This window comes from Parabacteroides provencensis, from assembly GCF_900232875.1.
Classification (GTDB): Bacteria; Bacteroidota; Bacteroidia; order Bacteroidales; family Tannerellaceae; genus Parabacteroides; species Parabacteroides chinchillae.
Window position 1 is genome coordinate 173,015 of the sequence record NZ_LT960491.1, and the last position, 57,671, is coordinate 230,685.

A 57,671-nucleotide genomic window follows, 5' to 3' on the forward strand; every position below is an offset into this window, starting at 1 on the left:
TAAAACATTGCTTGGAATTGGCAACATTGGCGCCCAACAGTTCGAATATGCAGTTGTGGGAGTTTTACCACATCACTCAACCAGAACTGTTGGCTAAAGTTTCGCATGCCTGCCTCGACCAGAAAGCAACTTCTACCGCCTCACAAATAGTTGTGTTTATTGTCCGGCGCGATTTATTCCGCAAACGGGCAAAATTCGTTCTCGACTTTGAGCGGGAAAACATTCAGCGCAATAGCCCAGGTGAACGTCAGGCCAAACGCGTCAAAGACCGGGAATTATACTATGGAATATTGATGCCATTTATATATGCCCGGTTCTTTGGCCTTTTGGGGCTGTTCAGAAAACTACTGGCAAACCTCATCAGCATTTTCCGTCCGATGATGCTTGAAGTTTCCGAGAATGACATACGCGTGGTTGCCCATAAATCCTGTGCACTCGCAGCCCAGACATTTATGATTGCAATGGCAAACGAAGGATATGACACCTGCCCCTTAGAAGGCCTGGACAGCCGCCGGCTCAAAAGAGTACTGAAATTACCTCACGGCGCAGAAATAAACATGGTTATCTCCTGCGGAATACGTGACGGAAATAAAGGAATATGGGGAGACCGATGCAGAGTACCGTTTGGTGAAGTTTATCATAAGATTTAAATCAACCAAACAATCATCGAACATCTTCATGGCGAGATTGGCGTGGAATCCGAGTTGGGTAAAGGAAGTACGTTTTGGTTTAGAATTCCTTTCGTCGAATCAGTATCGATGGCTTATTCGCCTAAAATAGGCTAAAAATAAAAAGGACTGTCTACATTAGCAGACAGCCCCCCTATTCTTTATTATGTCTAGTCCTAAAATAGCGTTACACCAAATTAAGTAACGAAATGAAAAAGTCAGAAACCAAGTACATTAGACGTACACAAAAGGATTACAGCATGTCCTTTAAATTATCAGTAGTTCAAGAGTATGAAACAAGCCGGCTAAGTATGGAGACTATTCAGCGTAAATATGGCATACAAGGAAGCCATACATTAAAACGTTGGATTGAAAAATATGGTAACTTTGACGTGTCAAACAAATCTCATTGTCCCGTGGAAAAGAGTAAGGAACAGCAACTGCTTGAATTGGAGCAGAAAATAAAGTTGTTGGAGCACAAGAACGCCCGCCTGGAGAAGGAACTCGAATTAAAGGATATAAAAGCCGAATTCTTTGATATGATGATAGATATCGCAGAACAGGAATATCACATCGATATCCGAAAAAACTCCTTTCCCGAACAGTCCTCCAATACAAAGAAGAAAAATCCGTAAGTATCAGCGGGATCTGCCGACTGCTCGGGATAAGCAGGCAAAAATATTACCGTCAGCATTGGAGTATAGACAGGAGTCGCCAAAAAGCTACCGAAGTTGTAGAGATAGTACAGGGTCTCCGTTTGGAGATGCCCCATATAGGTACCCGTAAACTCTATCATATGCTTCAGCCGGTATTGAAAGAGAAGAAAGTTGGCCGTGACAGGCTGTTTGACATACTACGTGCCAACCACATGCTCATAAAGCCTGTCCGTTCCTATCATGTGACGACCAACTCCCACCATCGGTTCCACAGGCACAAGAACCTTGTGGCAAATATGGAATCTATACGTCCGGAAGAAATCTGGGTTTCGGATATAACCTATATAAGAAATAGAAACAGTCACTTGTATCTCTCATTGATTACAGACGCTTATTCAAAGAAGGTTATGGGATATGACCTTTCCTGTTCTTTGTACTTTTAGGGTACCCTTAGTGCCTTAAAGATGTCCAACGTCAACCGATTGTACAGGGAGGAACCCTTAATACATCACTCAGATCGTGGTATACAATACTGCTCCGATGCATATCAGAGATTATTGAAACGGTATCATATCATACCGAGCATGACTGAGTCCTATGATCCTTATGCAAATGCCATAGCAGAAAGGATAAACGGGATACTCAAACATGAGTTTCTGCTTGAAGACCTTAATCTTCCATTGGCACAGATGAAGCGTCTGGTAAAGGATGCTGTTTATAAATATAATAATCTCAGACCACATTACTCGTGCGGATACAAAACACCGGAGTATATGCACCATCAGAGGCAGATTAAAATTAAAAGTTATAAAAACAAACAGTTCAGCAAGGCTAGCCTTGCTGAACTGTGATAAATGTTTTAGTTTTGTCCAATAACTGTAACGGTTATTTAGGACTAGTCATTATTATTTCTTATATTTCCTACTTACACATATCATTGATAATCTGAATCAATTCTCCGCCTAATTCTTCGGCTTCTTTCATTGTATGAGCTTCGGAATAGATACGAATAATAGGTTCGGTATTACTCTTACGAAGATGCACCCATTTATCAGGGAAATCAATCTTTACACCATCAATATCGGTAATGTCATACTGGGCAAATTTTTCTTTTACCTTTAAAAGGATTGCATCCACATCAATCTCCGGGGTAAGTTGAACCTTTTGCTTTGAAATAAAGTACGGAGGATAAGTTGCACGCAGTTCGCTGGTCTTCATCTTCTTTTTTGCCAAATGAGACAAGAACAAAGCTATGCCAACCAAAGCATCGCGGCCATAATGACTTGCCGGATAAATAACACCGCCATTTCCTTCGCCGCCTATTATAGCATCGGTTGCCTTCATCTTTGTTACAACATTCACCTCTCCTACTGCAGCCGCATTATATTCACAACCATGATTACGGGTTACATCACGTAAGGCACGGCTAGAACTAAGATTGCTAACCGTATTACCCGGCGTATGACTCAGAACATAATCGGCAATGGCTACCAGCGTATATTCTTCGTTAAACATTTCACCATTTTCACAAACAATAGCTAAACGGTCTACATCCGGATCAACAACAAAGCCTACATCAGCCTTTGCATGTTTCATTAAATCCGAAATTTCTGTCAGATTTTCAGGTAATGGTTCCGGATTATGAGAGAAATTACCATGGGGAGCACAATGCAACTTAAAGATTTCTTTTACCCCTAACGCATAAAGCAAATCAGGAAGAACAACACCACCCACCGAATTTACGCAATCGATAGCAACACGGAAGTTGGCAGCCTTAATGGCCTCTACATCCACCAAATCCAACTTCAGAACACTTTCGATATGTTTTTGTTTGTAGGTATTATCTGCAGTTACCTTACCCAGATGGTCAACATCGGCAAACTCAAAATTTTCTGCTGCTGCAATTTCCAATACTTCATTACCTTCTGCAGCATTCAGAAATTCGCCTCGTTCATTTAATAACTTCAAAGCATTCCACTGTTTCGGATTATGGCTCGCCGTTAAAATAATTCCACCACAGGCCTGTTCCACAGTAACGGCGATTTCGGTAGTAGGCGTAGTTGCAAGATCAATATCCACAACATCAAATCCCATACCTGTAAGTGTGCCTAATACCACCTGTTTTACCATCGGACCGGAAATACGGGCATCACGTCCTACAACAATTTTGTTTGTCTTTACTTTTGTGTTTTTCTTTATAAATGTAGCATAAGCTGCCACAAACTTCACGATAGCCAACGGATTTAGCCCGTCATCCGGACTGCCACCAATTGTACCGCGAATACCGGAAATAGATTTAATTAGAGTCATAAGTCAGATTATTTTTCAAATATATATCTTACCTTTTTAAAATAGACAGGAATACCATTCGTGTTAAAATAGGTCTGCTGAGTAAATCTTTTAAACGGAACTATCAATTTCACATACGAACTGTCACCAACATAGGCCAAGCCACTGGCTAATCCTTCCCCTACAAAATCTGCATAATAAGAAGTTTTTGGCTGATTAATCCCATAAGTAAACTCTACAGGAAAAGTGTTGCTTTCCGACAAAGTATTAAAAGATGAGGTATCGCCCAGCAATGGTTTTGCAATAAAACGACACAACACCTGTGTCTGTCCAAGTACCGCCCGTTGGCCATTACCTGAATCAATCACATTCAGATAAACATCATTATCCAGCTTCACAAATTGATTGGGTTTAAAAACACCGTCTTCAGGATAATCATCCAATACTTCAATTCCCTCTTCATCAATCAGGCGGTTTATAGCTTTCTTTTCTGCTTTCAGCATATCCGTATACGTTTTCGTTTTACTACATGATATAGCCACCAGCGCAGCACACACAATCAACAAGAAATTAAAACCTTTTTTCATCTGTAACTCTTTAAATATAATGACTGGCAAATGTAAATAATCTCCATCACATCTTATGCATTTTTACTCAAATCTTCCATTTTATTAGGATTAAATTCCTCTAATCCTTTTTCGAAAACGGCAACGGCATCCGATAATGTTCCATAATATTCGCCGCCGGAAGCATTTTTATGTCCTCCTCCACTGAAATATTTAGAGGCAAACTGATTACAAGGAAAATCGCCAACAGAGCGTAAAGATATTTTCATATAATCCGAATCTTCACGAATGAATACACTAAAACATATACCTTCTATACTAAGTGGAAGATTTACAAAACCTTCCGTATCCCCGGTTGCATAATGGAAACGCTTCAATTCTTCGTCAGACAATGTAATCAGTGCTGTATGGCATCCAGGATATATTTTCATCTTTTCATACAAGACATACCCCATCAAACGTAAGCGGGATTCCGAATAGACTTGATTCACCTGACGGTATATCAGATCCTTATCTATGCCTTTCTTTATTAGTTCGCTGATAATCGTATAAATTTCAGGTTTATTTGAATTGTATGTAAAAGAGCCGGTATCTGTCATCATTCCCGTATAAATACATTCGGCAGCATTTTTATCCAGCATGTCAAACATGCCCATACGACAAATAAAACGGAATATCATTTCGCTGGTAGAAGACATTTCGGGATAAGACATTATTACACGACAAAAATCGGCCGGGTTCAAATGATGGTCTATCATTACCTTACGTCCTTCGGCAGCTATAACAACCGGAGCCAACTTTTCTATACGCTTCGGTTCATTAAAATCCAAACAGAAGATTACATCCGCTTCACGTATCAATTGTTCGGCAAAATCAGGATATTTCTCATGAATCACTATATCTTTACGTCCCGGCATCCAATTATAAAATGAAGGAAATCCATTTGGCACAACCACCGAAACATTATCTTTACCGTAAGCAGTCAGAAAATGATATAAACCTAAAGATGAACCTAGCGCGTCACCATCCGGTGATACATGTGTTACTATAACAAAACTTTCGCCTTTTTCTACGTACTTTTTGGCTTTCTGAATCTTTTCTTCGTGAATGATTTTTGTAATCATATAATCTTTCTAAATTTTCAAAGCCAAAGGTACGACTTTTTTATGTTTCAGGATATATAATACCTTTTAATAACTGCAGCAAACATTATAATTAACAATAAAGACAATGATAAAAGTAGCCATACCGGACGATGCAAACGTAAATATAACAACGATGACAAAAGAATAGCATAGCAAATTATCAAACTTACAAAATCAAGTTGAATAATAAACATAGCTCCTGGAATGTGACTGAAAGCATCCACAATTTTCACCATCCATTGCGTTAAAATCTCCACGCCCCGCTGCAACCAGTCAAGACCGGGGAACCATTGAGGCAACATAAGCCATAAAAATGCCATCGGAATAAGCATTGTTGCAATAAAGGTTAAAGGCAAGTTCGTGAATAAAAACACGGATGATGACCGTCCGAAATAAAATAAACAAAGTAACGCCGTGCCAACCTGCGCCGCAATTGTTATTGTAATCCAATTCCAGGGAATCGACAACAAAGGATTTCTTACATAAATAAAATTCCTTAATGACGGTTGTAAATACAGGATAAAGAATACTGCTATATAACTCAACTGGAAACCTATATCAAACAAATAAAACGGATCGTACACCAACATACAAAAAGCCGCGGCAGCCAAAGTATTATAGCTATCTGTTGTACGCCGCAAAACTTTTCCTGTCAGGTAAAAAGACAACATACAACCAGCCCTGACTGTTGAAGCGGCCATACCTGTGACACAAACAAAACTCCATAAAAGAACCACTACTAAAATATACTTAGTCCATCGTCCGGTTCTGTTCTTTGGAAGAAATCCCAAAGCAATGGAAAGAAAACCACAAACGATAGCTACATGAAAACCGCTTACGGCCAAAATATGTGCCACACCGGCTGTCGAAAAATTTCTTTTCACCTCCGGGTTCATAGCTTGCCGGTATCCTAATGTTATTGTAGCTAAAACCGATTTTTCTTTATCTGTCAAGTGTAAACAATCAAAAGAGTCGGCCAACTTTGATTGTTCTTTCATAGCAAATTGCTGTATTACAGCAGGGCTAACATGATTATCTTGCCGCTCAACTCCTGCGGTAACAAACATGGATGACGTTATTAGCAGACAAGAAAAAACAAATCCCCATGTCCAGCGGTAATTATAACAACATCTATTGCCGTTCGCTTCGAAACAGAATGCCAATAACAAGAATGTACCGGAGGAAAACAAAAACAAAACAGAAAGATTGCTGTCAGGAAATATTAACTGTAACAAGATTCCGGCTATCCATAAGAAAAGCGGCCTCACAAAAGGCCGCTTTTGAATTTCTTCAATCATTTATGTCAAGGTTTGGTATTTTATGTATTTTATTATAATTCTTTCAAATCCCGTATCGTCTGTAACGGATCAGGAGATTTAAAAACAAAACTACCTGTCACTAATACATCTGCACCTGCATCCAACAGTCGTTTTCCGGTTTCCATATTAACGCCTCCATCTATTTCGATCAAAGTATTCAAACCTTTACGGGTTATCATTTCTTTCAAACGGACCGTTTTTTCCACTGTATGTTCAATGAAACGCTGTCCTCCGAAACCCGGATTAACAGACATAAGCAATACCATATCCACATCCTGGATAATGTCTTCCAATAGACAAACCGGAGTATGCGGGTTTAGAGTAACTGCCGCTTTCATTCCCGTTTCCTTAATTGCTGCCACCGTACGGTGCAAATGCATACTTGCTTCATAATGTACATTCATCATATACGCACCTATAGCTGCAATTTCCCTGACGAACTTCTGAGGCTCAACTATCATCAGGTGAACATCCATTGGCTTCTTACAAATAGGCTTCAATGCCTCAAGCACAGGAAAGCCAAAAGAGATATTCGGAACAAATACGCCATCCATAATATCCAAGTGTAACCAGTCTGCATCACTATTATTTATCATTTCTACCTCTTCCTGCAAATGCATAAAGTCCGCAGACAATAAAGAGGGTGCTATTAAATGTTTCATAAATACTCTTTTGTTTTTTGCAAAGGTACATAAAAAGAAAGAGAACACTTACATAATAAATGTTCTCTTTCTCTAATTCTTTAATTCATTACTAAACCGCAGAGGTCTGCTCTCAACAGAGGTTCTGCATGATAAACCCTTGCAAACTGACTAAGGAAATCCAGCGTTTGCTTGCGAGGCATGCTGTTCTTGTCATCAGGGTTCTTTTTGGCTTTATTGTCCGCTTCATTCATACATTGAGTAGAAAGTCTTTTCATAGGCAACTGTTTTTTCTTTTGATATTAAAACGTTACCTTGTTCCACTTATTGCACGAAATGATATTATTTTATCAAATTATACCAAAGATAATTCTATGCTGTTTTCATCCGCCATACGGCGCATATTCAGGATAGCATACCTCATACGTCCTAAAGCCGTATTGATACTTACACCGGTTATATCAGCAATTTCTTTAAAGCTGAGATCCTGATAGTACCTCATCTCCAACACTTCACGCTGGCTATCAGGCAAATGCCTAACCAGTTTCTTCACATCCGAAAGAACCTGACGACGTACAATATTATCTTCGATTGTTCCGTCGCAAAGTTTTATATTATTAAAAAGATCTACTTCAACCTCATCATTGGAGACTGTATTTTCGCTACGTTCCTGACGGAAATAGTCAATAATCAGATTATGGGCAATACGCGTTATCCATGCTTTAAACTTCCCGTTCTCTGTATACCGGCCTTGCTTAATAGTCATAATAACTTTTACAAAGGTCTCCTGGAAAATATCTTCCGTAAGATCTCTATTGCGTACTATAAAGTAAATATAGGAATGGATGCTGCTTTTATAACGACTTAACAAAACATCGAATGCAGCATTATCACCTTGCGCATAAAGGACAACCAGATCTTCGTCGGTCATCATTTTTAATGTACTCATTACTTTTCTTATTTTAAGTTTCCTTGAGTAACGTTTATGCTATAGGCTGTGAAGTTTTAATGTTATACAATGTTTATTATGGAAGCAAAAGAACAAAAACTATTTTAATTAGGCAAGTTTTTCATTTCTTTTTATAAAAAGAATGTCCCCTACCTGTACTTTTCACGTACAAATAGGGGACATTTCTGAACTAACTATGGCTTTTTAGAACTTATAGCCCAATGTCAAAGCCACACGCGTCGTATTTGTTTTCAAAGTTGCTCCCTGATTAAGGATTTCAATATCACCATCTTCCATTGGATATAAATTAGAGAAATTATAAGCATCTTCTTTATGTACTTTATACACATACGCCAAATCGGCATAGAAGTTAGGTGTAAAACGATAACCAAGACCTATTGTATAATTGTTCACACCCCGGTCTATCGTATAGTTAGGAATAGTACCTACAGTAACTGTCTCAGTTTTCTGGTCTCTCAAATCAGCTTTTACCGGACTACCGCTCCAAGCATAACCCGCGCGTACCGAAAACTGAGGTGTTATTCTGGCTTCCGCGCCTACACGTAAGGTATTTCCAATACCAAAATCTTCTTTTATATACGTATTTGTTTCCAGGTTTTCATTACCGTTTTCAAAATACATTTTCATGTTCTTGTAATTGGTTAGCTCATAATCAACACTGATTAACCCATACTTTCCGATAATTGCAGCAGCACTGAACAACCATTTATCAGGAGAACGATACTGGTAATTCGAATATGCACCATCAGGGGTAGTAGCCCATTGATCGCCCCCCATCACACGCGAAGAACCTTTTGCGTAAAAATAATCTGTCATCTTATACCAGACAGGAGAATTATATGCAACGCCTAACCGGAAATAGTCTGACGGACGAACAATGGCTCCTATATTAAAAGAATAACCTGTACCATCCGTGCTAAGGGAATTTTCCAGTTTCAGATTACTGTCATCCGTAAATACTTCATTATACCAGGAAGAATAATCATAATTCAAATCCGTAATAGCCAACGTACCTCCCAACAAAAAAACATCAGAAAAATTTAATCCGAAAGCTATATTATACTGATCAATTGCACCTCTCTCCGTCACGTTCAAATCGGCTCCCGTCTGCTTCAGCCATTCTCCTGTTCCCGAATTTATATAAGAGCTGGAAAACTCTCTACTCCTATCACCTCCGATAGGATTCATAAAACCGGCATTATAGCCAAGAACAGACATCCACGGCAGATCGTTAGCATACGGGTCAAGCCCTTTTCCGTCTTTCAGGTCGTTTGCAATAAAACCAGGAGAGCGATGAGCTAAACGCGTTGACAACTCGGCAATATAATCGGACAGGGATGTGTTCAGTCCGCCGCCGGTACTCATAGTATAATTACGGCTATAGTTTTTTGCCCTATTGTAAGAGAAACCAACATTCCAGCTCACCAGACCTGCATCATTGGAGGTCGGGAAATAACCCACATAAGCTATATTGTCAAAATTTACTCTCGTACGGCTATTATCAACTTTATTACCCAGCCAATCAGATTTGGCAGAAACACTGGACAAACTTAACGTTGTAACAATTTCGGAACTACGATAAATTGCCAATCCAGCCGGGTTGCTATGCATTGCCGAAATATCTCCGCCCAAAGCACCAAACGCACCACCCATACTCAAATAACGCGCTGTTCCGTTCAGATCATTCTGAACAAATCTAAAAGCATCTAACTCGCCTTGTGAGAAAGCGGCACCGCTATACAAAGCGAGTGCCGACATTACGATCAATATCTTTTTCATCTTATTCTCTATTTAATCAACCTGATATCCTTTCTATCTACGGCCACCACCGGAACGGCTTCCGCCACCTCCTGATCTAACGCTACCGCCACTTGACCGGCTACCACCAAAACTACCACTTGAAGAACCTATAGAAGAACCACTGCTACGGGAAGGAGCTGTGTAACTTCTGGTTTCGGATGATGAACGGCTACTATTATTATATGAACGATTATTATTATAAGTACGGCTCGGTGCTGTATATTGACGGCTGGACGAAGAACGACCAGCGCTGCTACTTCTTTCAATCACGCGTGAACGGCTGGAGTTCACTGATGACGATCGGTTACCGGATGATGATGCAGAACTACGTCCTATAGAGGATCTGCTGCCGGCTCCGGAAGCCCCGCTTCTTGAATATGTGCCAGATCTGTCAGATGAAGATACACGTCCCGAACTACTTCGTCCCGTTGTAGAACTTCCTCTTAATGAAGAAGAAGTAGAACGGTCGCCTGCATAACTTCTTCCATTGGAAGTACGTCCGTTATATGTGCTTGTACCGGCATAGCTTCTGCCGCCAGAAGTACGTCCGTTATTATATTTCGTATATGGAGTTGCATAATACGGATAATGATGATGGTGCCCCCAATGGCCGCCCCAGTAGCCGCCGCCCCATCCCCATGATGGGCCATACCATGGATCATACCAACCACCATACCACGGGCTTGACCAACCGGCGTAAAATCCGCCCCAACCAAAGCCCCAGCGAGGTCCATACCATGAAGAGTAAGTCCACCAAGGACTGTAACCAATCCAAGGATCATACCAGCCTCCGCCATACCATGGGTTACCCCAGCTATTACCTATATTGATATTGAAGTTTACATTTGCATTTCCATCTGAATAATCGGTATCATAGCCATAACCATAATATCCGTCACTCAAATACAAATCAACCTGATCGGCACCAGCTATTGTAATTTTGCTAGGTGAATGATAGCGAATAATACGTTCTGTATATTCCGTATCGGAACGACGTTCGGGAGCAGCTTTTGTTTGTACAACATCACTCTCCGTAAATTCATCGTCATCATTATAAGGTTCGTCTACATCTACAGAAGTGTAACGACGGTTATATTCGTCCACATCCCTACTTGCACCATAAGCTGAGGTGGCTGAAGATGCGACTTCTCTCTTTGTTTGTATTACGTTTTTCTCTTCTACTTTTTCTTTCTTCTTATTCTTGCTTGAAGAGAAATACACATCATCAAAGAATTCTTCCTGGGCAGCAACACTGAAAGCCACCAGAAGCATAACTATCACAGATGTTAATTTCATGGGTTTCATATTTTTTCTCCTCTTCGTTTATATATTCCTAATCGATATTTATATTTTAGACATTGAACCATCCCGATGGTTTAACTAGTATTTCTTTTTTAAAGAATAAACACCTTGCACTATAGGTACAAATATAGCCTGTTATTAATGGAATCAAAGCATTTATATATACTTTAACTATCTATCACAGGCAATACACGCTGTCTACAATTTAAGATGCAAAAGAAGAACGTTTCGCTGCAAAACATCCCGATAATTTTTGAAAAACATCCTGATCATTTTCAAAAATCATCGGGATGAGTTAAAAATATGAATGGTAGCTTTATTACGACCGACCTCAGCGCCGATATTGATAAACGACTTGAAAAAATACAGAAGATGGAATAAATAAATTATCCGAAATGCGGTGGTTTCATACTGAGCTTCTTTTCAACAAAACTCTTCATAAAGGCCACTGTTTCGTCAATACCTAATACAGAAGCATCTATGGAAAAGTTATACGAAGAAGCAACGCCCCAAGCTTTATTTGTATAGTAATTGTAATAAGCGGCACGGGATTTATCCGTTTTAACTATCAATTCTTTCGCTTGCTCTACAGTAATTTGCTGACTTTCCAGAATCCTCTGAATACGATTTTCCATTGTATTATGGATAAAGAAACTGATACATGCAGTATCATCACGGAGGATATAATCGGCACAACGTCCGACCAGAATACACGATTCGGTCTCGGCCAACTTCCGGATGGCATCACTTTGCAACTTAAATAGTGCATCGTTAGACAAAATATCATTGAAAGGAGTAAACATACTCATATACGAATAGCCCATTGTAAAAGCATAGGCCAAGCCACTTGAAGCACGTTCGTCGGCCTGCTCAAATACATCTTCACACAATCCGCTTTCTTTTGCCGCTACAGACAACAATTCTTTATCGTAATAGGCAATGCCCAAAGATTTTGCCAGTTTTTGTCCTATTTCTCGTCCACCGCTTCCAAACTGCCGGCCGATGGTCAGTACTATTCTATTATCCATAGAGTAAATTGTTAAAAGTATTACAGCGTTAAAGATACAATTTTTTTTATTCTTTCGGCATACGTTTAAATTTTCTAAACTGGTTCACCAAAACAATAGCCGTTACGATAGTTGCAGTTGCATCGGCTACCGGTATACTGATCCACACTCCGAGTGTTCCGAAAAACCGCGGAAGGATAATCAAGCAAGGTACAAGGAACAGCAACTGACGGGTAAGTGATAAGAAAATAGCTTTCTTGGACATACCTATGGAAAGGAAAAAGTTTGTTGCCACCATTTGAAATCCTACAATCGGAAATACAGCAAACACAATGTGCAAACCATACACGGAAGCATTAATTAATTCATCATCCACAGTAAACAACTGTACGATCAGTGAAGGAAACAACTGGCATAGTAAAAATCCAAAAGTAGCTACTCCAACAGCCCATTTAGTAGTCAGTTTAGTTACTTCCGTAACACGATGGAACTGGCGGGCTCCGAAATTATATCCGGCAATAGGCTGCATACCTTGATTGAAACCCATTATGATCATAATAAAGAGAAAAACAATACGGTTTACAATGCCATACGCACCAATCGCCATATCGCCTCCATATTCTTTCAACCCTCTATTTATCAAAATTATAATCAGACACGAACACATATTCATCAGAAAAGGGGACATACCTATATATAGGATTCCTTTTACAATTTCTGATCTCAAATGAAATATGCCACGATGAAAATGAATCAACTGTTTCGGTTTTGAGAAATGAATAAACTGTCCCATCAGTGAAATCACCTGAGAAATAACCGTAGCCCAGGCCGAACCCTCAATGCCCCATCCGAAACCAAATATAAAAAGAGGATTCAAAACACAGTTTATTACAACCGAAGCCAATGTTGCATACATTGCCAACTTAGGGAAACCCGAAGAACGAAGTACAGCATTCAATCCCAGATACATATGAGTAACAACGTTGCCATATAAAATAACCCGCATATAATCGCGCGCATAAGAAATCGTATTTTCGCTGGCTCCAAAAAAATATAAAACCGGATCTAACAGAAAAAGAAAAACAAAAGTAAAAGTAACCCCTAACAGGATATTCAACATCAGTACATTTCCCAAAACCTTATTGGCTCCTTCATAATCTTTTTGTCCCAACTTAACAGATACCAAAGTAGAAGCTCCGACGCCAACAAGCGAACCAAAAGCTGCTGCTAAATTCATTAATGGAAAAGTTAAAGCCAAACCAGAAATAGCCAACGGACCAACACCATGTCCTATAAAAATGCTGTCTGCCATATTATAAAGAGAAGAAGCTGTCATCGCTATAATGGCCGGAATTGCATACTGGGTCAGTAACTTACCGATAGGTTCGGTACCTAATACCAAAGGAGAGTTTTGTTTTGCCATATATTATATTTTCTGCAAAGATACACACTTTTAGACTTAATTTTTACCTTTGCTTTTGTATAATGGATTATAAAATATGGCAGAAGAATTAATCATCAGGCAAGGTAATAAAGAAGATCAGTACAAAACTTTATTCCCACAAATTAAATCACTGGTAGACGGAGAGACTGATTTCGTCGCCAACATGGCCAACATTACAGCTGCATTAAAACAGACTTTCGATTTCTTTTGGGTTGGGTTTTACACTGTAAAAAACGGACAACTGGTATTATCTCCTTTTCAAGGACCTGTTGCCTGTACACGAATCCAATACGGAAAAGGTGTATGCGGCACAGCATGGAAAGAAGCACATACAATTATTGTTCCCGACGTAGATATGTTTCCGGGACATATAGCCTGCAATTCAGCCTCAAAGTCGGAAATTGTCGTGCCCCTCATTAAAGAAGGGCAAGTTATAGCCGTATTGGATATAGACAGTGACAAACTGAACAGTTTCGACGAAACAGATTCAGCCTGTCTGGAAAAAATATGCAATCTTATTGTACACTGACCTGTCGACCGGCTGTATTAGCCCGAATCAAATTATTATACATAGCCTCACAATATACAGGCGGTAAATAGAAACGTCCCGGATAAACAGCACATAGACTAATTTTCACTGTCACTTGTCGGCCTGAAGGCAGATTATCAATGTAACTATATACACGATCGTCGCGAATATCCTGATAACTAACTCCTACCGTTTGTACACTTGTTGCACCTTCATTCAAGAAACGCGTATTAAGTATTTCCCATCCGGCAGGAAATATTTCGGTAAGTACCAAATTATTAAAACCACGTGCCGTAGGGTTCTTTATAGTCACAACAGCAACAAAATTCGTTCCTTGTTCCAGACTGTCCACATTTACCGGACGGCCATTCATACCAACATAGCTAATGGCCATTGTTATACCATTTGAATATGCTTCTTCCTTACCCTGTTCAGGTATTCCTTCCATGATAACACGGGCAAACAAAGTAGACTTACCCATATTCTTAATTTCCAAAGAAGCAGAAGAAGAGGCTTTTTTCAATAATACTTCAGACCATATATTCTTGGGACTAGTTACCTTTTCCGATTTTCCGGCACAGGAATAAGAAAAATCCATTGTTTCACCAACCTGGTAACGTTTTACATATTCGGACAAACTAACTAATGCAAATGCAGTGCTTTGTGTACTCAACCATTCATCTGAAGATAAAGACTTTGAAATTTCATTTGCCATATCGGCAGCTTCTTTACCTTTATCAAGCAAGCAGAGCGTCATAAGACGAATTGCATCGTCACGCAGATCACTACCAAACGTCAAATCATATTCGGAATAGTCCATTTTCAAATTTGTAGTTTTAGATATTAAAGTATTGGCAACATCCGGACGGCCAATCAAAGCATATGCCGAAGCAAGCATCCAGCGGCTCACAGCAGACAATGAAGTATTTTCTTTCAGTCTGTTCATAGCTCCCACTTCAGGAAGTTGAGCCAGAGCCAACACATACAAACGATAAGACTGCGTCATCTCTTCCGAACGTTGATAATAGGATTGAACCGGTTTCCAATCCCGGGCCACTCTTCGCAGGTTATTCAAAACATTACGTTTAACAGATTCAGGCACCAAATAACCTTGTGCTTCGGCAGAAAGTATAAAATGGGTAGCATAAACAGTGCCCCATCCATTCGTACTGGTTCCGCCCGGCCAATAAGAGAAAGCTCCATCTACAGTTTGATATGAACGCAAACGGCGCAGCACCTCTTTTACAGCGCTCTCGGTAGAAATTTCCTGTTCTTTCGAAAGAAACACAAATTCCTCCAGGTATAATTGTGGAAATGCCTTTGATATAATCTGCTCAATACAACCATGCGGATAGCCAAGAAGATAACCGAGACGCGCAGACAAATTAACAGGCTGTATATCCGACATTTCCAGAGTCAATGTATTTGTACCGTCAGTTCCCGGTAATTTAACTGCTTCTTTCCATGATTTTCCGGCATCCAGCGTAACAGGAATTACTTTGGTTTGAGAACGCCGTACGGAACGGATTTCAATATCGGCTTCATATACAGATTTATCACCTTTGCCAACCGCCGTAATCGTAATATGTCCAACCCCCGGAGTATCTTTCACACGAATACGGAACTGAGCTTGCTTATCTCCTTTCTTACCAAAATTCAACATCTTTGCATCCTCTCCCACAACCAGCATATTATCCGAACAAGAAATAGAAACATCCACATTTCCCACGCCATCTTCGGTGGCAAAAACAGTGGCGGGAACTATCATCTCTTCGCCTACGCCAATTACCCGTGGCAAAGTTCCAAGCAACATCACCGGTTTACGCACCATCACAGTTTTATCAGCATGGCCGTATGCTTCGCCATTACCGGCTACTACCATTACTTTTACCCGTCCGTTATAATTTGGCATCTTATAGGAATGACGTTGTTTCTGCCCTTTCTTTAACAGGAACGGTCCTTCAAACTGTACTACTGGTTTAAAGCGATTTACAATCGCTTTCGGGCCTTTATTCAAAGCATCGTCACCACCAATACTAAACAACTGTTCAATACGTCCGCCATAAGCTCCCAGCACATAGTTATATAAATCCCAGGTATTGACACCCAGAGCCTCACGCGCATTAAAAGCTTTCCATGGTTCGGGTGTACGGAAACGGGTAAGATCCAAAAGCCCTTCATCCACAATAGCCAACGTATAAGCCATTTCGCGACCGCTTTGCTCTGAAACAACAACCGTATAATTACTTTCCGGCTTTATTTCATCCGGTGTTTGAATTACCGGAGTAAGATGACTCTCAGGAGAAGTAACTGTAAACGGAACTACTCCATATAACCGGATTGGCAAGTCATTTTGCGTAATTCCGTGCGGTTGCAATAATGTAACATACACGTATGCATTAGGTTGCATCTCAGGCGTAACATCCAGCTTAATGACAGTTTGTCCGTCGCCACATTCATATTCCATAGTAGAAAGTACACGGCTTCCATTCTCAATATTCACAATAGCACGGCTCCCTTTGGAAGAAGGTATAGTAACAATCAATTTCTCACCCGGAGTATAATTATCCTTATCAGTCTTAAAACTCAACATGGTTGCAGCCTGGCTACCGTCGGCATTACGACGACCTTCATTGTAAGGCCAGTCATAATAGCTCATCACACCGGTAGAATGCTTGCTATCTTTATCTTTAACCGAAATAAAATAAGTTCCCCATTGTTCGTCATTAAATGAGAGTTTGAACTGCCCTTTACCGTTTGTCCCGGTACGAACCGTGAAATTCTTAACCGGTTTGTTATATGACTCAGAAACATAATTTGCCAAATCGCTATTGTCCGAACTCCACCACCAATACCAGTATACTTTATATATAGAAACTTCCAGCTCCGTATTAGATTGCGGATTACCTAAATAGTCAACCGAAGCAACCTCGTATGTATATTCTGTTCCGGTATTCAACTGTTCCTTCTCTTGTTGCGGAGACTTGATTCCGGCATATCGCCGATATGGAGAATAAAGCATCCGGTTAGCATCAATACTAAAGTCGCCCGATTCTTCATATACCCGTGTTACAAAGTTTGCCATAAGCATTCCGGGAGCAGAAGTTCCCGCCTCGAAACGGGCTTGAATAACCGCATTCCCATTTCCATCCGTAGTACCGGAAATCAATTTACTTTCTTCACTATTGAATACCCGAGAGGGATCGTCAAAGTAGAAATCCTTATATCCCGTAAAACTTGTAGGTGCCGGGATAAACGTTCCTTGTATATCATATTTTAAATTGCGGGCTGTTGCTCCCTGCAACCATTCCACATGTAAATGGGCATCTATAGGTTCGCTACGCAACAAAGTCTTCTCTGGCATCGTTAGGTTTATTTTTAAACGGTTCGGTTTTATGGATTCAATACGTAGCCGTTTTGTAAAAGTAGCACCTCCCACATTGACATTTACATTCCAGGCACCTGTCGGAGCATCCGGTTCGGTAGGCATGTCAAACACATAAGTTCCCAACACGCCTTGTGTCTGTGTTTTTCGGGTATAAAGTTGTCCCAACGGATTATATAATTCCATAACAACAGGATGATTAACCGGCAATTGTTTCAAACCGTCATTCAGCATAAAACCTAAATGCAACGTATCACCCGGACGCCACACGCCCCGTTCTCCATAAATAAAACCTTTAATCCCCTTCTGTATCACTTCTCCCGATACATCAAACGAACTCAACGATAAAGCCGATCCATTATCCACACGAAGATACGAACGCTGTTTGCCTAAAGAGGCTATCAGGTAGAAAGGCTTGCCGGAAGCAAGTTTCAATTTCACACAACCTTTATCATCCGTCACGCCTTTGGCTAAAACCTGATGTTGAAAGTTATAAACTGTTACGTCTACCTTTTTTTCGGGATGCGTACTTACTATATTGTGCACCAAGACAGTCATTTCATTGTCTTCGCCGGCCATAGCCATAAGGCCAAGATTGGTTGCCAGTATATTTTTTCCTGTTACCTTATTATAATAATAACTGTTGGAACAAGGATTATTCCGTTCGTTATAGTTATAATCCGACCAGTTAAAATCTCCATTGTAATAATAATAACCGCCATCATCAAAACGGCTGCATTCTTCTTTGAACTTTATCTCATCCTCTGCTAATATTTGTTCTTTTGAAATTTTCGTTCCTCCGTCACAAGGATAAGCGGACAATTCTTTATTAAAAGACAATTCGACCCGATAAATAGCTCCGGGCTCAGGTTGTATCAGTTGTTTTAGGTCAATAGCAAAAGTATTCCACTTGGAAATATCCAGAGAAGCGTCATCGTCTAAAAAAATAGTCTTTCGCGCAACCAAGCGGCCAACCCGCATAAGATCCGAAGTTTCATTCAGATTATTCACCTGAAGAAACTGACCGATATTTTGTTCCAATATCTTAATTACACGCACTACCACACCACGAAGATATACTGCCTGGAAAGGAACAGTCAGTTGCGTTGATTGGGGAATAATAACTCCATTTCCAATAAAACGAACGGCGGGCAATGAAGTATTTATATCAACTTGCCGGACAACATCCTGTCCCAGCTTCAAACCGCTTTTACTCTTTATTTCCCTGTTTAAATGAACATTAAGCACACCTTCACGCTGGGCATCCGGATATAAACGAAGTTTATTGCCATCCATATTCACAGTCTCCAACGTATTACCGGCAATAAAGGCAAGTCCCCGCATATCTTGCGTTATATCCAATAACTTGGTAAAAGCAATCTCTACATATTTCTCCGGTTCGGAAACATAATTAACACTATACACAGAGAAATCGTTCACTGAGGGAATATCAACAGACAAAAGATCATCTTCCTGAACATCAGATTTATTGGGAACTACAGAAACAACCAGTTTACGCGCACCATCAGTACCGGCTGCTACATTCATTAAGGAAACCTGATGCTTCTTACCATCCGGACTATGCTGCCAGACAGTCTCTACTTTTTCCGAAAACCGAATCAGAGCCTCAACAGTTTCGGGTGTTTCTTTATCAGGTGTATACAAAGTGCACACAACATCATATCCATTCTCATTCTTAGCATTCACATTCATTGACTCCACATTAGCCCGAAGAGTGAGCGGATTTGTAGAGAATTTAAAAGTAAAATACCTGTCTTTCCCTTTGGCATCAAACCACTCGGAAAGATCTGCTGTGATTTTATATGCCGTATTGCGTTCAAAGTTTTTAGCAGGTTTAAACACTATAGTCTGCCCATTCTCGAAAGAAAAAGTACCCTTTACTTCCGGTTTTATACGAATCAATTTATTTAACTGTTCCGCATTCATTTTATCAGCCGGGACTTCTTGATTAAGAATCAAATACACGGGAGCATATCTCGATATTTTACCAGAAGTAAAAGCTTCTACATAGGGACAGAATGTCAATTCTCCGTCATCACTATTCTTCGTATTACAACCGAAAAACAATGTAAGAAGATATAAAGAACAAATCAGGTACAGATACTTTGCCATAACGATTGATATTTACGTAAATACTGTCTATGACAAAGATAATCTTTTCTCTTAATCAGTCTATCTAAAAATAGAAAAATCCATATATTAGCATCCTAATCAGAATGAAAAGATGTTCTACAAAAACATAAAACGCAGACCTGTCAAACTACTTGTGAGCCTCGTTGCACTTTCGGGTATTCTATGGGGGATCATGTATATTATTGTTCCGCGCACTCTGTTTCCTGATATCTATTCTACACTACTTTACTCGGCCGAAGGGAACTTGTTAGGAGCACGTATTGCACCCGACGGACAATGGAGGTTTCCTGCAACAGACTCACTACCCGAGAAATTCGCCAAATGCCTGATAACTTACGAAGACAAAAGATTCTATTATCATCCGGGAGTAGACATAGTAGCGATAACACGTGCCCTCAAACTGAACAGCCAGGCCAAACGTATTATAAGCGGAGGGAGCACCCTTACCATGCAACTAGCACGTATTGCCAGAGGAAACAAACAACGGTCTTTTTATGAAAAAGGAGTAGAAATGTGTTGGGCTGTTTTTCTGGAAACAATCTACAGCAAAAATGAAATATTAAATCTATATGCTGCTCATGCCCCTTTCGGCGGGAACGTAATCGGAGCAGAAACCGCAGCCTGGCGATATTTCGGACGGAGTCTCGATAATTTATCATGGGCAGAATATGCAACATTGGCTGTATTGCCAAACTCACCGGCAATGATTCATCCCGGACGTAACCGTAAACAACTCAAAGATAAAAGAGACAAGCTTCTTGGTTTGTTAGTAAACCAAAATATCATTGACAGTACCGAATATGAACTGTCCTGCATGGAACCTCTACCGGATGCTCCTCTACCGTTACCCAATGATGCACCTCATTTATTAGAAAGACTGGCAGCGGATATGCCGGGTGAGCGCATCACCTCGTCGGTAAAACAAACATTACAACAGCAAGTGCAAGAAATGGTAAACCGTTATGCCTTAGAGTATAGTTCAAACCATATTAACAACTTAGCAGCCATTATTACCAATGTAGAAACAGGAGAAGTAATAGCATACGCCGGGAACGTTACTCTCAAAGGCGATGATAAGAAAGGAAATCAGGTAGATATCATTACTTCACCACGTAGCACCGGTAGCGTATTAAAACCTTTTCTTTACGCCGGCATGCTACACGACGGATTAATTTTACCTTCAACTCTGATTTCGGACGTTCCTTTAAATATAAACGGATTCATGCCCCAGAATTTTAATAAGACCTTCTATGGAGCCGTTCCTGCACATGTTGCAATAGAACGTTCTCTAAATGTGCCGTTAGTACGAATGCTATCCCAATACAACACCGGACGCTTTATGCAACTACTGAAAACATGGGGAATGACGACCTTACGTTTTCCCGAAGAACATTACGGAGCCTCCCTGATCCTGGGAGGAGCCGAAGGTACTTTATGGGACCTTACAGGCATATATGCCTCCATATCGCGAGTGTTGTCACATTACCGGAAATATAACGGAAGATATAATGCTGCCGACATACATCCTTTAAGTCCTTTTCCCGTAATAGAAAGAAATCCCGTACAATACGTTACTGATAAAAGGCTGACAGACATCCCTTCCCTTTCTGCTGCCTCTTTATGGTTTACGGCAGAAGCCATGTCCGCCCTAAACCGTCCGGAAGAAGAAGCCGACTGGCAACAATTTGAATCGATGAAAAAAATTGCATGGAAAACCGGAACAAGCTATGGAGGGCGGGATGCATGGGCTATAGGCTTCACACCTCATTACGCGGTAGGTGTCTGGGTAGGAAATGCGTCAGGGGAAGGACGTCCGGGATTGACAGGAGTAGGAAATGCAGCCCCTGTATTATTTGACTTGTTCTCCCTACTCCCGGGCAACGACTGGTTCGACATGCCTTACGACGAAATGGAACAAGTTGCTATTTGCAGGCATAGCGGTCACAAAGCTTCTGCTATATGTGAACAGGTTGACACACTATATATACCACGTTCCGGTAACAATACAACCGTATGTCCTTATCATAAACTGGTACATCTTTCTGCAAATGGCAAATACAGAGTAAACAGTTCATGTGAATCGATAAATAACATGATTACACGCTCATGGTTCATATTACCACCTTCACAAGAATATTATTATAAAAACTACCACATAGATTATATCCCGCTTCCTCCGTTTAAACCAGGATGCGAACAAGTACAAAGTCGCCAAATAGAACTGATTTATCCGGAACATAATGCCGTACTATTCCTGCCAAAGGGCTTTTCGGGTCAACAAGAGAAATTCGTATTCAAAGCCGCCCATGCCCGTAAAGAGGCAACAATATACTGGCACCTGGACAAGTCTTATTTGGGGGAAACAACCGGGAATCATCAGATTGCTTGCATCGTACCTGCCGGAAAGCATCTTCTCACCCTCATTGACAACTCAGGTAATCAACGAAAGATTATGTTTGAAGTAAAATAACAGGAAGGTATTATTACTCTTTAGGTAACATTTTCTTCAGCAACAAATAACCGCATAAACCGGAAATGAACGATCCGGAAAACACACCAAGTTTAGCCTGATTCAAAAGATCAATGCCTACAGGCGTATCCGAACCAAAAGAAAGGTTGGCAATAAACAAGGCCACCGTAAAACCGATTCCTCCCAACATAGACACACCCAGAAGTGTCCGTTTACTCATTCCTGTGGGCATAGAAACAATGCCGGATTTAACAAACAGATATGAAAAGGAGAATATTCCCACTGTCTTACCAACAAACAAACCGGCCAACACTGCCAACGGAACATTCAGCAACGTCTGCGGCTGAATATTGCCAAAGGTCACTCCGGCATTAACAAATGCAAACAAAGGAAGGATCAGGTAATTTACCAACGGATGAAGCTTATCGGCAATACTCTGTAACGGGCTGATTGTCTTATCCGCCAAAGAATGGATATTATTAAGTACCTGGATTTGAGTCGGAGTCAACACCGCCGCTTGCTTTGACTGTTTCACCTCCGTATAATCCAGCATATCCAAATACCCGGTCATGTCGCAAGTAAAATCATCCAGCTTAACCACCGGACGTGCAGGAACCGTAAATGCCACCAATACCCCGGCTATAGTAGGATGAACCCCCGATTCCAGAAATAACAACCACACAATAAAGCCGGCCACATAATAAAACAGACTATTATGAATCCCGAGCTTACCGCCAACATATAGCAATGCCAAAATAGCAATAGATATCAATAACGGCACGGAAGCAATCTCGCCACTATAAAATAAAGCAATAATAATAATCCCACCTATATCATCCACTACGGCCAAAGCCGTAAGAAAAATACGCATACTCAGCGGCACCCGTTTACCCAATAATCCTAAAACAGCCAAAGCAAAAGCTATGTCTGTAGCCATCGGGATTGCAGCACCTCTGGCCTCCGGCCCGGAACTACATACCAGTATATAAAACAGAACCGGAACTATCATACCTCCGCATGCCGCAATTACAGGAAGCAACGCTTTCCGTACGGAACATAGTTCCCCTATCAGTATCTCCTGTTTGATTTCGAGGCCAATCACAAAGAAAAAGACGGCCATCAGGGCATCATTCACAAAAGCCAACATGGACATCGGTTCTCCCTGGTGCGAAAAGAAATTGAATGTCCAAGCCTGCAAATTGATCGGAAAAGATAATAATTGGTGATACGTACCCTCCCAAGGGGAATTGGCCAAGATCATGGCTATAACAGTGGCCATAAACAGCAACAGACTAGCGTTCGTTTTTTGTATGGCAAAACGGCGCAACGGTTTAAGGATAACATGAATAGTACGGTCCATAAAAAATAAATTATGCGGAGATACACCATTGGGCGGATGCATCTCCGTATGTTTTTCTAACAACCCACAGCTTCGGCTTTTTCTGCTTGCTCCAGTTTATATGCGCTGCGTGTAAGTTTCTCTACCCAGACGACAAAGATACCTGTTAATATTAAATTAAACACAATAGTTAACACGGAAATTATAAGGGCGGGACCTCCCAGATTATAGCCTAATGCAATAAAGATAACCCCGGCTCCCACTTCTCCACGGGTAAACATACCTATCGAAAGCGCCAGGCGTTCACGCTTGCGCCGTTCGCGATAAAAGAAGATAGGAAACAGTTTTCCTATATTAGACAGGAAAGAAACAACCACTACGTGCAAAATAATCATAGGCCATGACATCATGGGTTGCGCCCCCGTAATAGTGGCCACTTCGGATGACTGTCCCGCAAAGTCAATACCCAGGAATACCGGCATGCTGACACCCACAAGAAACATAAAAAGGTAAGAAATAAGATCGGCCACACGATGTTCTACCTTTGTATCGATATGCTTATGCCTCATAATCATACCTACAACAAATGCAGGAAGAAGCACTTCTATGTGAATACTGCCGTCTTCACCATACATCTTTTTAGAGACCAGATAAATAATCTGCGTTATGGCAAAAGTAACGACGGCATAGGTCAAAATAGCCTTCCAATCCTGGCGCACATTATACGAACCCATTTTTTTCCATCCCAGAATAAGCAAAAGCACAACGACCAGAATAATAACGCCCAACTGCCAACGTAAGCCTATCATCATTATTTGCAAAGGTATCATCAGCAAGATAGTATCGAGGTCGTCAAAGATGGCCAACACTTGCACTTTCTTGTACACCCACGAAGCCTTCAGTCCTGCCGCAGCCAGCATGGTAAACAAGATGCCGGCAGAAGTAGGCGCGGCAAAACGGCTCAGCAATAAATTCTCTTTCCAGGCGTCCCATTGCCCCCAATACATTTCGGGAAGCAATATAAACATATAATATAACGCCACAAATATCCAGGGAAAAGCAGCTGTCGCCATTGCGATGAAATAGTCTTCGGTATATGATTTCCAGCGTGTCTTATCAATCTCGAACTCCCGGCCTACATTAATCATAATGAATGACAGACAAACAAAGAGAAAGGTATTAGACACTGTCTTTACCAATGAATAGTTATCACCTGCCAGAGAAGGCAATATTTGTGAAACAACCAATCCTAACACTAAAAAGAAAGAAAACAATAGTACTTTTTTCATTCGCAAATCTATTTTATTAATTGAAACAATTGATATATAAGTTTTGTTGATAACGGTTAGCCAAAGGGCTCCCCACTCTCCCCTCTCTACGCTTTCGCTTTAGGCTGTGAAGAGCTTCGCACCGTACGGTATAGAGCAATCTCCCTAGTAAGGGAGAACTTATCTCCCTAGGTAGGGAGAAATCATCTCGCTAGGTAGGGAGAAGTTATCCCCCTAGGTAGGGAGATGACTCCGTGCCCTACGGTGCAAAACATAGAATAGCCACAGTGGAGAGGTCCGGTTCATAGAAGCCGGGCTGTTTCCACCTTAAGCAGGCGGCTCTTGAGACGTTCTGCTTCTCCCAGACGGATACGGAGTGTCATTTCACAGTCCATGTCGAAGTGTTGGGAGATAATCACCGGATTATCTTCTTTTACAATACGCATGATACTGTTCAGGTAGGGATACTCAAAGACAACGGTAATATCTTCATCTACCGTTCGTTCTTCTATTTCGGCGGCAGCAATAGCTTCGGCGGCGGCTGTGCGGTAAGCTACAATGAGCCCGCTGGTGCCCAGCTCAATTCCTCCAAAATAGCGGACTACAATGATAAGGATGTCTGTCAGTTCGTTCGAATTGATCTGCCCGAGAATGGGCTTACCGGCCGTAGACGAGGGTTCGCCGTCATCATTGGCACGAAAGGTCTGACGATCCGTTCCAAGCATATAAGCCCAACATACGTGGCGGGCATCATAGTATTGCTTACGGTATTGCTCCAGTTGCATCTTCACGTCATCGACCGTACGCACCGGAATAGCATACGAAATAAAGCGGCTGCGCTTTTCTGTATAATATCCCTCAGCTACTTGTTTGATGGTTCTGTAACTGTCGTTTGCCATAAATTAATCAGGTATATGTGTTCTTTGTTCTTCGCGATAAGCGCGAAAGTCTTTCATTATCTCTTCAATTTCTTCTATAAAATAGGGATCTTTTACGTGCTTCTTCACAGCTTCAAAATAGGTTTCGATAGCAGGAAGCGCACAAATATCCTGTCCGCGCAACACGAAGTAAGGTTCATCCTTCTCGGCACATTGCTTTATCATTTGAATGGGATTCTTCATTCTGTTTACTTCTTTAGTTCTTCTTTTAAAAATGGAGCAGTAAAGCCTGCTTTGCTCGCAGCAAGAGCTTCGGGGGTGCCGGTAAACAAAACTTGTCCGCCGCGGCGGCCGCCTTCGGGTCCCATGTCTATTACGTAGTCGGCACTTTTGATAACGTCCAGGTTGTGTTCTATCACAATAATGGTGTTGCCCTTATCTACCAACTTATTCAGGACGCCCAGCAAGACGCGTATGTCTTCAAAATGCAGTCCGGTAGTCGGTTCATCCAGCACATACAGAGTGCGGCCCGTATCACGTTTGGACAATTCCGTTGCAAGCTTCACGCGCTGGCTCTCTCCTCCGGATAAGGTAGTAGAAGGCTGTCCGAGCTTAATATAGCCCAGGCCTACATCTTGCAAGACCTTCACTTTTGATAAAATAGAGGGGATGTTTTCGAAGAACTCCACCGCCATGTTGATCGTCATATCCAATATATCGGCTATGGACTTACCCCGGAAACGAACCTCCAGCGTCTCACGGTTATAGCGTTTGCCATGACAGTCTTCGCAAGGAACCAGCACGTCGGGCAGGAAATTCATTTCTATCGTCTTATATCCATTGCCTTTGCAGGTCTCGCAGCGTCCGCCGGAGACATTAAACGAAAAACGTCCGGGTTTATAGCCCCTCACTTTCGATTCCGGCAGGTCTACAAACAGGCTGCGTATATCTGAGAAGACGCCCGTATATGTTGCCGGATTGCTCCGGGGCGAACGGCCTATGGGCGATTGGTCTACGTTCACTATTTTATCAATATTGTCTATGCCCTCTACCGAATCGTAAGCCAACGGATCTTCCAATGAACGATAGAAATATTGACTCAGTATGGGTTGCAGAGTCCTGTTTATCAGAGTAGACTTTCCACTGCCGGAAACACCTGTCACACATATAAATGTGCCTAAAGGGAAAGTGACATCCACATTCTTGAGGTTATTCCCCTTCGCTCCTTTGATTGTTATAAATTGTCCGTTTCCTTTACGGCGTTCGGCGGGAATAGCAATTTCGGTCTTGCCATTCAGATAAGCCGAAGTAAGCGTATCCGATTTGAGCATCTCGGCTGGTGTTCCTTCAAATACCACTTCTCCTCCCAAACGGCCTGCTTTAGGTCCCATATCTACCACATAATCGGCATTGAGCATCATATCCTTATCATGCTCTACAACAATAACGGAGTTGCCTGTATCACGTAATTGCTTCAGGGAATTTATCAGACGGACATTATCCCGCTGATGCAAACCGATACTGGGTTCATCCAGTATGTAGAGTACATTTACCAATTGGCTTCCTATCTGGGTTGCCAAACGAATACGCTGGCTCTCTCCTCCGGATAAGGTAGCCGAAGCACGGTTTAACGAAAGATAATCCAAGCCTACATCCAACAGGAATTTCAGGCGCGAACGGATTTCCTTCAATATCTCCACCGCTATTTGCCGTTGTTTAGGATCAAGCCTGTCTTCCAGATCTTTTACCCATTCATTCAGTTCGGATATATCGAAAGCTGATATCTCGGCTATATTCTTTCCTGCGATAAGATAATGCAAAGCTTCCTGATTAAGTCTCTGCCCATTACATTCGGGGCAAACAGACATTTTGATAAACTGTCCGGCCCATTTCTGAGCAGAGGCGGAGGCTTCGTTCTCCTGTTGCATCATTATATATTTGGCAACTCCCTCGTATGACAGGAAATAGTTGGAATTACCCAAAGAATCGTTTTTTATCTGGAGACGTTCGTCCGTCCCGTTCATAATTTCATCTATCGCTTCTTCGGGAATATCCTTAACGGGAGTCTTGATAGTTACGCCATACTTATCGCAAATAGCTTCTATCTGCCAAAAGATAAGGGAGTTTTTATACTTTCCCAAAGCTACAATACCTCCGTTGTATATACTTAAAGAAGGATCAGGAACGATCTTCTCCATGTCCAGAAGGTTGACCTGCCCTAATCCTTTACACTTCGGACAAGCTCCCTGTGGCGAGTTAAATGAAAAGTTATGTGGTGCAGGTTCGCTATATGAAAGTCCGGTAGCCGGGTCCATCAGGCGGCGGCTATAATGACGTACTTCATTCGTATCGGCATCAAGTACAAGTATTAAGCCATCTCCCTGCTTCATGGCAATTTTCAGACTTTCTTTCAAACGACGCTCATCGGAAGCGGATACTACCAGCTTGTCTATAACGACCTCAATGCTATGCATCTTATAGCGATCCAGCTTCATGCCATGAAATATTTCCTTCAATTCACCGTCAACCCGGACATTAATGTATCCTTTCTTACGGATTTGCTCAAACAGTTCCTTATAATGTCCTTTACGATTACGCACTAAGGGAGCCAGCAAATAGGTCTTTTTGCCTTGATACCTTTCAAGGATTAATTGCAGAACCTGTTCTTCGGTGTACTTCACCATTTTCTCACCGCTCAGATATGAATAAGCTTCACCGGCACGGGCATAGAGCAAACGGAAAAAGTCGTATATCTCAGTTGTTGTACCTACCGTAGAACGGGGGTTTTTGTTTGTTGTCTTCTGTTCTATCGAGATAACCGGACTCAGGCCTGTTATTTTGTCAACATCTGGGCGTTCCATATTTCCCAGAAAATTACGGGCGTATGCAGAAAAGGTTTCCACATAGCGTCTTTGTCCTTCTGCAAAAATGGTATCGAATGCCAAAGAAGATTTTCCACTACCACTCATACCCGTAATAACGGACAATTTGTTACGTGGTATCTCTACATCTATATTTTTAAGATTATGAACACGGGCTCCCCATACGGAAATACGCCCACCCTCTAATTTATCTTGATTACTCATTCTTTTCTCTTCTTTCATTTCACCACCCAATCCGGATTATGGACTACGGTATTAGGTGTTTTATAGTACAAATCCTTTTCCTGTGGTATCTGTATTTTATATGTTGCGCCTCCTGTTATAAGTTTACGGTCGCGCAACCAGGGATTAAAGCGTTTTAAGTCGGCATAAGTAATACCGTGCTCTTTAGCAAAAACAGACAAATCGGGAATATCCGAAGATACAACAACTTCCGTACACTCAAAAGGTTTATACAAGTCTCGGGCACGAAGCACAAATCCATATTTGTACGGATTCTCAAATATCTGCTTTATAGCCATAATACGATACACATAACGGGTAGTTTCTTCCACTAGCCAAAGATCAAAAGTGTTATCGGCATCCTGTTTTTGCAATTCTCCCGAAATACGTCTCATACCGGCATTATATGATGAAGCCACAACAGCCCAATCTCCATATTTATTATATGCCGCTTTCAAATAGCGACAAGCAGCCTGAGTTGATTTCTCCACATTACAACGTTCGTCAACCGTAGGAGTAACCGAACAACCATATTGTTTAGCCGTCCCTTCCAATAACTGCCACATTCCAACGGCTCTTGCCGGAGAAGTTACGCGAGGATCCAGAAAGCTTTCTATCACGGCCAGATATTTAAAGTCGTCAGGGATATTATTTGCTTTCAAAATGGGTTCGATAATCGGGAAATAACGGTTTGCCCGCTTTATAAGTAACATTGTATTGGCATGAAAATAAGTGAAACTACTTAATTCCCTGTCAAACCCTTCCCGCATATTATACCGGGTAATATCGATCATTTTACCACAGAAAGGCACTGTATTAGGAATTTCCGGAGAAACAGTCATCGACGAAACAACAGGACGTTGCTCCATTTCCTTTTCCGAATCATTTGAACCTAAAGACAAACACGCTGTCAAGCAAATTAAGCTTCCAGCACAAAAGCTAATAACACTATTCTTAGTCATGAATCTGATCATCTATTGTTTTGGGGCGAAGAAGATTAATATCTCCGCTCTTTTTATATTTCTTACCATCCGAACCGGTTGCTTCTATCACATAGAAATAAACGCCGGGCGGAACATATTTTCCCCCTTTTTTACCATCCCATCCTTGCGAAGGATCAGTCCAATGAAACATTTGAGACCCCCAGCGGTTGAAGATGGTTCCGCTAAAACGGACTAATGATTTATAAACGACCTTAAATTCGTCGTTTATTCCGGGAGTTGTCCCCGGCGAAAATGCATTAGGTATATCAAGGAAAGATTCTGAAATTGATAATTGAATCTCTTCCATATCCGAACAAACACCCGTTCGGTCACTTACTTCCAGACGGGCTGTAAACTCTCCTGCCTGCTGGAATGTATATTCTATTTCTTCTCCCGGATAACGGATAATAGGTTCGATCTCTTCATCTTCCGAATTTCCATCCTGAGGAGTTTTATAAATAGTCCACACATAAATAGCCGCTACCGGATCATTCGCACGGGCAGTAAAACGGATAGTGACCGGTGCCGAAAATCCGTCCCCTGTAGTCGACATATTTAACGATTCGTCTGCAACAAAAGAGGAGTCTGCATACATTTCAATAGCAACAGCCTGATATTCCCCCGTACTTATAGACTTTTCAACATTAAAGTATTTGGCGAACTGGTCGCCTTTCAATAAAAAATCCGTATCACACAATGGAGCCGGCAAAGAAACAGAGAAAGGATCTGAAGTTGCCACCTTCTTCTCTATACGAGAAAACACTTTCAAATCTTTCGAATACTCCATCGTATTATAAACAATTTCAAATTCGCGCTTTACTTCACTCTCCGTTCCCGAAGGAGTACGATACGACAATTTATCCATCTCTGCCGTTCCTGTCAAACGCACTGCAGAGCAAGGGTTCCCTTTATCCGACACATATAAGCCGGATATGTTAAAAGCATGCTTACTATAATCGATAATCCACACATAACGTTGCTGTATAATGGCGGATTCACCCACAAAATAACCATAGCCGTCTTCTACATTCTGAATTATGGAAGTAGTACCGTTCTGAATACACGGAATTTTTTCTGCGTCCTGCATCCGGGTCTTATACCGGTACCATTGATGGGAAGTTGATGATGACGTGTAACTTATCTCTGTATTATTTACTCCATAAACCATATATACCTGCAAACGGTTCTTTGTATCATCTTCCGCAAGCATAGGTGTTCCTTTTCCGCCAGTCACGCGATATTGGGCGTGCGCAGCCAGAACAGCAAATAGTAAATAAATAATTACACCAGACTTCCTTAAAATTCCTTTTAACATATAGACTTCTTCTTAATCTCTGATATTGACACTTAAACAAGGCTCATATCAGGGGCTACAAAGATAGGGATTTTTAGAAACATTTATCCTATAAGTTAATAAACGATGTGTATGTTAGTGAAGAAATGCCCCCCTTTTATTTTACTTTAATTTAGGTAGGCATCTGCTCTTAATTGAGTAGGCATCTGTTCTTAAAAAGATTAGCGACCTGAATAACACAGATGCAGTTCGCAATTAGCAGAAGGTAGGAAAACCAATTTTACAATATTACAATATATTTCGTTAGTATTTTATACGGACATACATTATCTTTGTAGCAAATATTCTAAACAGCAAATGAATAAGATCAGCGTATACGTAGTAACACTTTTTTTCAGCTTCATCAGTGTATCTCTTTATTCACAGAGTAATCACAAAAAAGCTTCGACCATTTACGAACAAAGCGACGACATATTTTATCACACTATTGAACGAGGACAAACAGTATATGCCATTGCCACGATGTATGGCGTAAGTGTAGATAATATTTACCGCCTGAATCCGGAAAGTAAAGAAGGTATCAAAGCCGGTGCCGTATTAAGAATACCCCAAAAAGACACAGCCTCTTCTTCCGATAAAAATCTTGCCGGCAACTATACGTATCATACAATACAACCAAAAGAAACACTATATTCCCTATCTGTAAAATATGCTGTACCGGCAGAAAACATCATACAGGCAAACCCAGGATTGTCTACGTCAACCTTTAACATTGGTAAAATTATCCGTATCCCGGCAACAAAAATAGAAGCCTTGCCTACTACAGAAAAGAAAACTGTAACCAAAGAAATTGAGTACACTATCGAGAAAAAAGAAACAATGTACCGCATATGCAGGAAATTCAATATTTCCAGTAATGAACTAATCAAATATAATCCCAAATTAAAAAACGGAATAAAGGCTGGCATGGTTATCAAAATACCTGTACAATCCGAAGAAACAGTAACAGAGATGGCTGTTGCCCCAAAAGAGCATGATGTAAATGCCTTATTATCTACTCCGAAAGACATTAAACAGGTAGATATGATAAAGATAGCATTACTGCTCCCATTTATGACTAATGAATCCGTAGCTTCTGCCGCAACTTCCCGTTTTATTGAATACTATGAAGGCTTACTGCTAGCTGTAGACAGTATGCGCAATATGGGATGCAATATCGAATTGTCTGTGTATGACACTGGCAACGGAACTAAAAAATTAAATGAAATACTCAAGGAAGATGCTCTCAGAGATGCTAATTTGATCATTGGCGCCGTACAGAACGAACAAATTACTCCCGTAGCAAACTTCGCTCAAAAGCACAATATTAAATATATCATTCCTTTTACATCCAAAAACGATGACGTCTTGTCAAATGCATCCGTATTCCAGGTAAATACTCCTCATTCTTATTTGTATTCAAAAGCATCGCAAGCCGGATGCGACCTTTTTGCGGATTACAACATTATATTATTGGATATAAAAGACAAAGAAGAAAAAACTGATTTCATCAAAGCTTTTAAAGCGGAAATGAAAGGCCGCCAAATAAAATACAAGGAATTGCCATATCATGCTGAAACATTCCAAACAGACATAGAACAATTGATGAGTAAAGATAAACGTAACGTAGTCATTCCGACTTCCGGATCTTTAGACGCACTCAACAAAATAAAGTCACCGTTACGGATGTTAGCCGAATCAACACCGGAATATGGTATAACCCTGTTCGGTTACCCCGAATGGCAAACCTATACACGTGAATGCCTGGAAGATTTTTATGCCCTCAATACGTATATCTATAGTAATTTCTACGCTGACAATCTGGCAACCAACGTACAGAACTTTTATACCTCATATAAAACATGGTACAGCAAAAACCTTATTAATACTTTCCCCAAATACGGTATTTTAGGCTTTGACACCGGTATGTATTTTATAAGCGCTATTCATAAATACGGTGCCAATTTTGAAAACAATCTGGATAAGATTAAGTACGCCAGCATACAAACAGGATTTGATTTCCACCGCGTTAATAACTGGGGAGGATTCATCAATACAAACCTCTTCATTGTCCATTATAATAATGATTACACGGTAACACGGACTGAATTAAGATGATCAAGAAAATATTCACATTAGCCGCTTTGTTTTGGGTTAGTTACAATACGATCCACGCACAAGATAAATTCAAACAGGAACTGGCCATAGGTGCTAATTTCGGGACAACCTTTTCATCTGTTTCCTTCTACCCTAAAGTAAAAACCGGCATGTTAATGGGATATACCGGCGGTTTAACTGTACGATGGAATACAGAAGCATACGTAGGATTACAAGGCGAAGTCAATTTCACACAGCAGGGCTGGAAAGAGAGTTTCAAGGACGAACCTCAATACGAGTACAGCCGCACTATCAACTACATCGAAATACCCTTCCTGACTCATGTTTATTTCGGAAGCAAACGTTTCAAGGTATTTGTCAACCTTGGCCCTAAAATAGGTTATGCATTAAGCGAAAGTACAAAAGAAAACCTGAATGGTGCAGAACCTAATATTACAAACGAACAACACACTATGCCTATCGACAAAAAATTCGACTGGGGTTTATGTGGAGGGCCAGGACTTGAATTGCGCACAGGAATCGGTTATTTCTTACTTGAAGGACGTTACTATTATGCCTTAGGTGATATTTATAATAGTCGTAAAGCCGATTTCTTTTCTAAATCTTCCGGACAAATTATATCGGTAAAACTAACCTATTTGCTACCGGTTATCAAATAAAAGTCAGAACTTTCCCTAATAATTCAAATGGTCAAAAAGACATGTCTTTTGTAAATAAAAAGTCCCGTCTTAACACTTTAAACGAGTTGAGTGTAAGGCGGGACTTAGTATATCTATATCTTTTTTCTTATCTCAGTCTATCCAATGAGCGAACCAACGTTTCGTCTGCTCCGATATTACGGATAGCCAAATAGTCCAAAATCAGATTAATTAAAGGAAATGCCAATGCTATCTTAACAGCAAATACCATATCTTCCTCTCCCACTTGATTTTTTACATTCCATACAAAAAAGGCAAACAAGGCATAAAAACCGACCATCAAAAGAGCGTTAAATATACACAAACGTATTTGCAGCATTCTTTTTCTAAACAAAAATATAGTAATCAGTGCTATTAAAGCAATAATTGCAGTCAACGCAAAAAGCCCCCACGTCGGATAAATCAGTTCAGACGGAACAGCCATTGTATTAACACCCATAGCATCAAAGGATAATAACATATCTCCTACCTGAAGAACGGCAAGAGGCAAAAACAATGTGGCTATAGTTAATGCCACAATAATAAGCAAATAAACAGTTTGTATTCTCTGCAACATGATATTTAGTCTTTTAAATGGAAAGGCCGACTCTTACCGGGTCAGCCTTTCCGTTGTCTGTAACATCAAATTCTTATTAGAAGTTATTTTTTTCTTTAGCAGGGTTCTTATAATAAACCTTACCTTCTTCATACTCCTGGGCTGCGATCAAAGTCGATTTAGGAAGCTTTTCATAATAACGCGAAATTTCAATCTGTTCTCTGTTTTCAAAAACTTCTTCCAAATTATCGTTGTAAGACGCAAATTCCTGAAGTTTCTTTTCCAGATCCTGTTTCATTTCAACACTAATCTGATTAGCTCGCTTAGAGATAATCATTACCGTTTCGTATACATTACCCGTATCTTCGGACAATTTCATCATGTCGCGGGTTACTGTATTCGCAGGAGCATTTGATTTTCTGTAATCCATATTCGTTTTATTGATTAATTTCATTAATATGCATCTGAAATGCGTTTGCTGGCGTAATCATAGAATTTCTGTACCTGTTTTACATACTTTCCTTCCGGATATTCGTTCATATAATTGTAGTATTCGTCAACAACTTCACGATAACGACCCTGCAACTTTTCTTCTACACTGACTAAAGCCAGTTCATACTTTGAACGAATAATAAGATACATAAACTCTTCACGATACTTTGAGTAAGGATAATCTTTCAAAGCATTCTGCGAAGTAATTACGCACGATAAATAATTGTTGCCCAAATAAGTACCCAAATTATAGTACAATCTGGCAGCCAACAATTCCTTATAAGCTAACTTTTCCTGCAGTTCGAACATAATCTTTTGTGCTTCTTCGGCACGTTCGCTCTGAGGATAATACTCTAAATAAAGCTGCAACTGTTCAATAGCCTTATACGTCTGACTCTGGTCCAACCGGGGATCAGGAGAATCCAGATATAAACCATATCCAGAATAATACCGGGCTAATTCGGTATACTCACCTTTCGGATAAGTCGTGTAATAAGTCTGGAAGTATTGTGCAGCCGTTTGATAATCTTTTTGGCCATAATAGCTTTGTGCCAACAAATACAAAGATTCCTCGGCATAAGCAGTTCCCTTAAAGATTGTAACCAGTTCCTCCAACAAAGTAGCAGACTTTGAATATTGCTTCGCATTGAAATACTTCTTTGCGTATGAATATTTGAGTTCATAGTCCGTACTTTTCAAAATCTTATTATATTCTCCGCAAGAAGATAATAAGACTGTAATCATCATCAATAGAAATACAACCTTTTTCATTCACATACTTTTAGCGCGCAAAGTTAGTGCTTCCTAGCAAATAAACGAAACGCAAAACGTTAATATTTATAACTTATACAAATCACTGGCTGCAATCAGCTCCAGTTTATTAGCTTTCAGAACCTCTGCACACTTTTCTACATTATCCGGACGAATAATAACATTTGCCGCATCTCCTTGTGAAAAAGCATACATATATTCAATAAAAATTCCTGCCGATGTAATTATGTCCATAGCTTTAGCCAACGCTCCCGGCTGATTAGGGCAATGTAAGCAAACTACTTCAGCAACACTCACTGCATACAACTTATCACGCAATACTTTAATTGCTTTATCCGTATCTGACACTATTAAGCGGAGGATTCCAAAATCGGAATTTTCAGCAACCGTAAATGCAGACATATTTATACCTGCTTCGCCCAATATCTTAGCTACTTCAGTAAAACGGCCTTTCTTATTCTCCAGAAAGATAGATAATTGTTTAATTAACATAGTACTTTAATCTTTAAAGGGGTTAAACTAACTTACGATTGTCTATCACGTGCTTGGCTTTGCCCATGCTTCGCTCAATGCTACGCGGTTCCACAATCTTAATATCAGGCTGCAAACCGATCACGCTTTGCATGCGGTTGGCAATCTTTTTCTTCAGGGCAATCATTTTATTGATCTCATCCGAATAATATTCCTGGCGCACCTCCACCTGTATCTGGAAAGTATCCGTATTGTTCACACGGTCTACTACAATCAAATAATGCGGTTCGAACTCCGGAAGTTCCAAAATTACGGATTCTACTTGAGATGGGAAAACATTTACGCCACGAATAATCAACATATCGTCACTTCGTCCTAAAATACGGTTCATTCGAACAGCTGTACGGCCGCAAGCACATTTTTCATAGATCAGCGATGTAAGGTCTCGCGTACGATAACGTATCATCGGCATACCTTCTTTGGTCAGGGTGGTAAATACCAATTCGCCTACTTCACCCGGTGCTACAGGCTGCAAGGTCTGCGGATCAACTATTTCAGGAAAGAAATGGTCTTCCCATAAATGCGTACCGTTCTGACATTCACACTCGCCCCCTACTCCCGGACCACATATTTCAGTTAGTCCGTAAATATCATAGGCTTTTATATTCAACTTTTCTTCCAGTTCTTTACGCATATTTTCGGTCCACGGTTCTGCACCAAACACACCTACTCTCAATTTAAATTCTTCCAAAGGAATACCTGATTCGCGGATTGTTTCTGCCAGATAAAGGGCATAAGAGGGTGTACAAGCCAAACCTTTTGCGCCAAAGTCGTGCATCAACTGGATTTGTTTTTGCGTATTACCGCTGCTCATCGGAATAACGGTTCCACCTATATTCTCTACTCCGGCATGAGCCCCCAACCCTCCGGTAAACAAACCATAGCCATAGGAAACCTGCACTGCATCATTCTTTGTCAAGCCATAAGCGATCAGACATCTTGCTACAACTTCAGCCCAAACTGACAAATCTTTACGGGTGTAACCTACCACAATAGGCTTTCCTGTAGTGCCGGAAGAGGCATGCAGACGAACAATCTCAGACATCGGAACTGCCATTAAGCCGAATGGATAGTTATCCCGAAGATCTTGTTTAACTGTAAAAGGGAGCTTGGCTATATCATCAATTGATTGAATATCATTAGGTGTTATTCCCATCTCCTGCATCTTTTTGCGGTAAAAAGGACTATTATGATATACGTGTTCAACAACCCGTTTCAACCGGATACTTTGTAATTTCCGCATCTCTTCGCGGTCCATGCATTCAATTGTTTCGTTCCAAATCATGGTATCAGACTATTTTTTCGTTATAATTTACTACTGTTTATTCAAAAATTAATAGCATAAGCCGGTCGCAAAGTAACAACTTTTTTTACATCCTGCCTCCTAAGCTGGAAATAAATACGATTTAAATTGCTACTTTTGCAGCTGAAATGCCGGTTTTCACGCTTAATAACGACATGAGAAGAAACATCCTTGCTCTTTATCTGATCAAGCTATCCAAATGGTTCAGCCTGGTAATGCCTATAATTGTGTTGTTTTATGAAAAACATGGGCTTGGCTTACAGGATGTCTTTGTTCTCAAAAGTGTTTATTCTGTTGCGGCTGTAGCTTTAGAAATACCGTCGGGTTATCTGGCGGATGTCTGGGGAAGACGTAAGTGCCTAATATATGGATGCTTTCTATTTTTCGGAGGTTATTTATGTTATTCTTTCACTTCCACATTCCATGCTTTCCTTATTGCCGAAATATTACTGGGTGTGGGGCAGACATTAGTAAACGGGGCAGACTCCGCTTTGCTATATGACACCACCTTACATTATAAAAAAGAAGAATTATATCTACGCTACGAAGGGCGTATCACCATGATCGGCAACTTTGCGGAAGCAATTGCAGGTATATTCGGAGGTTTACTGGCCGCCTATTCTTTGAGATTTCCATTTTATATACAGGCTGTTATTGCCTTTTCGGGCATTCCGGCCGCTTTGGCATTAAAGGAGTTCAACATAAAAAACAAGATACAAAACCCGGTTTCCGAGATCATACGGATTATAAAATACTCCCTGATAACTAACAGGCCGCTTTGCTATAATATTATGTTCTCCGGCATTATCGGGGCTGCCACTCTCACGATGGCTTGGCTCGTACAACCCCTATTGATGCATTTGGAAACGCCTACATCCTACTACGGTGTTATCTGGACTGTCTTAAACCTTACCGTAGGTTTTGCCGCCTTATATTCAGACCGCGTAGATCGTTATTTCGGGTTAAAAAAAATGGGAATACTGATTCTCAGCGTTATCATCGGAGGTTACGTAGCTCTAGCCTTCAATCTTACATATGCAGGGCTCGCTATCTTGTTTATATTTTATATTTTCAGAGGGTTTGCCACACCTATCCTCAAAGGATATATCAATCAGATGACATTTTCCGAAATGCGAGCCACCGTACTCTCTATCCGCAATTTCATTATCCGTCTGATGTTTGCCGCAATTGCTCCGTTCATCGGTTGGATAAATGATATCTATTCGCTGCAAATAGCCTTACTGTCTTCTGCTGTTATTTTATTTATTCCGGGAGCAATCTTTCTTGGATTACAGCTAAAGTATACCTCTGCAAAACAACAATAAACAGACAATATATTCTTCAAAAAAAAGATACATCTTTTGCAATCCAAAGACATGACTTTCGAATTGCAAAGACATGTGTTTAAGATGCAAAAGATATATCTTTTTAATAAACAACAAATCAACTACTTAGTAGACACCGAATAGGGACGGTCTTTCACCGTAACACCACGAGATATATTCGGTTTATTTCCCATCTTATAACGGATTACTCCGCCGTCGGTCAGCTCTTTATATGTAAGCCAGTTGCGTGTAAACGGTTTGCCGTTCAGGCTGGACGACTGGATATAACGGTTGTCCAACGAATTGCCGTCTGCTTCAATTACCAGCTTTTTACCATTTTCCAAGTGAATCGTCATCTTAGGAAAGACAGGGCTGCCTATCACGTATTGGTCTGTGCCGGGACAAACTGAATACAATCCCATTGCGCTGATCACATACCATGACGAGGTTTGTCCCTGATCTTCGTCACCCGGATAGCCGTTAGGGCCCGAACTATAGAGTTTGTTCATCACCTCACGTGCCCAATACTGGCTTTTCCAAGGTTCGCCGGCATAATTATAAAGATAAATCATGTGTTGAATAGGCTGATTTCCATGCGCATACTGTCCCATATTAATCATAGCCATCTCTGCCATTTCATGAATTACATAGCCATACGTGCCTACCTTAAACGTATTTGGCTCGGAGAATACGGAGTCTAGCTTCGCCACAAAGTTCTTTTCGCCACCCATCAGGTTTGTCAAACCTTGTATGTCATGAAAAACCGACCAGTGATAATGCCAGGCACATCCTTCTGTGTAAGGACCACCCCATTCTTTCGGATCAAAGTTTGGTGTCCAGTTACCCTTTTTATCACGTCCGCGCATAAAACGGGTGGAAGGTTCATATACATTCTTATAATTATATATCTGCTTTCCGAACAGCTTCGCCATATAATCATTACCCGACAGGCGAGCAATCTGATAGGCACAAAAGTCATCATAGCAAAACTCCAACGTCTTCGCAACCGATTCGCGATATTCAGGATAAGGCACATAACCCAAAGAAAAATAATCCGCCCAGCCGTCGCGCCCGTTGGAAGGTCCGTGAGGTCCTTTATTTGTTGCCTCATGCAGCATGGCTTTCAATGCTTTGTCGGTATCGAATGAGAAACCTTTCACATAAGCATCCGCCAGTAAAGAGGCCGCATGATTACCTACCATACCACAGTTATGTCCCGGGAACGACCAGGTTGGCAACCATCCGCTCTGATCGTAAGCATCCAGCAGCGAGTTTACATAACGTCCATGAATCTCGGGGTGCAAAAGCGCATTCAGTGGGAACTGGGCGCGAAATGTATCCCAGAAACCATTGTCGGTATACATATATCCATCGTGCAACTTGCCATCATAAGTACTGTAGTAGATCGGATTATTATTGGCATCGTATTCGTAGAACTTGCGCGGGAACAACATCGAACGGAAAAAGCAAGAATAGAATGTTGCTTTTTCTTCTTCCGTTCCGCCTTCCACTTCCACCTTACCGAGTTGTTCGTTCCATGCATCGGCAGCCAACTCACGGGCTTCTTCCAAAGATTTTAAACCGGCCAATTCCCGCCTAAAGTTCATCTCTGCCTGATCTATGCTGATAAAAGAGGATATTACTTTTGCTTCCACCACAGCTCCGGGCTCAAACTGAACATAGGCTCCAACATGACTGCCGTTAGCATCCTTGCTATTTTCCGTTTTCTTTCCATCGGCATCTTTCCACGTACCATAGCTCTTAAACGGCTTATTGAAATATAGCACAAAGTAATTTGCAAATCCATCCGGGCAAGAGTGATTGCCATTGCTCGTAAAACCGACAATCTTGTTTTCTTCCGGATACAGACGTACCATATTGCCGCCGCGATGCCCGTCAAGCACCAGATAGGCATCTTTACCCAGCGGATAGGCAAAACGAAAATAAACGCCGCGCTCGGTAGGCGACATTTCCGTCGTTTGCCCGTTTTCGAAAGTTACCTTATAATAGTTTGGCTTTGCCACTTCTTTATCATGGCTAAAGCGGGCTGCTCTTCCATATTGATCTACTGCCAAATTACCAACTACCGGCATAATAGAAAAGGCACCATAATCATTTGTCCACGAACTGCATTGGTGGGTCTGGCGGAATCCGCGGATAGAATCTTTAAAATGCTGGTAAATCCATCCGTCACCTACCAAACCGGTTTGTGGAGTCCAGAAATTCATACCCCACGGCATAGCCGTTGTTGCATAGGTATTGCCACGTGTAAGTTCAAATTTCGAATTTGTCCCTTGCAAGGTATTTACATATTCCACCCAATCCTTTTCTCCTGCAAAAGCAGAGAGAAAGGCGCTCCCTAAAAAGAGAACGCCTGCTATTTTCTTTATATTCATCATTCTATTACCACTTCAGTGAAACTTTTACACCCTCCGGATTATTTTCAAATCCTAACAGGCAAGTTTTGCTTGTTTCATCCCACTCACATGTAGCTTCTTTTATTTCATTACCTTTTGCATCTGTAAATACAGCCGATTTTGGTGCAGCAGGTAATAACACGCGCATTACATTTGTTGTATTTATGGGACTCTTTGCCACAAATGAATAGCTGCCTTTATCTGCTTTTTCGTCGTATGCGCGAGCAGCAGCGGCCAATATCTGCGGAGTTTCCGGATTAGCTACGCGTCCTACATTATATATATAGGCTTGTTCGCCGGGATTAACTACCTTTTCAGACAGAACGGGCAACTTCGGATCGAACAAGTCAATTAAAGTACCTTTCAATACATAAGGTTCATTGCTTACGCTCTCGTCCAACACAGATACCAAATCATAGTTTCCTCTTGACAGCGAGAAACTATTCTTAAATTCCAGTGTGCCGGCATTAGCCTTTTGCTCATACAAGTTCTTCACTGTTGCTACAAAGTCAGCATCACTGTTAGCGGCCAGTACAAATTCTTTCGGGTCTTTGCGAATCACAAAAACCGTACCCTTGCCACAAACGTATTCTCCTTCTTTAGCGTCTTTAGCAATACCCATTTCCTGAAACAGATGTTCAGATGGAGTCTTATATTTGTTTTCTCCTGTATTCCACCATTCCTGTACATTCTGGAAAGGATCCGTATCACGCGTACTATATACCAACACACCGCCATTTTTTACCCAGTCGGCAATATGTTCATGAACTTCTTTATCCAGCGGCTTCATATTCGAATATGACATCAACAGCACTTTTGTATCTTTCCATGTTTCCGGATAAGAGACATTTTCAAGGTGCAACAAATGAACCGGAACACCACGCTTAAGGAATGGCAATGCCTGTCCGTAGAAGTTTGATAATTGCGGATCATCATATCCTGCTACAGGTTGCGGAGCACGCTGAAACATCAATGAATTAGCCATCAACACACTGATACCCGACGAGCCACTCACCTTATTATCAGACAGGGGCATATCATTCAAAGAATTAATCATAACCTGCATCTGTGTAGAATAGAAACGTGGGATCAACGCTTTCTCTTCACTATTGGCACTAGTGCGGTAGAGACCTTCATAGATACGATCCGGCCAAGGCATTACCTCATAATTGTTATTATTCGGATAAAGCAACTTGGCTGTAAAGGTTGCCTGATAGTTCTTCTTATAGTCCGCCCAGTCGCGAGGCCAGTCTTCAATCGGGTCTGTAAGGAAAAACACCTTACGGCCTGTTGGCGCAGTCATAGACTCCATACAGCCATATTCAAGAAACGCTGTTTCAAATACACGTTCTTTTGCTACTCCGTTAAAATAGTTCGGCTCACGTGAAGTGCCGGTCCATACCTGGGCAATATATCCATCCACACAAGGTAAAGAAGCCAGGCTTGCTTCGGGGCTTACAATCTGCCACTGAGAATAATTCACTAAAGAATGGGTAGGGACATAACAACGAACATCCATTCCTTTACTTTTACCATATTCTTTTGCATAGGTAAAACACTCATTCAGGGCACGATAATATAAATGATATTTTAATTTGTTAGATAAATAGGTATTTTCGGCAGATTCATGCTGCGGACGCCAGTCGAAACCATAGTAATCTTTCCATTCGCGCTTGAAAGCATCGCTATATCCGGCACGTGCCCAGAATTCCGGTTCCTCCAGGTAGATAGCATCAATGCCTGCATCTATTACGCGTTTGATGTGTCTTTCCTTCATGTATTCGATAAAGTTCATAGAAGGTACAATATACGGAACCATGTGTCCGTGCCAGATTGTATCCCCTTTCATAGTTACCTGTCCTTCATTCAGATGCCACTTTCCATCCCATTCTCCAGTAAAATAATCCTGATACTCACCCCAAGCAATACCAGTCATAAAGTGGGTTGTGTAGCCTTTATCACGCCAGCTTTGTACCCGTTCTTCAAATGTCATATTCGCTCTTTTCTCAGAAGGATTCCCTCCTACCCCGTATACAATGGCCACATCGGCACGCGTATCGGTAGTTGGTTTCCAGGGTTGCCCGGTTTGAAAAGCAGTCCTCTCTCTTTTTTCTGTTTGATTTTCCACTGCTTTTTGTCCGGACTGGCAACCCGAAGCAATGAAAGATAATAAAGCACAACAAGTCAATACTTTTTTTACATTCGTCTTCATAGATTATTATATTTAAGAAAAAACAAAGGGGTACCTTAATAGTCGTTTTATCACGTTATCTAATTAAGGCGCCCCAAATATATACAAATATCTTACGATTTATTCAATCAAGGCATCTTCAGTGTAACCATTTCAGTATAGTTATACCGTCTGTTACCTTCAATTTCCTTGTCAATACGAGCACCAACCCGAAGATGGTAAGTAAAGCCCGATTCCAAAGGAGCTTTTGTAGTCAACGATACTGTAGTGCCCAACATACTATTGGCTTCCGTGCCTGAGATATACACTGAATAACGGTCATCCTTATTGTTCTCGCCAACATAAGGAGCGCCGGCTACAACAAAGAAACGAACATCAGACACATTTTGCTGGAAATCCTTGTTATTGGTACCTCTCTTGATCGAAGCTTTCACCGTTACAGTTTTATCAGCATTGACAACAGGTTCGCCCACCCAATCAACATTAAGAAATGGCTCTACTTCAAACTTCAGGTCCAATGTACCTTTCACCTTATGTCTTTCTTCGGCAAGCGGAACAAAAGCGCCCATTACCGTAATACCATATTCGCCTGCAAATATTTTGGTATTATTAAAGTTGCCTTCCTGCATTCCTCCGAAATAATAAGGAGTAGGAGAATCACTCCAACTATATTCCATCAACTTAATACGGATACCACCTTCACCCACTTCTGTTTGTAAGGGCTTTCCGGTATTTTTATCAAATACTACTCCCTTAATTGTTTCGGCAGGTTCTTCATAATTATCAAATTTGGTACAAGAACTGCCAGCCAGCAGCAACAGTGCCATTGATAAATAACATATTACTTTTTTCATTTTATTTTCTCTGTATTATAAGATTAATAACCTGGATTCTGAGTAAGTCCGCTTTTTGTTATTTCATCATTCGGTATCTGATTATAATACCATCTTTCATCAAATGTAAAGCGTTTGTTCTTATCATCCGGACGAGCGTCAAAGAACCATTTGCCTGCTTTTTCTGCATAGAATGGAAACAACGATCTATAAAGCGTAGAGTTCTGCTCACGGTGAGCTGTTCTCCAACGTCTCATATCCCACCATACCTTATTCTCGAAACTCAATTCCTTACGTCTTTCAACACGTACGATTTCCTTTGTCAATTCGGCTTTGCTTGTCAATAAAGTAGCACCTGCTCTTTCGCGAATTTCATTGATACAATCGAAAGCGTCCTGCATATAGTCAGCGTCTGCAGCTCCTTCTTCAGCCAACTCAACAGCAGCCTCGGCACGAGTTAACAGCACTTCGGCATAACGCATTTCAAGCCAAGCTTGCTCCGAACGTCTTTCCATAACCAAAGCGGCAGGAATAGAAGGATCAATCCATTTACGCACAGCAAAGCCGGCTATCGTACATTCTCCATTGTCATAAAAACAACCGCTACGACCGCTGGCGTTCATCTTTTCACCATTAGGCAAAACACGCACGGTCTGGTTTTCTGCACTCTGCGAACTTACAATAAGATCCTTACAATGCGGATCATTTTCATATCTTTCGGCAGGTTCATCCGACAACTGCAAACGAGAAATACCATTGGCAACCTCACCTGTGTAAATACCTCTCCAGATTTCCACCTGTTCGCCTTTCAGCTCATCGCCAGGTAAAATCACGATTGCACGCAAGCGTGGTTCTGCATTTTCGAACAGTTCCATTGTGGTATTATAGAGTTTGTATTTACCATTCTCATCGAATACCTGAATCTTGTTTTGTGCATTCTTAGGAAATCCTTCGAACATTTCCACAAAGCTCAGCGTAGGGCTTGTTGATGCAGTCCACCCATTTGTACGAAACTGACGTGGGATGTTATAAGCATCATAACCATGTACCGATTCGGGATATTTATACTGACGGATAAAGATATTTTCGCGGCTGTTTTCAGCAAAATACATATCCACATAATTCTGATATTGAGCCTGCTTATCATCAGCCTTCCAACCATCTTTATATAATGTATATTTACCTTTCAACAGACAAGCGGCGTCATAACTTTTCTTGAAGTATTCTTTCGCTTTCTCTCTTGAAACACCACAAACCCGAATTGTATTATCCTTGTCGTCGCGTTTGTCTACCTCATTATATTTTGCAATAGAACCGGCAAACAACATTGCTCTCGCTTTAAAAGCTGCAGCTACATATTTATTAGCACGGCCTTTCTGACTGGTTTCCGGAAGCAATTTGTAAGCCTCATCAAAATCCTTCTCCATCTGCTCATATACAGCTTCTTCAGAAGAACGGTTTACCGTCAGCTCTTCTATCGGCTGATCTGGATATTTAAGAACACTGTTTACAATTGGCACACCGCCATAACGTTTTGCCAAGGCATGATAAGTGAAAGCACGCGTAAAATAAGCTTCTCCCATCCAGTTGTCAACTTGTTCTTTAGAGAAGTTGGATGCATATTTTGGCAATGTTTCCAGGAAATAGTTTGTTTCACGGATCAATTTGTAAGCATCATTCCATATCTGGTTAGCTTCTGTTTCCGCTCCATGAATATCACGGTTCAAAGCTTCACCTGTCATACCAAATGTAGATTGGAATGCAAACGAGTTATTGAATCCACGAGTATGCGAATAACGGAAATCTTCAATAAACTGCTGGCTGTACAAGCGCGCCAGATAACTCTTTACTCCATTTTCCGTACCAAAAACATCATCATCCTGTACAACATTCAACGGTGGAATATCCAAATCAAGACACGAAGGCATGCCACACGTTAAAGCAAGCAATAATATATATTTTGAAAGTTTCATGACTTTTGAACGAGATTAAAATTTAACATTTGCACCTACAGAGAACGTTCTGTTCAAAGGATACATATTACCATAGCTATCTTCCGGATGTTCCGGATCGATTTCAACTCCCTTTATAGTGAAAAGGTTATAACCATTCAAGTAGATTCTTACACTCTTGATTCCTGCTTTAGAAACCCATTGCTGAGGTAAAGTATAACCAATTTCAGCACTTTTCAAACGCAGATAACTTGCATTATAAAAATTAAAGCGTGAATTTTCATCTGCTACAGTTCCTGTATAACCGAATTTACCCGGAACCCAAATAGTAGACGGTGCATAAGGATTTGCCGTAGGATCGACTGGATGCCATCTGTCCATAAAATACTCCAATGCATTTGAGTAATCATTACCCCACATCGGTTCGCGCAACTGCTCGATATATCTAACATAGCTCATACCAGCACCTTGAAACAACAGGTTCAAATCAAATCCTTTATATTCAGCACCAGCCGCAAAACTAAAGTTGATCATTGGCTTGCCTGTATAACCTATCGGATGAGTGTCATGATCTGTTATCTGTCCGTCGCCATCCCAGTCTAGATAAATATAGTCGCCCGGAAGCACATTCTTATCTGCATAGATAGGACTGTTCAATATATAGTCATACGATGTATAACGTCCGCCATCACCTTTTCCCCATTTAATATCGTTGTAACGGTCGTTTCCGTTATTACGCCAGTTTTCATACGAGTTACCAGCTCTGCCGCGTTCCTGATAAGTAGTCTGCGTACGAGTATATGAGAAAATACCTTTCAGGTTGTAGTTTACTTCACCAACTCTGTTACGGTGGGTCAATTCCATTTCAACACCATGTGTAAAGTCACCGTTCAAGTTTTCTTGCGGAAGTTCGGCACCTACCACTCCCGGCAAACTCAGATCTCTCTTTGCCAGCAATCCGGTTCTGTCACGTGTAAAATAGTCGGCCGAAACACCCAGAAGACCATTCCACATCTCTATGTCAGCACCTATGTTCAATGTCTTAGAGATATACCAAGTGATATACGGGTTTGTAATACCTTTGCTCTGAACACCCGAAACAAATGTTCCGTCAAATACTGTTCCTGCTCCACCTTGACCGTCAAAGCCTCCGCCCGGATACAAGTAACCATTTACAAACTGATAGTTTGATGCACGGTCGTCACCCATCTTTCCATAAGAAGCGCGAAGTTTTGCATTGTTCACAAATGAAAGTTTGGAATCTTTCCAGAATGCCTCTTCCGAAATACGCCATCCCACAGAAGCTGAAGGGAAGAATCCCCACTGTGCACCTGTTCCGAATTTAGAAGAACCATCATAACGGAAACTGAATTCAGCCAGATATTTCGATTCATAATCGTATCCGAATTTACCAACCAAACCTAAATTTGCTTCCTTATATAAATCTCTTTTAGAAGGATCGTCCACATCATAGTTGGTACTCATATTACCTTCCTGATTGTCACTGTTTCCGGCAAATAGTTGATCTAAAGCCAATGATAACTCACGCTGAGCGAAAAAGTTATCTCCGTTTCTTTGGCTACCCTCCAACAATAACAAACCGTTCACATTATGCTTTTCGTTAAATAAGCGGCTGTAGTTCAATGCCACCTGATAAAGCAACGCTTCTTTTGTATAGTGTTCACGGCGGAACTTGCTTGTTCCTACACGTCCATGCTTCTGATATGTATCCGAAGCCTCATCATACGTATATTGATTATATGTTTTTTGATACAGTTTGTTATCTGCAATCTGATAATCATAACTGAACATTGCCTTTGCCTTCAACCCTTCGATATAAGGAACATCATAGGTCGCCTCTGCTGAAGTCTGGAACCATTTGTTGTTATATTTCTTATAACCAACCTGATTGGCATCCATCATAGCAACTGGGTTATCACCTTCGATCCATCCGTTCTGCAAGTATTCCGGATTATTATTTGCATAGATAGGCTGCGTAGCCGGAGCACGTTGGAAAGCACGGATAATCCAGTCGGAGTTTTCATACGGCTGGCTCTTCTCATCCATGATACCGCTCATGTTTAATGAAACGGTCAAACGATTCGTCAGTTTGCTTGTTACGTTAGAACGAACATTAAAACGATTATAATCCAAGCTCTTGCTCTTCAGGAAAGATTCCTGATACAAATAACCCGTACTGATATAGAAGTTTGTCTTTTCATTACCTCCGGTAGCACTTAATGTATGCTGTGTTTGAGGAGCCAATGTCCGCATACAAGCATCCCACCAATCTGTTCCAACCTTATCTCCACGGCGATAAGCATCAATCTCTTCTTGGCTGTAAGGAAGAACGCCGCCTTCCAAACGGTGCATCGCTTTTTCATTTTTCAATGTCATCCAGTCGGCAGCACTTGCACTCCTTGGCGAACCTGTCGGATTCTGCCATCCTACATTTCCATCATAAGAAAGTTCCAAAGAACCTTCCTTACCTTTCTTCGTTGTGATTAGAACAACACCATTTGCAGCACGCACACCATAAATAGCAGCCGAGGCATCTTTCAATACTGATAATGATTCAATATCGTTTGCATCCAGACGCGACATATTATCACGAGGCACACCATCTATAATGATCAATGGATTACCCATACCACGAATATCAAATGAGTTGTTGAAAGAACCTGGCTCTGAAGATTTCTGTACAACACGTACCCCAGGAACTTTACCGGTCAGCATGTTCTGAGCGTTCTCATTCTTGGTTGTTACGATATCGTCACTCTTAATCGCAGATACGGCACCGGTCAATGTAACCTTCTTTTGCGTACCATAACCTACAACTACCACTTCATCCAGTTTCTGTGTATCCTCACGTAAAGCAATAGTAACCGGCTGATTTCCTTTTACTGCAACTTCTTGCTCCATATATCCGATATAAGAAACCAAAAGAACAGCACCGGCAGGAACTTCAATGCTAAAATTACCATCCAGATCTGTTACCGTACCGGTAGTAGTACCTTTTACCATTACGTTTGCGCCAATAACCGCCTCACCCATTGCATCTTTTACCGTACCAGTGACGATTCTTTTTTGCTGGCTAGACATTGCTACAGCTTCGGCTTCTTTAGTTTTAATAAGCACCTGGCGATCAATAATCTGGTATTTATAATTGGTATTACGCAATACCTGTTCCAACACCTCTTCTAAAGATGCGTTTTTTACATTTACACTTGTTTGTTTGTTTACATTTACCTGGTTGTCGTTGAAGAAAAATGTAAATTCACTTGATTTTTCGATTTCCCTCAAAACTTCAATAATGCTACAATTTTGCTTGCTCAACGATACTTTGTAATTCTGTGAATATGTGGATGCAGAGATGCTACAAGCCACAAACACAGATAACAATGTCGTCATTTTCATAATACGAATTGTTTTTCTAAATCCCGGGACATAATTATCCCGTTCTTTGATTTTTTTCATAACTTTGTAATGTTATTGGTGAATAATTAGCAGGCTTTTGGCCTCTCAACTCCTTTGCCTGCCATCAAGAACTCACTGGTTGGAGGATGACAAGTTTATCCTCCAACTTTTGTTAGACTTAAGATGTATTTTCCCACATAGAAATAAATTAGGCTAATAGTTTGTTATTTTTCTAAATATAATTTATAATCTCCGTTCATTTCGACGTATCTTATCGGAGACGATTTGCTCAGTATATACAAAATACGTTCGAGCGATTCGTCTCTCACTTTAAATGTAAAACGGTAACTATCTGCAATATTTTTCTGGCAAATTATTTTTCGACCGAACCATTGTTCCAAACGCGGAATTATCATATTCAGCTTTTCATTTTCAAAACTTAATATGCCGTTATTTCTCCACGTCGAATATTTATCGGCGTCAACGGTTCGCACACTGGCCGTTTTATTCCATTTGTCATATACAAACATCTCATTCGGCAAAAGCTCCACTTCCTTGTTACCAGGGTGTTTTTCATTATTAACCCCGATTTTCACTTTTCCGTTCAGCAGAATAATTTCATGCTTATTTTCATGTTTATAGCTAAAAACTTCAAAAGCGGTACCCAATGCCGTTACTTTCATATCCGGCGTATGAACTATAAACGGTTTACCGGGATTCTTTGCCACATCAAAAAATGCTTGACCTTCCAAAGCAACCTCCCGATTTTTTCCGGAAAACTTTTCCGGATAAACTATTTTACTGCCAGGGCCCATCTGCACCTCTGTTCCATCCGGCAATGAAACCGGCTCGAAGTTCTTTATACCGGAACTTGCTACAAACATTAATGGAGCGGGTTCCCTGTCAGCAAAATAAATAGCACCACCTAAACCTAAAACTAATACCACTGATGCTACCAAACTATATATTTTATAGAACACAACTTGCTTACTGATTTTACCATTTATCCTTTTCCGGATATTACCCCAAATGCGACTCCCATCTTCTTCCGAAAATCTAGCGCCATCATAAGAATCCCACTGGCAAAGCATTTTTCCTGAAATTTCAGGTCTATTAATCAATGCAGTTTCTTCTTCCTTATTCAAAGATTCATGCATTAATTTCTTTAATATATCTTTCTTATCGCTATTCATTATTTTTAGTCAATCTATAATAAATACACACCAAACTAATACTACCCCCATCCATAGATAAAAAAAAATCATCCGAATGAAATTTTACTTTCTTCCGAATGAAATAATAATTTCCCCCGAATGGATCAAAAAAGAAAAAGAGATAACATATATACATTTTGTTTCAGATATTTCAGCGCTTCGCTTATTTGATGTTCCACTGTCTTTTCAGACAAATTGAGCTGTTGGGCTATTTCTTTATAACTCAAATGAGCTTTACGACTAAGATTAAATATTTCCCTGCGGCGCGGAGGCAATTCGGCAATAAGTTGATCTATATATTCGGACAGATTTCGGGCATCTATCTCCTCTTCCATATTATATGAGTCTTCCATTGCAGCAAGAATCGTCATTTTATAGAAGTCTTCATTTACATTTTTACGATGCTGATTGAACACAAGATTTCTGGTAATTATAAAAAGAAGCCCTTTGAAATTATCATCTTCACGGATAAAATCTCGAGACTCCCAGACCTTGACAAATACTTCCTGAACAACTTCCTCTATTGCATTTTTATCGATCAGATATAAACGGCAAAAATTATAAACCTGACGCCAATAATTTTTATATAAGGTAGTGAATGCACTTTGATTACCTTGTCTAACTAGCAATATGAGTTCTTTTTCATCCATTCTGCTATTACAATTTAGTTGTTGGCAACTTCAATATCAAATAATCGGAAACAAATAAAAGACATTTCCCAAATACGGTCGTGCCCATTTGTTCATTCCATTCACAAATACATATATAGACACATTGTTTGTACCGTTACGATACAAACATATATGCCATTAATGGCATTCGCGTTAATTAATTTTCGTCAAAGATAGCATTTTTTGTCGTTTAATAAAAAATGACAATATATTTATACTAAATTCGATCTTTATTCCCTTAACAAATCCCCTTGATGATTTTGTAAAATCATCGGGACGTTTTTCAAAAATCATCGGGATAAATTATTTTTTATTTTCCGGCAATATACCCTGTTTATGGTATTTATCATATGAAAAGACATGTCTACCTTTGTTATATAAAAATATGAACAACTAATTTTTCAGAATATGGCAAAAATAGCAAAACAGCTGACAGATTTAATCGGCAACACTCCTCTCCTGGAGTTATCAAGTTTCAATGCAAAAAAAGGAGCAAAAGCAAAATTGATTGGGAAACTGGAATATTTCAACCCAGCCGGTAGCGTAAAAGACCGTGTAGCATTAGCTATGATTGAAGACGCAGAAACGAAAGGACTCCTAAAGCCCGGAGCCACAATAATAGAGCCAACAAGTGGAAACACGGGAGTTGGATTAGCATTTGTATCTGCCTCAAAAGGATATAAACTAATCCTGACAATGCCTGAAACCATGAGCCTGGAACGACGTAATCTTTTAAAAGCTCTTGGGGCAAACCTGGTTTTAACACCAGGTTCTGAAGGTATGAAAGGAGCTATTGCCAAAGCGGAAGAACTACATAAAGAAAATCCGGACTCTATTATTTTACAGCAGTTTGAAAATCCGGCAAATCCGGCGAAGCATACACAGACTACCGCAGAAGAAATCTGGCGCGATACAGACGGCAAAGTTGATATTTTTGTTGCAGGAGTAGGCACTGGAGGAACAATCAGTGGAGTCGGAGCAGGACTAAAAAAGCATAATCCAAACATTCGTATCGTAGCAGTAGAACCTAGCGACTCCCCTGTTCTTTCCGGTGGAAAACCCGGACCTCATAAGATACAAGGTATAGGCGCCGGTTTTATACCTAAGATTTATAATCCGGACGTTGTAGATCAAATCATACAAATTGACAACAATGATGCTATCCGTACAAGTAGAGAATTATCTCAACAAGAAGGACTATTAGTAGGTATTTCATCCGGAGCTGCGGTATATGCCGCATTACAGTTGGCCCAGCTTCCCGAAAATGCGGGAAAAACAATTGTAACGTTATTACCTGATACGGGAGAAAGGTATTTGTCAACAGTGCTATACGCTTTTGACGAATATCCTTTATAAAAATAATAACACATCGCAGAAGTTGTGGAAATATTACACACCTTTCCACAACTTCTACACCACAAACTTATATTTCACACAGGCAACAACCCTCATACCTGCTTAATAGACAGGATATTATATTTTTAATCAAATTCAGAAAGGCATGGCATCAATTTTGCAATTATATTTATAGTAAATCAAAAGGCAAACCTTTTATTATCATTCTATAGGAATCATCCGGCTTGAGAAAGTAGGATGATTTTCTACATATACCACAACACAAGAAGGGCAAAAAACCAGAGTTTTTATGAATGAAAAAGGAGAAGTAGTTTCATACTAATTTTTATATTTGCAGGAAACAAACGGTAAATGAAATACGGTGTACATAAACGGACTTTATTATTTATAGCAGGATTTGTATGGATCATTGCAGGGACAAATATTTTACGAATTGGTATTTTGACCTGGATAGATGATGCACAAAACCCGTTATTCAAAGTGTGTGAAGCTATCATTGTGTTTCTACTATTTTTTTATCTTGTATTTAAAAAACTATTTTATAAACACCGTGACCGCATAGCATTGAAAAAAGAAAAGAAGAATTGTCCCTTTTCCTTCTTTGATATCAAAGGATGGATAATCATGGTATTTATGATTACTTTCGGTATAACAATCCGGAAATTACAACTTCTTCCCAATTCTTTTATTTCCGTATTTTATACAGGACTATCTTCCGCATTAATCATTACAGGAATATTATTTATCATACAAGGATATAGAGCAAAGAAGAATTCTAATCAAATATAATATTCGGCAGAATCTATTATTCCGGCACGCAAGGCATATTTAGTTGCTTCATGGACATTATTGATTCCGAGCTTTCGAAAAATATTTTTACGGTGAGTAGTTACAGTATGAACACTGGAAAAGCGTTCTGCAGCAACCTCTTTTGTCGTTTTACCTGATGCTATTAATTTCAGTATTTCTTTTTCTGTCACAGTTAAAATCGGACGTTCTCCCAACTCTTTAGCGGGGATCTTGCTTACTAACGAACCAGAAATACGATCGCTTATAAAACGCTGAGAAGTTAATGCTGAATGAATAGCTTTTTGGATCTCGTCTAACGCAGCATCCTTCATTACTATGCTGGCGGTTTCAGTACTAAAAAGGATCTTACGAATAAATTCTTCACTCAATTCATCACTAAATAACAACCAGTGGGAACGGTTAAAACGGGTCTGTAAAATAATAAGTTCATCCACACCAGCCAAATCAAACAAGGTATAATCCAAAACAATAACGGCATCCGGATATATAGACAGCAAACGCAATAGTTGCTTACTGTCTTCCGCTTCCAATACGGAATCTATGCCAAGTATCTTCTCACATATATATAAAATACCGGCACGGGTAATATCTTGATTATCCGCTAAAATTATTGTTTTCATTTAACAGAATCCAGAGCTTGCCTGATATCATTATACAAATCGTCTATCGATTCCAAGCCAACCGACAAACGTATGGTTTGCTGACTTATATCCATCGCTTTCCGTTGCTCTTCGGTAAATCCCCCGTATATAGTACTTGCCGGATGAATTGCCAGTGTTTTATTATCAAACAAATTAGTTGCACGACGTATTAATTTAAGCTTATTCATAAAAGTAAAACATACTTCACGAGAAGCCAAATCAAACGTTAACATCGCTCCCGGATAAATGCCGAACTGCGTTGTACTTATAGTGTAAAACGGATTATTTTCCAGTCCTGTATAATTTACAGATTCTATCCCTGCCAACTTCTGAAGGCATTTTGCCAGTTCCAGGCAAGTTGAAGCCTGATGGTTAAAACGAACCTGCATCGTTTCGAGCCCCAAAGTCTGCATGTAAGCTACCTGAGGAGTCATATATGCACCCAGATTCCGATGAATTTCTTTACGCATACGTGCTGTAAAAGCATTGCTTCCAAACTGTTCATACCAATGTTTCAACGGTATGGAATGGCTCCAGTCTGCAGTTCCATAATCAATAATCAATCCTCCAATACTAGTTGCCCCGCCTGAAATATATTTTGTACTAGATATTATTTCTATGTCCACACCAAAATCTGAAGCATGAAATACAGAAAATGGGACAACTGTAGTATCAGCAATCAAAGGTATTCTAAATTCTTTACCTATAAAAGAAAGCATCCGGAGATCGGCCACTTCCAATTGAGGATTGGTAATTACTTCAAGGAAGATTGCACAAGTATTCAAATCAACATTATCACGAACCTCTTCTTCATTCGTCAGATCACAAAACCGCGTTTCTACACCAAACGCAGCCAATGTGTTTTTCATCAATGAAAACGTATTGCCAAACAAATGAGGAGAAGTTACAATGTTTCCTCCTGCATGAGTAAGCGCTATCAGAGTATTTGTAATTGCCGCCATTCCTGAATTCAAAGCTGTAACACTCACTGCATTAGTAATTGCACGTACGCGATCTTCAAAGTATTGGACCGTAGGATTTGTTATTCGGGAATAAGCGTGGTCTGTCGTATGTCCACAGAAAGCAGCTTCCATTGCTTCCGCCGTCTCAAATTCATAAGCTGCCGTATTATAAACCGGCATTGACAATGCTCCATAGATATCAGGTCTCTGATATGGAGTATGAAGCACTCGTGCTTCAAAGCTAAAATCTTCCATGAATCTAATTTTATCGCTTTTTTACTCTTGTTTCTGCAAAAATATCAATCATTTACATTACAGAAAAATAAATAACCATCATTTTAATCTTAATCAAACCTATATTTTGAATTTATTCTGATTAGCCTATCATGGTTCCATTTGATATTCATTATATTTGCGGGTCAACTAATCAGAGAAATGACAAACGCTGCTTCATGACACGATTTTTACATAAAAACATCTTTCTATTATTATTTATCTGCCTATTTCAAAAACCGGTACAAGCGATAGATGGTACTGGGGTCGCTTTTAAGGTAAGTTTAGCAGGGAAAATATATCATAATCTTTCATTTTTAATAGAAGAAGATATCCGTCCCAAACATAATTTTCGAGAGGCAGAATGGTTTTTAACTACCGCATCAATCGTTACTTTAAAGCCAAAGCCGGATATATGCTACTTTGTCACTATAAGGCATCAAAAGAACTAAGAAACAGGTATTATATTTATGCTGCAGGAGTATATCCCATAGGAAATTTTTCATTCTCTATCCAAATGCCTATCTTTGCAATCCCGAGTGCTTGATTAACCTCGTTAAAAACAAGAGAGATGCAAAAAACAGTTACAATATCATTCATGCTGCTAGGTATCTTATTCAATATTTGCCTTGTAGCGTCCAACCTTTTAGAAACAAAAGTCGTACAGGTAGCAGGTATTACTGCTACGGCAGGATTAATCGTTTTCCCAATATCCTATATCATTAATGATTGTATTGCAGAAGTTTGGGGATTCAAAAAAGCACGTTTGATTATCTGGAGCGGGTTTGCTTCCAATTTTCTGGTGATCGGACTTGCACAACTTGCCGTAATGCTTCCCGCTGCACCTTTTTGGGAAGGAGAAGAAGGATTCAATTTTGTATTTGGAATGGCACCTCGCATTGCAATAGCAAGTTTGATTGCTTTCCTTATCGGTTCCTTTTTAAATGCTTATGTAATGAGCAAAATGAAAATTGCTTCACAAGGGAAGCATTTTTCTCTACGCGCAATAGTTTCCACACTGGCCGGCGAAAGTGCTGATTCACTTATTTTCTTTCCTATTGCTTTCGGAGGTTTAATTCCTACAAGCGAGCTGTTAATAATGATTGCTACACAAGCAGTACTAAAATCATTATATGAAGTAATAATACTTCCCGTCACCATCCGAGTAGTAAAATACATCAAGAAGGTAGACGGGAATGATGTGTACGATGTAGGGACTTCGTACAATATATTGAGGGTAAAGGATATTTAATTCCCTTCAAAATCAATGTTCTCAGTTTTTTCATTCCAATTGGCAACTTCAAAGCCATTTGAACCGCTTTCTTCGTCAAATATTTCCTCAATAGCGGCAGTAAGTGCCAAACGTGTCCTTAATTATACTCATCTACCCGAAGTTTTATAGGAATATTATCCCGAACAATAGCTCCTATCAATATCGTATAAAGGGCATGTACAGGAGATAATTCATCTTTTTGAACAACTCCCCAACATAGCAGGCAATAGTAATAACAGAACTAATAACTTTCTCATATCACGAATATCAATCGGTTTTAAATTGATGTCTATAAAACAGATGATAACCGTATTAGTTCTGATTGAAAAGTTAAAAGTTTAATTATTAATAAAACAAATGGGACCAATCTTCGCGGGGCTGTACTGTATATGCCCATATACGCATCGCTTCAGCTGTACGGCAATTGGGTAATGCATCATCAATCAACAAAGTTTCTTCTGAACGAATAGCGCCATCATTAAGGACATATTCAAAAATATCAGTATTGGGCTTTAGCATGTGCAGTTCATAGGAAAGATATATCTTATTGAAAAAATCACCGGCCTGTAATCCTTTATAAGTAAACCATTTTTTGGCAATCCACTCCCAATGAATTTCATTGGTATTACTAAGCAACA

At 40.3% G+C, this 57,671-nt stretch carries 47 protein-coding genes (2 of these 47 running past the window's edge); 13 read left to right on the forward strand and 34 right to left on the reverse strand.

The features are described from left to right. From CTY47_RS14055 to CTY47_RS17475, 4 genes are all read left to right on the forward strand, one after another. Nucleotides 1-650, forward strand: the 3' portion of a protein-coding gene (locus CTY47_RS14055) for a nitroreductase family protein (protein ID WP_099465412.1). 79 nt of this gene lie to the left of the window's left edge; 650 of the gene's 729 nt are visible here — the last part of the coding sequence; its start codon lies beyond the left edge, outside the window; its stop codon occupies nt 648-650. Nucleotides 651-877: 227 nt separating this feature from the next. Next, nucleotides 878-1,303: a hypothetical protein gene (locus tag CTY47_RS17465; protein WP_233202200.1), complete on the forward strand. Its 426-nt coding sequence runs from the start codon at nt 878-880 to the stop codon at nt 1,301-1,303. 161 nt (nt 1,304-1,464) lie between these two features. Next, nucleotides 1,465-1,767, forward strand: a complete 303-nt coding sequence (locus CTY47_RS17470) for a hypothetical protein (RefSeq protein WP_233202201.1) — start codon at nt 1,465-1,467, stop codon at nt 1,765-1,767. A 141-nt stretch (nt 1,768-1,908) separates the two neighbouring features. After that, nucleotides 1,909-2,175, forward strand: a complete 267-nt coding sequence (locus CTY47_RS17475; RefSeq protein WP_233202057.1) for a transposase — start codon at nt 1,909-1,911, stop codon at nt 2,173-2,175. 70 nt (nt 2,176-2,245) lie between these two features. Here CTY47_RS17475 and glmM read toward each other — a convergent pair whose 3' ends face one another. From glmM to CTY47_RS14110, 11 genes are all read right to left on the reverse strand, one after another. Continuing rightward, a complete protein-coding gene (gene glmM / locus CTY47_RS14065; protein ID WP_099465413.1) occupies nt 2,246-3,634 on the reverse strand; it encodes a phosphoglucosamine mutase in 1,389 nt (462 codons plus the stop codon). 8 nt (nt 3,635-3,642) lie between these two features. Continuing rightward, nucleotides 3,643-4,200 carry a DUF4827 family protein gene (locus CTY47_RS14070; protein ID WP_099465414.1) on the reverse strand — a complete coding sequence of 186 codons (558 nt, stop codon included), beginning with the start codon at nt 4,198-4,200 and terminating at the stop codon, nt 3,643-3,645. A gap of 53 nt (nt 4,201-4,253) precedes the next feature. Next, on the reverse strand, nt 4,254-5,303 hold the full coding sequence (locus CTY47_RS14075; protein WP_099465415.1) for a DHH family phosphoesterase: 1,050 nt from the start codon (nt 5,301-5,303) through the stop codon (nt 4,254-4,256). 47 nt (nt 5,304-5,350) lie between these two features. Further along, the gene (locus tag CTY47_RS14080) at nt 5,351-6,322 is read right to left on the reverse strand and encodes a ComEC/Rec2 family competence protein (protein WP_233202202.1); all 972 of its coding nucleotides are present in this window, start codon (nt 6,320-6,322) and stop codon (nt 5,351-5,353) included. A gap of 332 nt (nt 6,323-6,654) precedes the next feature. Beyond that, the gene (gene rpe, locus CTY47_RS14085; RefSeq protein WP_099465417.1) at nt 6,655-7,305 is read right to left on the reverse strand and encodes a ribulose-phosphate 3-epimerase; all 651 of its coding nucleotides are present in this window, start codon (nt 7,303-7,305) and stop codon (nt 6,655-6,657) included. 80 nt (nt 7,306-7,385) lie between these two features. Continuing rightward, nucleotides 7,386-7,562: a hypothetical protein gene (locus CTY47_RS17140; RefSeq protein ID WP_199163430.1), complete on the reverse strand. Its 177-nt coding sequence runs from the start codon at nt 7,560-7,562 to the stop codon at nt 7,386-7,388. Nucleotides 7,563-7,639: 77 nt separating this feature from the next. Beyond that, nucleotides 7,640-8,233: an RNA polymerase sigma factor gene (locus tag CTY47_RS14090; RefSeq protein WP_099465418.1), complete on the reverse strand. Its 594-nt coding sequence runs from the start codon at nt 8,231-8,233 to the stop codon at nt 7,640-7,642. Nucleotides 8,234-8,437: 204 nt separating this feature from the next. Further along, nucleotides 8,438-10,033 carry an OmpP1/FadL family transporter gene (locus CTY47_RS14095; RefSeq protein ID WP_099465419.1) on the reverse strand — a complete coding sequence of 532 codons (1,596 nt, stop codon included), beginning with the start codon at nt 10,031-10,033 and terminating at the stop codon, nt 8,438-8,440. Between the two features lie 33 nt (nt 10,034-10,066). Next, nucleotides 10,067-11,359: a hypothetical protein gene (locus CTY47_RS14100; RefSeq protein ID WP_099465420.1), complete on the reverse strand. Its 1,293-nt coding sequence runs from the start codon at nt 11,357-11,359 to the stop codon at nt 10,067-10,069. A 383-nt stretch (nt 11,360-11,742) separates the two neighbouring features. After that, nucleotides 11,743-12,384 carry a cytidylate kinase-like family protein gene (locus CTY47_RS14105; RefSeq protein ID WP_099465421.1) on the reverse strand — a complete coding sequence of 214 codons (642 nt, stop codon included), beginning with the start codon at nt 12,382-12,384 and terminating at the stop codon, nt 11,743-11,745. Nucleotides 12,385-12,430: 46 nt separating this feature from the next. Next, on the reverse strand, nt 12,431-13,786 hold the full coding sequence (locus CTY47_RS14110) for an MATE family efflux transporter (protein WP_099465422.1): 1,356 nt from the start codon (nt 13,784-13,786) through the stop codon (nt 12,431-12,433). A gap of 76 nt (nt 13,787-13,862) precedes the next feature. On the opposite strand from CTY47_RS14110, the gene CTY47_RS14115 reads away from it, so the two are divergent. Beyond that, complete coding sequence (locus tag CTY47_RS14115) at nt 13,863-14,336, forward strand: GAF domain-containing protein (RefSeq protein WP_099465423.1); 474 nt, start codon at nt 13,863-13,865, stop codon at nt 14,334-14,336. On the opposite strand, the gene CTY47_RS14120 is transcribed toward CTY47_RS14115, so the two are convergent. Beyond that, the gene (locus tag CTY47_RS14120; protein ID WP_099465424.1) at nt 14,323-19,854 is read right to left on the reverse strand and encodes an alpha-2-macroglobulin family protein; all 5,532 of its coding nucleotides are present in this window, start codon (nt 19,852-19,854) and stop codon (nt 14,323-14,325) included. The two genes, CTY47_RS14115 and CTY47_RS14120, sit on opposite strands and share 14 nt — an antisense overlap. Before the next feature lie 193 nt (nt 19,855-20,047). Between CTY47_RS14120 and pbpC the strand changes: the two genes are divergently transcribed. Then, complete coding sequence (gene pbpC, locus CTY47_RS14125; protein WP_199163438.1) at nt 20,048-22,345, forward strand: penicillin-binding protein 1C; 2,298 nt, start codon at nt 20,048-20,050, stop codon at nt 22,343-22,345. Between the two features lie 13 nt (nt 22,346-22,358). Here pbpC and nhaA read toward each other — a convergent pair whose 3' ends face one another. The 7 genes from nhaA to CTY47_RS14160 all read right to left on the reverse strand — a co-directional run bounded on the left by nhaA (nt 22,359) and on the right by CTY47_RS14160 (nt 31,232). Then, complete coding sequence (gene nhaA, locus CTY47_RS14130; RefSeq protein WP_099465520.1) at nt 22,359-23,705, reverse strand: Na+/H+ antiporter NhaA; 1,347 nt, start codon at nt 23,703-23,705, stop codon at nt 22,359-22,361. 56 nt (nt 23,706-23,761) lie between these two features. Then, a complete protein-coding gene (locus tag CTY47_RS14135) occupies nt 23,762-24,973 on the reverse strand; it encodes a cation:proton antiporter family protein (RefSeq protein ID WP_099465426.1) in 1,212 nt (403 codons plus the stop codon). A 281-nt stretch (nt 24,974-25,254) separates the two neighbouring features. Continuing rightward, a complete protein-coding gene (locus CTY47_RS14140) occupies nt 25,255-25,851 on the reverse strand; it encodes an IMPACT family protein (RefSeq protein ID WP_099465427.1) in 597 nt (198 codons plus the stop codon). Between the two features lie 3 nt (nt 25,852-25,854). Continuing rightward, nucleotides 25,855-26,073 (reverse strand): hypothetical protein, encoded by a 219-nt coding sequence (locus CTY47_RS14145; protein ID WP_099465428.1) that lies wholly within the window; start codon nt 26,071-26,073, stop codon nt 25,855-25,857. Between the two features lie 5 nt (nt 26,074-26,078). Then, nucleotides 26,079-28,916, reverse strand: a complete 2,838-nt coding sequence (gene uvrA, locus CTY47_RS14150) for an excinuclease ABC subunit UvrA (protein WP_099465521.1) — start codon at nt 28,914-28,916, stop codon at nt 26,079-26,081. 14 nt (nt 28,917-28,930) lie between these two features. Then, on the reverse strand, nt 28,931-29,896 hold the full coding sequence (locus CTY47_RS14155) for a lytic transglycosylase domain-containing protein (protein WP_394340719.1): 966 nt from the start codon (nt 29,894-29,896) through the stop codon (nt 28,931-28,933). Next, nucleotides 29,889-31,232 (reverse strand): T9SS type B sorting domain-containing protein, encoded by a 1,344-nt coding sequence (locus tag CTY47_RS14160; protein ID WP_099465430.1) that lies wholly within the window; start codon nt 31,230-31,232, stop codon nt 29,889-29,891. The genes CTY47_RS14155 and CTY47_RS14160 overlap by 8 nt, the downstream gene beginning before the upstream one ends. A 336-nt stretch (nt 31,233-31,568) precedes the next feature. On the opposite strand from CTY47_RS14160, the gene CTY47_RS14165 reads away from it, so the two are divergent. Both CTY47_RS14165 and CTY47_RS14170 read left to right on the forward strand, forming a co-directional pair. Next, complete coding sequence (locus tag CTY47_RS14165) at nt 31,569-33,368, forward strand: PBP1 and LysM peptidoglycan-binding domain-containing protein (RefSeq protein ID WP_099465431.1); 1,800 nt, start codon at nt 31,569-31,571, stop codon at nt 33,366-33,368. Beyond that, on the forward strand, nt 33,365-34,027 hold the full coding sequence (locus CTY47_RS14170) for a porin family protein (RefSeq protein ID WP_099465432.1): 663 nt from the start codon (nt 33,365-33,367) through the stop codon (nt 34,025-34,027). The genes CTY47_RS14165 and CTY47_RS14170 overlap by 4 nt, the downstream gene beginning before the upstream one ends. Before the next feature lie 127 nt (nt 34,028-34,154). Here the strand turns inward: CTY47_RS14170 and CTY47_RS14175 are convergent, their stop codons facing one another. The 5 genes from CTY47_RS14175 to CTY47_RS14195 form a co-directional block, all read right to left on the reverse strand. Next, the gene (locus CTY47_RS14175) at nt 34,155-34,622 is read right to left on the reverse strand and encodes a DUF4293 domain-containing protein (RefSeq protein WP_099465433.1); all 468 of its coding nucleotides are present in this window, start codon (nt 34,620-34,622) and stop codon (nt 34,155-34,157) included. Nucleotides 34,623-34,698: 76 nt separating this feature from the next. Next, the gene (locus CTY47_RS14180) at nt 34,699-35,031 is read right to left on the reverse strand and encodes a DNA-directed RNA polymerase subunit omega (protein WP_099465522.1); all 333 of its coding nucleotides are present in this window, start codon (nt 35,029-35,031) and stop codon (nt 34,699-34,701) included. Between the two features lie 23 nt (nt 35,032-35,054). Further along, nucleotides 35,055-35,864, reverse strand: coding sequence for an outer membrane protein assembly factor BamD (locus CTY47_RS14185; RefSeq protein ID WP_099465434.1), 810 nt, complete (start codon nt 35,862-35,864; stop codon nt 35,055-35,057). Nucleotides 35,865-35,930: 66 nt separating this feature from the next. After that, the gene (locus CTY47_RS14190) at nt 35,931-36,356 is read right to left on the reverse strand and encodes an amino acid-binding protein (protein WP_099465435.1); all 426 of its coding nucleotides are present in this window, start codon (nt 36,354-36,356) and stop codon (nt 35,931-35,933) included. A 22-nt stretch (nt 36,357-36,378) separates the two neighbouring features. Further along, nucleotides 36,379-37,680, reverse strand: a complete 1,302-nt coding sequence (locus tag CTY47_RS14195; RefSeq protein WP_099465436.1) for a phenylacetate--CoA ligase family protein — start codon at nt 37,678-37,680, stop codon at nt 36,379-36,381. Nucleotides 37,681-37,853: 173 nt separating this feature from the next. Between CTY47_RS14195 and CTY47_RS14200 the strand changes: the two genes are divergently transcribed. Beyond that, nucleotides 37,854-39,023 (forward strand): MFS transporter, encoded by a 1,170-nt coding sequence (locus CTY47_RS14200; protein ID WP_099465523.1) that lies wholly within the window; start codon nt 37,854-37,856, stop codon nt 39,021-39,023. A 122-nt stretch (nt 39,024-39,145) separates the two neighbouring features. On the opposite strand, the gene CTY47_RS14205 is transcribed toward CTY47_RS14200, so the two are convergent. The 7 genes from CTY47_RS14205 to CTY47_RS14235 all read right to left on the reverse strand — a co-directional run bounded on the left by CTY47_RS14205 (nt 39,146) and on the right by CTY47_RS14235 (nt 51,697). After that, nucleotides 39,146-41,419 (reverse strand): GH92 family glycosyl hydrolase, encoded by a 2,274-nt coding sequence (locus CTY47_RS14205; protein WP_099465524.1) that lies wholly within the window; start codon nt 41,417-41,419, stop codon nt 39,146-39,148. A gap of 7 nt (nt 41,420-41,426) precedes the next feature. Then, nucleotides 41,427-43,652, reverse strand: a complete 2,226-nt coding sequence (locus CTY47_RS14210; RefSeq protein ID WP_233202203.1) for a hypothetical protein — start codon at nt 43,650-43,652, stop codon at nt 41,427-41,429. Nucleotides 43,653-43,759: 107 nt separating this feature from the next. Then, on the reverse strand, nt 43,760-44,485 hold the full coding sequence (locus CTY47_RS14215) for a DUF3823 domain-containing protein (protein ID WP_099465437.1): 726 nt from the start codon (nt 44,483-44,485) through the stop codon (nt 43,760-43,762). A 23-nt stretch (nt 44,486-44,508) separates the two neighbouring features. Further along, complete coding sequence (locus tag CTY47_RS14220; protein WP_099465438.1) at nt 44,509-46,437, reverse strand: RagB/SusD family nutrient uptake outer membrane protein; 1,929 nt, start codon at nt 46,435-46,437, stop codon at nt 44,509-44,511. 15 nt (nt 46,438-46,452) lie between these two features. Then, the gene (locus CTY47_RS14225; protein ID WP_099465439.1) at nt 46,453-49,893 is read right to left on the reverse strand and encodes a TonB-dependent receptor; all 3,441 of its coding nucleotides are present in this window, start codon (nt 49,891-49,893) and stop codon (nt 46,453-46,455) included. 164 nt (nt 49,894-50,057) lie between these two features. Beyond that, complete coding sequence (locus tag CTY47_RS14230) at nt 50,058-51,026, reverse strand: FecR family protein (protein ID WP_099465440.1); 969 nt, start codon at nt 51,024-51,026, stop codon at nt 50,058-50,060. 125 nt (nt 51,027-51,151) lie between these two features. Beyond that, the gene (locus CTY47_RS14235; RefSeq protein ID WP_099465441.1) at nt 51,152-51,697 is read right to left on the reverse strand and encodes an RNA polymerase sigma-70 factor; all 546 of its coding nucleotides are present in this window, start codon (nt 51,695-51,697) and stop codon (nt 51,152-51,154) included. A gap of 429 nt (nt 51,698-52,126) precedes the next feature. Here CTY47_RS14235 and cysK point away from each other — a divergent pair, with 429 nt between their 5' ends. After that, nucleotides 52,127-53,074, forward strand: a complete 948-nt coding sequence (gene cysK / locus CTY47_RS14240; protein WP_099465442.1) for a cysteine synthase A — start codon at nt 52,127-52,129, stop codon at nt 53,072-53,074. A 351-nt stretch (nt 53,075-53,425) separates the two neighbouring features. Further along, nucleotides 53,426-53,863 carry a hypothetical protein gene (locus CTY47_RS14245; protein WP_099465443.1) on the forward strand — a complete coding sequence of 146 codons (438 nt, stop codon included), beginning with the start codon at nt 53,426-53,428 and terminating at the stop codon, nt 53,861-53,863. Here CTY47_RS14245 and CTY47_RS14250 read toward each other — a convergent pair. Both CTY47_RS14250 and CTY47_RS14255 read right to left on the reverse strand, forming a co-directional pair. After that, nucleotides 53,854-54,504, reverse strand: coding sequence for a response regulator transcription factor (locus CTY47_RS14250; RefSeq protein WP_099465444.1), 651 nt, complete (start codon nt 54,502-54,504; stop codon nt 53,854-53,856). The genes CTY47_RS14245 and CTY47_RS14250 overlap by 10 nt on opposite strands. Next, complete coding sequence (locus CTY47_RS14255) at nt 54,501-55,742, reverse strand: PLP-dependent transferase (protein ID WP_099465445.1); 1,242 nt, start codon at nt 55,740-55,742, stop codon at nt 54,501-54,503. Before CTY47_RS14255 ends, CTY47_RS14250 begins: the two co-directional genes overlap by 4 nt. 197 nt (nt 55,743-55,939) lie before the next feature. On the opposite strand from CTY47_RS14255, the gene CTY47_RS14260 reads away from it, so the two are divergent. Further along, entirely contained in the window at nt 55,940-56,212 is a 273-nt protein-coding gene (locus CTY47_RS14260) for a hypothetical protein (RefSeq protein WP_143813399.1), read from the forward strand. A 119-nt stretch (nt 56,213-56,331) separates the two neighbouring features. Continuing rightward, on the forward strand, nt 56,332-57,012 hold the full coding sequence (locus tag CTY47_RS14265) for a queuosine precursor transporter (RefSeq protein WP_099465447.1): 681 nt from the start codon (nt 56,332-56,334) through the stop codon (nt 57,010-57,012). A gap of 366 nt (nt 57,013-57,378) precedes the next feature. On the opposite strand, the gene CTY47_RS14270 is transcribed toward CTY47_RS14265, so the two are convergent. Beyond that, a protein-coding gene (locus tag CTY47_RS14270) for an HAD family hydrolase (RefSeq protein WP_099465448.1) crosses the window boundary here: on the reverse strand, nt 57,379-57,671 show its 3' end. The gene runs 322 nt beyond the window's last position; only the last 293 of its 615 coding nucleotides appear in the window; its start codon lies beyond the right edge, outside the window — the gene reads right to left on this strand; the stop codon is at nt 57,379-57,381.

What these genes read in the sequence shown, in the direction of transcription:
- CTY47_RS14250 (WP_099465444.1), bottom strand. Translation starts at nt 54,504, where the DNA reads ATGAAAACAATAATTTTAGCGGATAATCAAGATATTACCCGTGCCGGT.
- CTY47_RS14205 (WP_099465524.1), bottom strand. Translation starts at nt 41,419, where the DNA reads ATGAATATAAAGAAAATAGCAGGCGTTCTCTTTTTAGGGAGCGCCTTT.
- CTY47_RS14265 (WP_099465447.1), top strand. Translation starts at nt 56,332, where the DNA reads ATGCAAAAAACAGTTACAATATCATTCATGCTGCTAGGTATCTTATTC.
- CTY47_RS17140 (WP_199163430.1), bottom strand. Translation starts at nt 7,562, where the DNA reads ATGAAAAGACTTTCTACTCAATGTATGAATGAAGCGGACAATAAAGCC.
- CTY47_RS14115 (WP_099465423.1), top strand. Translation starts at nt 13,863, where the DNA reads ATGGCAGAAGAATTAATCATCAGGCAAGGTAATAAAGAAGATCAGTAC.
- CTY47_RS14195 (WP_099465436.1), bottom strand. Translation starts at nt 37,680, where the DNA reads ATGATTTGGAACGAAACAATTGAATGCATGGACCGCGAAGAGATGCGG.
- CTY47_RS14170 (WP_099465432.1), top strand. Translation starts at nt 33,365, where the DNA reads ATGATCAAGAAAATATTCACATTAGCCGCTTTGTTTTGGGTTAGTTAC.
- CTY47_RS14070 (WP_099465414.1), bottom strand. Translation starts at nt 4,200, where the DNA reads ATGAAAAAAGGTTTTAATTTCTTGTTGATTGTGTGTGCTGCGCTGGTG.
- CTY47_RS14100 (WP_099465420.1), bottom strand. Translation starts at nt 11,359, where the DNA reads ATGAAACCCATGAAATTAACATCTGTGATAGTTATGCTTCTGGTGGCT.
- uvrA (WP_099465521.1), bottom strand. Translation starts at nt 28,916, where the DNA reads ATGAGTAATCAAGATAAATTAGAGGGTGGGCGTATTTCCGTATGGGGA.
- CTY47_RS17475 (WP_233202057.1), top strand. Translation starts at nt 1,909, where the DNA reads ATGACTGAGTCCTATGATCCTTATGCAAATGCCATAGCAGAAAGGATA.
- CTY47_RS14135 (WP_099465426.1), bottom strand. Translation starts at nt 24,973, where the DNA reads ATGAAAAAAGTACTATTGTTTTCTTTCTTTTTAGTGTTAGGATTGGTT.
- CTY47_RS14120 (WP_099465424.1), bottom strand. Translation starts at nt 19,854, where the DNA reads ATGGCAAAGTATCTGTACCTGATTTGTTCTTTATATCTTCTTACATTG.
- pbpC (WP_199163438.1), top strand. Translation starts at nt 20,048, where the DNA reads ATGTATATTATTGTTCCGCGCACTCTGTTTCCTGATATCTATTCTACA.
- CTY47_RS14190 (WP_099465435.1), bottom strand. Translation starts at nt 36,356, where the DNA reads ATGTTAATTAAACAATTATCTATCTTTCTGGAGAATAAGAAAGGCCGT.
- nhaA (WP_099465520.1), bottom strand. Translation starts at nt 23,705, where the DNA reads ATGGACCGTACTATTCATGTTATCCTTAAACCGTTGCGCCGTTTTGCC.
- CTY47_RS14210 (WP_233202203.1), bottom strand. Translation starts at nt 43,652, where the DNA reads ATGAAGACGAATGTAAAAAAAGTATTGACTTGTTGTGCTTTATTATCT.
- CTY47_RS14165 (WP_099465431.1), top strand. Translation starts at nt 31,569, where the DNA reads ATGAATAAGATCAGCGTATACGTAGTAACACTTTTTTTCAGCTTCATC.
- CTY47_RS14235 (WP_099465441.1), bottom strand. Translation starts at nt 51,697, where the DNA reads ATGGATGAAAAAGAACTCATATTGCTAGTTAGACAAGGTAATCAAAGT.
- CTY47_RS14145 (WP_099465428.1), bottom strand. Translation starts at nt 26,073, where the DNA reads ATGAAGAATCCCATTCAAATGATAAAGCAATGTGCCGAGAAGGATGAA.
- cysK (WP_099465442.1), top strand. Translation starts at nt 52,127, where the DNA reads ATGGCAAAAATAGCAAAACAGCTGACAGATTTAATCGGCAACACTCCT.
- CTY47_RS17470 (WP_233202201.1), top strand. Translation starts at nt 1,465, where the DNA reads ATGCTTCAGCCGGTATTGAAAGAGAAGAAAGTTGGCCGTGACAGGCTG.
- CTY47_RS14245 (WP_099465443.1), top strand. Translation starts at nt 53,426, where the DNA reads ATGAAATACGGTGTACATAAACGGACTTTATTATTTATAGCAGGATTT.
- rpe (WP_099465417.1), bottom strand. Translation starts at nt 7,305, where the DNA reads ATGAAACATTTAATAGCACCCTCTTTATTGTCTGCGGACTTTATGCAT.
- CTY47_RS14175 (WP_099465433.1), bottom strand. Translation starts at nt 34,622, where the DNA reads ATGTTGCAGAGAATACAAACTGTTTATTTGCTTATTATTGTGGCATTA.
- CTY47_RS14255 (WP_099465445.1), bottom strand. Translation starts at nt 55,742, where the DNA reads ATGGAAGATTTTAGCTTTGAAGCACGAGTGCTTCATACTCCATATCAG.
- CTY47_RS14220 (WP_099465438.1), bottom strand. Translation starts at nt 46,437, where the DNA reads ATGAAACTTTCAAAATATATATTATTGCTTGCTTTAACGTGTGGCATG.
- CTY47_RS14155 (WP_394340719.1), bottom strand. Translation starts at nt 29,896, where the DNA reads ATGACTAAGAATAGTGTTATTAGCTTTTGTGCTGGAAGCTTAATTTGC.
- CTY47_RS14215 (WP_099465437.1), bottom strand. Translation starts at nt 44,485, where the DNA reads ATGAAAAAAGTAATATGTTATTTATCAATGGCACTGTTGCTGCTGGCT.
- CTY47_RS14075 (WP_099465415.1), bottom strand. Translation starts at nt 5,303, where the DNA reads ATGATTACAAAAATCATTCACGAAGAAAAGATTCAGAAAGCCAAAAAG.
- CTY47_RS14160 (WP_099465430.1), bottom strand. Translation starts at nt 31,232, where the DNA reads ATGTTAAAAGGAATTTTAAGGAAGTCTGGTGTAATTATTTATTTACTA.
- CTY47_RS14260 (WP_143813399.1), top strand. Translation starts at nt 55,940, where the DNA reads ATGACACGATTTTTACATAAAAACATCTTTCTATTATTATTTATCTGC.
- CTY47_RS14105 (WP_099465421.1), bottom strand. Translation starts at nt 12,384, where the DNA reads ATGGATAATAGAATAGTACTGACCATCGGCCGGCAGTTTGGAAGCGGT.
- CTY47_RS14180 (WP_099465522.1), bottom strand. Translation starts at nt 35,031, where the DNA reads ATGGATTACAGAAAATCAAATGCTCCTGCGAATACAGTAACCCGCGAC.
- CTY47_RS14090 (WP_099465418.1), bottom strand. Translation starts at nt 8,233, where the DNA reads ATGAGTACATTAAAAATGATGACCGACGAAGATCTGGTTGTCCTTTAT.
- CTY47_RS14110 (WP_099465422.1), bottom strand. Translation starts at nt 13,786, where the DNA reads ATGGCAAAACAAAACTCTCCTTTGGTATTAGGTACCGAACCTATCGGT.
- CTY47_RS14185 (WP_099465434.1), bottom strand. Translation starts at nt 35,864, where the DNA reads ATGAAAAAGGTTGTATTTCTATTGATGATGATTACAGTCTTATTATCT.
- CTY47_RS14225 (WP_099465439.1), bottom strand. Translation starts at nt 49,893, where the DNA reads ATGAAAAAAATCAAAGAACGGGATAATTATGTCCCGGGATTTAGAAAA.
- CTY47_RS14230 (WP_099465440.1), bottom strand. Translation starts at nt 51,026, where the DNA reads ATGAATAGCGATAAGAAAGATATATTAAAGAAATTAATGCATGAATCT.
- CTY47_RS14080 (WP_233202202.1), bottom strand. Translation starts at nt 6,322, where the DNA reads ATGAAAGAACAATCAAAGTTGGCCGACTCTTTTGATTGTTTACACTTG.
- CTY47_RS14095 (WP_099465419.1), bottom strand. Translation starts at nt 10,033, where the DNA reads ATGAAAAAGATATTGATCGTAATGTCGGCACTCGCTTTGTATAGCGGT.
- CTY47_RS17465 (WP_233202200.1), top strand. Translation starts at nt 878, where the DNA reads ATGAAAAAGTCAGAAACCAAGTACATTAGACGTACACAAAAGGATTAC.
- glmM (WP_099465413.1), bottom strand. Translation starts at nt 3,634, where the DNA reads ATGACTCTAATTAAATCTATTTCCGGTATTCGCGGTACAATTGGTGGC.
- CTY47_RS14200 (WP_099465523.1), top strand. Translation starts at nt 37,854, where the DNA reads ATGAGAAGAAACATCCTTGCTCTTTATCTGATCAAGCTATCCAAATGG.
- CTY47_RS14140 (WP_099465427.1), bottom strand. Translation starts at nt 25,851, where the DNA reads ATGGCAAACGACAGTTACAGAACCATCAAACAAGTAGCTGAGGGATAT.